Source organism: Microvirga sp. HS2, assembly GCF_055792805.1.
This window is the reverse complement of the sequence record NZ_JBVVAJ010000011.1, coordinates 1-54977: the sequence shown is the minus strand read 5'-3', so window position 1 is coordinate 54977 and position 54977 is coordinate 1. Positions and strand designations below refer to the sequence as shown.

At 62.9% G+C, this 54977-nt stretch carries 55 protein-coding genes, 1 tRNA gene and 1 pseudogene (1 of these 57 running past the window's edge); 27 read left to right on the top strand and 30 right to left on the bottom strand.

The genetic code is table 11. The features are described 5' to 3' along the window. The 6 genes from ACS5Q0_RS12090 to ACS5Q0_RS12065 all read left to right on the top strand — a co-directional run. On the top strand, positions 1-1471 hold the 3' portion of the coding sequence (locus ACS5Q0_RS12090; protein ID WP_473126879.1) for a CoA-acylating methylmalonate-semialdehyde dehydrogenase. 26 nt of this gene lie to the left of the window's left edge; only the last 1471 of its 1497 coding nucleotides appear in the window; its start codon lies off the left edge, out of view; the stop codon is at positions 1469-1471. 185 nt (positions 1472-1656) lie between these two features. Then, on the top strand, positions 1657-2808 hold the full coding sequence (locus ACS5Q0_RS12085; RefSeq protein ID WP_473126878.1) for an isobutyryl-CoA dehydrogenase: 1152 nt from the start codon (positions 1657-1659) through the stop codon (positions 2806-2808). Then, positions 2805-3395, top strand: coding sequence for a HEPN domain-containing protein (locus tag ACS5Q0_RS12080; RefSeq protein ID WP_473126877.1), 591 nt, complete (start codon positions 2805-2807; stop codon positions 3393-3395). The genes ACS5Q0_RS12085 and ACS5Q0_RS12080 overlap by 4 nt, the downstream gene beginning before the upstream one ends. A gap of 3 nt (positions 3396-3398) precedes the next feature. Further along, complete coding sequence (gene mmsB / locus ACS5Q0_RS12075) at positions 3399-4289, top strand: 3-hydroxyisobutyrate dehydrogenase (RefSeq protein WP_473126876.1); 891 nt, start codon at positions 3399-3401, stop codon at positions 4287-4289. Positions 4290-4464: 175 nt separating this feature from the next. Next, positions 4465-5673 (top strand): peptide ABC transporter permease, encoded by a 1209-nt coding sequence (locus ACS5Q0_RS12070; RefSeq protein WP_473126875.1) that lies wholly within the window; start codon positions 4465-4467, stop codon positions 5671-5673. 97 nt (positions 5674-5770) lie between these two features. After that, positions 5771-6940 carry a M20 aminoacylase family protein gene (locus tag ACS5Q0_RS12065; protein ID WP_473126874.1) on the top strand — a complete coding sequence of 390 codons (1170 nt, stop codon included), beginning with the start codon at positions 5771-5773 and terminating at the stop codon, positions 6938-6940. A gap of 61 nt (positions 6941-7001) precedes the next feature. Here the strand turns inward: ACS5Q0_RS12065 and ACS5Q0_RS12060 are convergent, their stop codons facing one another. Both ACS5Q0_RS12060 and ribA read right to left on the bottom strand, forming a co-directional pair. Further along, complete coding sequence (locus tag ACS5Q0_RS12060) at positions 7002-8684, bottom strand: L-lactate permease (RefSeq protein ID WP_473126873.1); 1683 nt, start codon at positions 8682-8684, stop codon at positions 7002-7004. Between the two features lie 148 nt (positions 8685-8832). After that, positions 8833-9945, bottom strand: a complete 1113-nt coding sequence (gene ribA / locus ACS5Q0_RS12055) for a GTP cyclohydrolase II RibA (protein ID WP_473126976.1) — start codon at positions 9943-9945, stop codon at positions 8833-8835. A 227-nt stretch (positions 9946-10172) separates the two neighbouring features. Between ribA and ACS5Q0_RS12050 the strand changes: the two genes are divergently transcribed. After that, a complete protein-coding gene (locus ACS5Q0_RS12050; RefSeq protein ID WP_473126872.1) occupies positions 10173-11135 on the top strand; it encodes a hypothetical protein in 963 nt (320 codons plus the stop codon). Here the strand turns inward: ACS5Q0_RS12050 and ACS5Q0_RS12045 are convergent. Then, positions 11098-12057 carry a DMT family transporter gene (locus ACS5Q0_RS12045; protein ID WP_473126871.1) on the bottom strand — a complete coding sequence of 320 codons (960 nt, stop codon included), beginning with the start codon at positions 12055-12057 and terminating at the stop codon, positions 11098-11100. The genes ACS5Q0_RS12050 and ACS5Q0_RS12045 overlap by 38 nt on opposite strands. A gap of 216 nt (positions 12058-12273) precedes the next feature. Between ACS5Q0_RS12045 and ACS5Q0_RS12040 the strand changes: the two genes are divergently transcribed. Further along, on the top strand, positions 12274-12546 hold the full coding sequence (locus ACS5Q0_RS12040) for a hypothetical protein (RefSeq protein ID WP_473126870.1): 273 nt from the start codon (positions 12274-12276) through the stop codon (positions 12544-12546). Positions 12547-12691: 145 nt separating this feature from the next. Here the strand turns inward: ACS5Q0_RS12040 and ACS5Q0_RS12035 are convergent, their stop codons facing one another. Beyond that, positions 12692-14470 carry an SLC13 family permease gene (locus tag ACS5Q0_RS12035; protein WP_473126869.1) on the bottom strand — a complete coding sequence of 593 codons (1779 nt, stop codon included), beginning with the start codon at positions 14468-14470 and terminating at the stop codon, positions 12692-12694. 64 nt (positions 14471-14534) lie between these two features. Then, the gene (locus ACS5Q0_RS12030) at positions 14535-14999 is read right to left on the bottom strand and encodes a CAP domain-containing protein (RefSeq protein ID WP_473126868.1); all 465 of its coding nucleotides are present in this window, start codon (positions 14997-14999) and stop codon (positions 14535-14537) included. 154 nt (positions 15000-15153) lie between these two features. Here ACS5Q0_RS12030 and ACS5Q0_RS12025 point away from each other — a divergent pair, with 154 nt between their 5' ends. Next, positions 15154-16425: a BaiN/RdsA family NAD(P)/FAD-dependent oxidoreductase gene (locus tag ACS5Q0_RS12025; RefSeq protein ID WP_473126867.1), complete on the top strand. Its 1272-nt coding sequence runs from the start codon at positions 15154-15156 to the stop codon at positions 16423-16425. Continuing rightward, entirely contained in the window at positions 16422-18224 is a 1803-nt protein-coding gene (gene recQ, locus ACS5Q0_RS12020; RefSeq protein ID WP_473126866.1) for a DNA helicase RecQ, read from the top strand. Before ACS5Q0_RS12025 ends, recQ begins: the two co-directional genes overlap by 4 nt. 84 nt (positions 18225-18308) lie before the next feature. Here the strand turns inward: recQ and ACS5Q0_RS12015 are convergent, their stop codons facing one another. Beyond that, positions 18309-19436, bottom strand: coding sequence for a Gfo/Idh/MocA family protein (locus ACS5Q0_RS12015; protein ID WP_473126865.1), 1128 nt, complete (start codon positions 19434-19436; stop codon positions 18309-18311). A 100-nt stretch (positions 19437-19536) separates the two neighbouring features. On the opposite strand from ACS5Q0_RS12015, the gene ACS5Q0_RS12010 reads away from it, so the two are divergent. Next, positions 19537-19902: a hypothetical protein gene (locus ACS5Q0_RS12010; RefSeq protein ID WP_473126864.1), complete on the top strand. Its 366-nt coding sequence runs from the start codon at positions 19537-19539 to the stop codon at positions 19900-19902. On the opposite strand, the gene ACS5Q0_RS12005 is transcribed toward ACS5Q0_RS12010, so the two are convergent. From ACS5Q0_RS12005 to ACS5Q0_RS11995, 3 genes are all read right to left on the bottom strand, one after another. Next, entirely contained in the window at positions 19899-20687 is a 789-nt protein-coding gene (locus ACS5Q0_RS12005) for an ATP-binding cassette domain-containing protein (protein WP_473126975.1), read from the bottom strand. The genes ACS5Q0_RS12010 and ACS5Q0_RS12005 overlap by 4 nt on opposite strands. A gap of 5 nt (positions 20688-20692) precedes the next feature. Continuing rightward, positions 20693-21805, bottom strand: a complete 1113-nt coding sequence (locus tag ACS5Q0_RS12000; protein ID WP_473126974.1) for an ABC transporter permease — start codon at positions 21803-21805, stop codon at positions 20693-20695. A gap of 105 nt (positions 21806-21910) precedes the next feature. Then, on the bottom strand, positions 21911-22852 hold the full coding sequence (locus ACS5Q0_RS11995; protein ID WP_473126863.1) for a sugar ABC transporter substrate-binding protein: 942 nt from the start codon (positions 22850-22852) through the stop codon (positions 21911-21913). A gap of 287 nt (positions 22853-23139) precedes the next feature. Between ACS5Q0_RS11995 and ACS5Q0_RS11990 the strand changes: the two genes are divergently transcribed. Further along, on the top strand, positions 23140-23982 hold the full coding sequence (locus ACS5Q0_RS11990; RefSeq protein WP_473126862.1) for a MurR/RpiR family transcriptional regulator: 843 nt from the start codon (positions 23140-23142) through the stop codon (positions 23980-23982). A 131-nt stretch (positions 23983-24113) separates the two neighbouring features. Here the strand turns inward: ACS5Q0_RS11990 and iolG are convergent, their stop codons facing one another. Next, entirely contained in the window at positions 24114-25103 is a 990-nt protein-coding gene (gene iolG, locus ACS5Q0_RS11985; RefSeq protein WP_473126861.1) for an inositol 2-dehydrogenase, read from the bottom strand. Positions 25104-25254: 151 nt separating this feature from the next. Here iolG and ACS5Q0_RS11980 point away from each other — a divergent pair, with 151 nt between their 5' ends. The 4 genes from ACS5Q0_RS11980 to iolB all read left to right on the top strand — a co-directional run bounded on the left by ACS5Q0_RS11980 (position 25255) and on the right by iolB (position 30837). After that, positions 25255-27168 carry a bifunctional 5-dehydro-2-deoxygluconokinase/5-dehydro-2-deoxyphosphogluconate aldolase gene (locus tag ACS5Q0_RS11980; RefSeq protein ID WP_473126860.1) on the top strand — a complete coding sequence of 638 codons (1914 nt, stop codon included), beginning with the start codon at positions 25255-25257 and terminating at the stop codon, positions 27166-27168. Positions 27169-27271: 103 nt separating this feature from the next. After that, positions 27272-29119, top strand: a complete 1848-nt coding sequence (gene iolD, locus ACS5Q0_RS11975; RefSeq protein ID WP_473126859.1) for a 3D-(3,5/4)-trihydroxycyclohexane-1,2-dione acylhydrolase (decyclizing) — start codon at positions 27272-27274, stop codon at positions 29117-29119. Positions 29120-29142: 23 nt separating this feature from the next. Continuing rightward, a complete protein-coding gene (gene iolE / locus ACS5Q0_RS11970) occupies positions 29143-30027 on the top strand; it encodes a myo-inosose-2 dehydratase (RefSeq protein WP_473126858.1) in 885 nt (294 codons plus the stop codon). 12 nt (positions 30028-30039) lie between these two features. Then, entirely contained in the window at positions 30040-30837 is a 798-nt protein-coding gene (gene iolB / locus ACS5Q0_RS11965; RefSeq protein WP_473126857.1) for a 5-deoxy-glucuronate isomerase, read from the top strand. 254 nt (positions 30838-31091) lie between these two features. Here iolB and ACS5Q0_RS11960 read toward each other — a convergent pair whose 3' ends face one another. The 11 genes from ACS5Q0_RS11960 to ACS5Q0_RS11910 all read right to left on the bottom strand — a co-directional run bounded on the left by ACS5Q0_RS11960 (position 31092) and on the right by ACS5Q0_RS11910 (position 37082). Beyond that, positions 31092-31526: a PilZ domain-containing protein gene (locus ACS5Q0_RS11960; protein ID WP_473126856.1), complete on the bottom strand. Its 435-nt coding sequence runs from the start codon at positions 31524-31526 to the stop codon at positions 31092-31094. A 207-nt stretch (positions 31527-31733) separates the two neighbouring features. After that, on the bottom strand, positions 31734-32045 hold the full coding sequence (locus ACS5Q0_RS11955; RefSeq protein WP_473126855.1) for a hypothetical protein: 312 nt from the start codon (positions 32043-32045) through the stop codon (positions 31734-31736). 258 nt (positions 32046-32303) lie between these two features. Continuing rightward, positions 32304-32380, bottom strand: a tRNA-Arg gene (locus ACS5Q0_RS11950). Between the two features lie 100 nt (positions 32381-32480). Next, positions 32481-33158, bottom strand: a complete 678-nt coding sequence (locus ACS5Q0_RS11945; RefSeq protein WP_473126854.1) for a TerC family protein — start codon at positions 33156-33158, stop codon at positions 32481-32483. A gap of 177 nt (positions 33159-33335) precedes the next feature. After that, positions 33336-33674, bottom strand: coding sequence for a hypothetical protein (locus tag ACS5Q0_RS11940; protein WP_473126853.1), 339 nt, complete (start codon positions 33672-33674; stop codon positions 33336-33338). 89 nt (positions 33675-33763) lie between these two features. After that, positions 33764-34519 carry a pseudouridine synthase gene (locus ACS5Q0_RS11935; RefSeq protein WP_473126852.1) on the bottom strand — a complete coding sequence of 252 codons (756 nt, stop codon included), beginning with the start codon at positions 34517-34519 and terminating at the stop codon, positions 33764-33766. Beyond that, positions 34516-35421 (bottom strand): class I SAM-dependent methyltransferase, encoded by a 906-nt coding sequence (locus ACS5Q0_RS11930; RefSeq protein ID WP_473126851.1) that lies wholly within the window; start codon positions 35419-35421, stop codon positions 34516-34518. Before ACS5Q0_RS11930 ends, ACS5Q0_RS11935 begins: the two co-directional genes overlap by 4 nt. Before the next feature lie 139 nt (positions 35422-35560). Further along, entirely contained in the window at positions 35561-35824 is a 264-nt protein-coding gene (locus ACS5Q0_RS11925; protein ID WP_473126850.1) for a hypothetical protein, read from the bottom strand. A gap of 40 nt (positions 35825-35864) precedes the next feature. Next, a complete protein-coding gene (infA, locus tag ACS5Q0_RS11920; protein WP_473126849.1) occupies positions 35865-36140 on the bottom strand; it encodes a translation initiation factor IF-1 in 276 nt (91 codons plus the stop codon). A 95-nt stretch (positions 36141-36235) separates the two neighbouring features. Further along, a complete protein-coding gene (locus ACS5Q0_RS11915) occupies positions 36236-36445 on the bottom strand; it encodes a cold-shock protein (protein WP_116528134.1) in 210 nt (69 codons plus the stop codon). A gap of 319 nt (positions 36446-36764) precedes the next feature. Beyond that, positions 36765-37082 (bottom strand): hypothetical protein, encoded by a 318-nt coding sequence (locus tag ACS5Q0_RS11910; RefSeq protein WP_473126848.1) that lies wholly within the window; start codon positions 37080-37082, stop codon positions 36765-36767. 190 nt (positions 37083-37272) lie between these two features. Between ACS5Q0_RS11910 and ACS5Q0_RS11905 the strand changes: the two genes are divergently transcribed. Continuing rightward, the gene (locus ACS5Q0_RS11905) at positions 37273-37557 is read left to right on the top strand and encodes a hypothetical protein (RefSeq protein ID WP_473126847.1); all 285 of its coding nucleotides are present in this window, start codon (positions 37273-37275) and stop codon (positions 37555-37557) included. Positions 37558-37561: 4 nt separating this feature from the next. Here ACS5Q0_RS11905 and ACS5Q0_RS11900 read toward each other — a convergent pair whose 3' ends face one another. Then, positions 37562-38509, bottom strand: a complete 948-nt coding sequence (locus tag ACS5Q0_RS11900; protein WP_473126846.1) for a DMT family transporter — start codon at positions 38507-38509, stop codon at positions 37562-37564. A 438-nt stretch (positions 38510-38947) separates the two neighbouring features. On the opposite strand from ACS5Q0_RS11900, the gene ACS5Q0_RS11895 reads away from it, so the two are divergent. The 3 genes from ACS5Q0_RS11895 (at position 38948) to ACS5Q0_RS11885 (ending at position 41276) form a co-directional block, all read left to right on the top strand. Beyond that, positions 38948-39265 carry a septal ring lytic transglycosylase RlpA family protein gene (locus ACS5Q0_RS11895; RefSeq protein WP_473126973.1) on the top strand — a complete coding sequence of 106 codons (318 nt, stop codon included), beginning with the start codon at positions 38948-38950 and terminating at the stop codon, positions 39263-39265. Between the two features lie 102 nt (positions 39266-39367). Then, positions 39368-40111, top strand: coding sequence for a hypothetical protein (locus tag ACS5Q0_RS11890; RefSeq protein WP_473126845.1), 744 nt, complete (start codon positions 39368-39370; stop codon positions 40109-40111). Next, on the top strand, positions 40104-41276 hold the full coding sequence (locus tag ACS5Q0_RS11885) for a thermonuclease family protein (protein WP_473126844.1): 1173 nt from the start codon (positions 40104-40106) through the stop codon (positions 41274-41276). Before ACS5Q0_RS11890 ends, ACS5Q0_RS11885 begins: the two co-directional genes overlap by 8 nt. Before the next feature lie 52 nt (positions 41277-41328). Here the strand turns inward: ACS5Q0_RS11885 and minE are convergent, their stop codons facing one another. Genes minE through minC form a run of 3 tightly spaced genes read right to left on the bottom strand, consistent with a single transcriptional unit; the run spans position 41329 to position 43097 of the window. Then, on the bottom strand, positions 41329-41589 hold the full coding sequence (minE, locus tag ACS5Q0_RS11880) for a cell division topological specificity factor MinE (protein ID WP_473126843.1): 261 nt from the start codon (positions 41587-41589) through the stop codon (positions 41329-41331). Continuing rightward, a complete protein-coding gene (minD, locus tag ACS5Q0_RS11875; protein ID WP_473126842.1) occupies positions 41586-42401 on the bottom strand; it encodes a septum site-determining protein MinD in 816 nt (271 codons plus the stop codon). The genes minE and minD overlap by 4 nt, the downstream gene beginning before the upstream one ends. A 21-nt stretch (positions 42402-42422) precedes the next feature. Beyond that, complete coding sequence (gene minC, locus ACS5Q0_RS11870) at positions 42423-43097, bottom strand: septum site-determining protein MinC (RefSeq protein ID WP_473126841.1); 675 nt, start codon at positions 43095-43097, stop codon at positions 42423-42425. Positions 43098-43578: 481 nt separating this feature from the next. Here minC and ACS5Q0_RS11865 point away from each other — a divergent pair, with 481 nt between their 5' ends. Next, the gene (locus ACS5Q0_RS11865) at positions 43579-44700 is read left to right on the top strand and encodes a TAXI family TRAP transporter solute-binding subunit (protein WP_473126972.1); all 1122 of its coding nucleotides are present in this window, start codon (positions 43579-43581) and stop codon (positions 44698-44700) included. 78 nt (positions 44701-44778) lie between these two features. Continuing rightward, complete coding sequence (locus tag ACS5Q0_RS11860) at positions 44779-46317, top strand: serine/threonine-protein kinase (protein WP_473126840.1); 1539 nt, start codon at positions 44779-44781, stop codon at positions 46315-46317. A gap of 43 nt (positions 46318-46360) precedes the next feature. Here ACS5Q0_RS11860 and ACS5Q0_RS11855 read toward each other — a convergent pair whose 3' ends face one another. Next, on the bottom strand, positions 46361-46618 hold the full coding sequence (locus ACS5Q0_RS11855) for a hypothetical protein (RefSeq protein ID WP_473126839.1): 258 nt from the start codon (positions 46616-46618) through the stop codon (positions 46361-46363). A gap of 297 nt (positions 46619-46915) precedes the next feature. Between ACS5Q0_RS11855 and ACS5Q0_RS11850 the strand changes: the two genes are divergently transcribed. Further along, positions 46916-47683, top strand: coding sequence for a sulfite exporter TauE/SafE family protein (locus ACS5Q0_RS11850; RefSeq protein WP_473126838.1), 768 nt, complete (start codon positions 46916-46918; stop codon positions 47681-47683). 114 nt (positions 47684-47797) lie between these two features. Continuing rightward, positions 47798-48235, top strand: coding sequence for a hypothetical protein (locus ACS5Q0_RS11845; RefSeq protein ID WP_473126837.1), 438 nt, complete (start codon positions 47798-47800; stop codon positions 48233-48235). Between the two features lie 66 nt (positions 48236-48301). On the opposite strand, the gene ACS5Q0_RS11840 is transcribed toward ACS5Q0_RS11845, so the two are convergent. Continuing rightward, positions 48302-49333: a cysteine synthase A gene (locus ACS5Q0_RS11840; RefSeq protein ID WP_473126836.1), complete on the bottom strand. Its 1032-nt coding sequence runs from the start codon at positions 49331-49333 to the stop codon at positions 48302-48304. 199 nt (positions 49334-49532) lie between these two features. Here ACS5Q0_RS11840 and ACS5Q0_RS11835 point away from each other — a divergent pair, with 199 nt between their 5' ends. Further along, on the top strand, positions 49533-50768 hold the full coding sequence (locus tag ACS5Q0_RS11835; RefSeq protein ID WP_473126835.1) for a YeeE/YedE family protein: 1236 nt from the start codon (positions 49533-49535) through the stop codon (positions 50766-50768). Between the two features lie 60 nt (positions 50769-50828). Here ACS5Q0_RS11835 and ACS5Q0_RS11830 read toward each other — a convergent pair whose 3' ends face one another. After that, complete coding sequence (locus ACS5Q0_RS11830; protein WP_473126834.1) at positions 50829-51461, bottom strand: DsbA family oxidoreductase; 633 nt, start codon at positions 51459-51461, stop codon at positions 50829-50831. Beyond that, a complete protein-coding gene (locus ACS5Q0_RS11825; RefSeq protein WP_473126833.1) occupies positions 51451-52431 on the bottom strand; it encodes a LysR substrate-binding domain-containing protein in 981 nt (326 codons plus the stop codon). The genes ACS5Q0_RS11830 and ACS5Q0_RS11825 overlap by 11 nt, the downstream gene beginning before the upstream one ends. A gap of 95 nt (positions 52432-52526) precedes the next feature. On the opposite strand from ACS5Q0_RS11825, the gene ACS5Q0_RS11820 reads away from it, so the two are divergent. Further along, positions 52527-53993 (top strand): catalase, encoded by a 1467-nt coding sequence (locus ACS5Q0_RS11820; protein ID WP_473126832.1) that lies wholly within the window; start codon positions 52527-52529, stop codon positions 53991-53993. 59 nt (positions 53994-54052) lie between these two features. Here the strand turns inward: ACS5Q0_RS11820 and ACS5Q0_RS11815 are convergent, their stop codons facing one another. Beyond that, positions 54053-54703 (bottom strand): MBL fold metallo-hydrolase, encoded by a 651-nt coding sequence (locus ACS5Q0_RS11815; protein WP_473126831.1) that lies wholly within the window; start codon positions 54701-54703, stop codon positions 54053-54055. Between the two features lie 139 nt (positions 54704-54842). Between ACS5Q0_RS11815 and ACS5Q0_RS11810 the strand changes: the two are divergent. Further along, positions 54843-54977, top strand: a pseudogene (locus ACS5Q0_RS11810) (S-(hydroxymethyl)glutathione dehydrogenase); the annotation flags it as partial.

The following is a 54977-nucleotide window of genomic DNA, read 5'->3' as shown; positions in this document are numbered from 1 at the left end:
CGGCAAGCAGGTTCCCGGAAAGTCGGGCCGTACCACCGAATTCTTCCAGCCCATGACCGGCGAGGTGATCGGTCGAGTCGCGCTGGCCTCCAAGGAGGAGATGCGCCAGGCCGTCGAGAACGCCAAGGCCGCGCAGCCCGCTTGGGCCGCCACCAACCCGCAGCGCCGCGCCCGCGTGATGATGAAGTTCCTGGAGCTCATCGCCAAGGAGACGGATTCCCTGGCCGAGCTTCTCGCCCGCGAGCATGGCAAGACCATTCCCGACGCGAAGGGCGACATCCAGCGCGGCGTCGAGGTAGTGGAATTCGCCTGCGGCATCCCGCACCTCCTGAAGGGCGAGTTCACCGAGGGCGCAGGCCCGGGCATCGACATGTACTCGATCCGTCAGCCGCTCGGCGTCGTGGCCGGCATTACGCCGTTCAACTTCCCGGCCATGATCCCGATGTGGAAGTTCGCCCCGGCGATCGCCTGCGGCAACGCCTTCATTCTGAAGCCCTCGGAGCGTGATCCGGGCGTTCCGATGCGCCTCGCCGAGCTGATGATCGAGGCTGGCCTTCCGGCCGGCATCCTCAACGTGGTCAACGGCGACAAGGAAGCAGTGGACGCGATCCTCGACGATCCGGACATCAAGGCCGTGGGCTTCGTCGGCTCCTCGCCGATCGCGCAGTACGTCTATTCCCGCGCCACCGCCAACGGCAAGCGCGCGCACTGCTTCGGCGGCGCGAAAAACCATATGATCATCATGCCCGACGCCGACCTCGATCAGGCGGCGGACGCGCTCATCGGCGCCGGCTACGGCTCCGCGGGCGAGCGCTGCATGGCGGTCTCGGTCGCCGTTCCCGTCGGCAAGGCCACCGCCGATGCCCTGATGGACAAGCTGATCCCGCGCGTGGAGAGCCTGAAAGTGGGCCCCTCCACCGATCCTTCGGCGGATTTCGGTCCGCTCGTGACCAAGGCGCATATGGAGAAGGTGCGCTCTTACGTCGATCTCGGCGTGCAGGAAGGCGCGAAGCTCGTGGTCGATGGCCGCAACTTCAAAATGCAGGGCTACGAGAACGGCTTCTACATGGGCGGCTGCCTCTTCGACGAGGTGAAGCCCGAGATGCGCATCTACAAGGAAGAGATCTTCGGCCCCGTCCTCTCGGTCGTGCGCGCCAAGAACTACGACGAGGCCCTGCGCCTGCCCTCCGACCACGAGTACGGCAACGGCGTTGCGATCTACACCCGCGACGGCGACGCCGCCCGCGACTTCGCCTCGAAGGTGAATGTCGGCATGGTGGGCATCAACGTGCCGATCCCCGTGCCGCTCGCCTACTACACCTTCGGCGGCTGGAAGGCCTCGGGCTTCGGCGATCTCAACCAGCACGGCCCAGATGCGGTGCGCTTCTACACCAAGACGAAGACGGTCACGTCGCGCTGGCCGTCCGGCATCAAGGAAGGCGCGGAATTCTCCATTCCGACGATGCGGTAAGAGCGATCATGACGGCCGGGGCCCTCCCCGGCCGTTTTCCTTTGTCGAGCCGCTTTCACATGCGTGGAACCGCCACATGTCTTCCATGGCCGCATCTTTCGGCGAACCGGGGCCACTTCGCGGAAAAGTGCTCTAGATCCAAAGTCGGGGTGCACGAAGCACCTCTATCATGCCGATTTAGGACGATGACCCAGTTCTCTCTGACCGAAGACCAGATTGCCGTTCGCGACATGGCTCTTGCCTTCGCGGCGGAGAACCTTGCCCCCCATGCCCTCGAGTGGGACGAGACAAAGCATTTCCCGGTCGACGTCCTGAGGGAGGCAGCCGCCCTTGGCATGGCCGCGATCTACACCCGCGACGACGTGGGCGGATCGGGCATGACGCGGCTCGACGCGGCGCTCATCTTCGAGGCCCTGGCCACGGGCTGTCCCGCCATCTCGGCGTTCCTCTCGATCCACAACATGGTCGCATGGATGATCGACCGTTACGGATCCGAGGAGCAGCGCCAGCGCTTCCTGCCGTCCTTGTGCACCATGGAGCTCATCGGCAGCTATTGCCTCACCGAGCCCGGCTCGGGCTCGGATGCGGCGGCGCTCAAGACGAAGGCCGTGCGCGACGGCGACCACTATATCGTCAATGGCGTGAAGCAATTCATCTCGGGCGCGGGGACCTCGGATCTTTACGTGACGATGGTGCGCACGGGCGAGGAAGGCCCCTCCGGCATCTCGACGCTCATCATCGAAAAGACCATGCCTGGCGTGTCCTTCGGGGCGCAGGAGAAGAAGATGGGCTGGAATGCGCAGCCCACCGCCGCCGTGATCTTCGAGGATGTGCGCGTGCCCGTCGCCAATCGCCTGTCGGACGAGGGCATGGGCTTCAAGATCGCCATGTCGGGCCTCGATGGCGGCCGGTTGAATATCGGCGCGTGCTCGCTCGGCGGCGCACAATCCGCCCTCGACAAGGCCCTCGCCTACACGAACGACCGCAAGGCCTTCGGCAGGCGTATCGCCGATTTCCAGGCCCTGCAGTTCAAGCTCGCCGACATGGCGACCGAACTCGAATGCGCGCGCACCTTCCTCTGGCGCGCGGCCTCCGCGCTCGACGCCAAGGCGCTCGACGCCACCAAGCTCTGCGCCATGGCCAAGCGCATGGCCACCGACACGGGCTTCGAGGTGGCGAATGCCGCTCTCCAGCTCCATGGCGGCTACGGCTATCTTGCCGATTACGGCATCGAGAAGATCGTGCGGGACTTGCGCGTGCATCAGATCCTCGAAGGCACCAACGAGATCATGCGCCTCATCGTGGCCCGAGATCTGGTGGGGCGCGGAAACCGATGAGCGATGTGGGGCGAAAAGAGTTTGAGAGATTAAGGGAGCTTGCCTGGGGCTTAGTCCATGGAACCGAAAAGCCAAATTTTCTAGGTAAAACGCAGGAGGTAAGCTGGTTACGAGGTTGGGGGAATTTGGCTTATGGTTTTCAATGCGCCGCGGAGCAGATTGCTATTCACGCGTTAGATCGCTGGCCGAATGCTGATTATCTTTGGTACCCACTTTGCTACAACTACCGGCATTTCCTTGAACTTTCTATAAAAAGCCTTCTGCAAGAAACCCTTGGCATCAACTATAAGCACTCGCACTCTCTCACGTCACTTTGGCGAGAATGCAAAGAACATCTTTCAAAGCATGATTCATTTGAAGAATACGAGCACGCATTCGAACAGATTGACGGCGTACTAGAGCACTTCGACAATTCCGATCCACGTTCTACACGCTTCCGATATCCGGATGATCCAAGCCAAGGACCGAACCTATCGATCAATATCCATGAGCTGATCTATTACATGGAAGTATTTGAGATAGCGTTCTTTTCTTTAAGACAAACTATCGATCAGCACCAGCAACTGATGCAAGAAGCAGGGAGCTAAGCCATGACCAGCATCGCCTTCATCGGCCTCGGCAATATGGGTGGCCCCATGGCCACCAATCTCGTCAAGGCGGGACATGCCGTGACGGGTTTCGACCTCTCTCCGGCTTCCTGCGATCAGGCGCGCTCCGATGGGGTGAGGATTGCCGGTTCTACGGCCGAGGCCGTGCGCGATGCGGAGATCGTGATCACCATGCTGCCCGCGGGCAAGCATGTGCTCTCGGTCTGGACCGACATTCTGCCCTCCGTGAAGGACGGCTCGCTGCTGATCGACTGCTCCACCATCGACGTGGAAAGCGCCCGAAAGGCGCACGCGATGGCAGGCGAGCAGGAGCGCGGCCTCCTCACGCTGGATGCGCCGGTATCCGGCGGCGTCGGCGGCGCGAAGGGGGCGACGCTCACCTTCATGGCGGGCGGCGCGAAGGAGGCTTTCGACCGCGCGGACCCCGTTCTGTCCAAAATGGGAAAGAAGGTCGTTCATTGCGGAGAGGCCGGCGCCGGCCAGGCCGCGAAGATCTGCAACAACATGATCCTGGGCATCTCGATGATCGGCGTGGCAGAAGCGTTCGTGCTGGCCGAGAAGCTCGGGCTCTCGCATCAGGCTTTGTTCGACGTGGCCTCGACATCGTCAGGTCAATGCTGGTCGCTCACGACCTATTGCCCGGTCCCGGGCCCGGTGCCGACCTCGCCCGCCAACAACAGCTACAAACCCGGCTTCGCCGCAGCCTTGATGTTGAAGGACCTCCGCTTGGCCCAAGAAGCGGCTCTCGCGTCCGGCGCATCGACGCCGCTTGGAGCGGAAGCGGCCCAGCTCTATGCGCTGTTCAGCAATGCGGGTCACGAAGGCGACGACTTCTCGGGCATCATCAACTTCCTCCGCGGGCAGAAAAGATGACGTTAGGGCACAGAAGCCATGGCCGGGGAAGCCTCGATCAGCCCGGCCGGCTTCCCAATGTTATAAAATTGAAATTACAAAGCTTTGCGAAGTGTTGCATGACACCTACAGCTTTTGCGTTCCCCGTCCGCTAGCGTGATCCTTCCCTGATCGCTCAACCGCCGATTGCTGTCCGATGGTCCGCTCCGCCCTTCCTACGGCCAATCCTTCCACCGACGCGGCCGCTTTGCTGCGGCGCCTTGGTTTCGCGATTCTGCTGTTCGCCATTCCTGTGACCGCGCTCTTTACGCGCAGGGCGCTCGTGGTGATGGCGCCCCTGGCCGTCGCGCTCATCGTGATGGCGGCCCTTCTGGACGGCAGCACCAAGAATCCATGGCAGAGGACCGTCGATTTCGGGACCTCACGAGCAGGCCTTGCAGGGCTCGTTCTGGTGCTCTGGGCAGCCATGTCGCTGATCTGGACCCCGTTTCTGCCGCAAGCCTCTGAACGGCTCCTCAACATCATCGCCATGGGTCTGATGGGAGTGGCGGGCTATCTGGCCCTGCCGGAGCGGATGCGTTCGGCCAACCTGTATCTGCTTCCGATCGGTGTAGGCCTTGCGGCTCTGGTCGGGATCTCCATGCTCCTGCGGGACGGCGGCCATCTTGAGCCTGACGGATTAGGCGTGGAGCGCGGCATGGTGACCCTCGTCCTGCTGCTCTGGCCTGCGCTGACCTGGCTTCATTCCCGCGGGCGCAACCTGGAAGCCGTGGCGCTTGCGCTGGCTGTGTCCGTCGGCGCATTCCTCACGGCGGATCCCCTGCCCCTCATAGGCCTGACCGTCGGCGCTCTCGCCTTCGTCTTGACGGCGGCGAGCCCGCGAGCGGGATCGCGCTTGATCGGCCTTCTCATGGCGGGCTTCCTGATTGCCGCGCCCCTTGTGCCTTTCCTTCTGGAGCCCATTGCCCGAATGCTTGGGGCAGGCCCCTCCACGATAGCGAGCCTGGAGATCTGGCAGGAGCTCGTGCTCAAGGAACCCCTCCGACTTTTGACCGGTCATGGTCTCGAGACAGCCTGGCGGGGACGCTTGTTTGGCCTATTGCCTTCGGCTGCCCCGTTCGGCCTGCTGTTCGAGATCTGGTACGAGCTCGGCATCGTGGGAGCCGTCTCCGGGGCCGTTCTGCTCTCCCAGGCCGCCTTCAGCGCAAGGGGGGATCGTCCGATGCTCGGTCCCGGGGTCATGGCGTCGTTCGCAACGGCCTTCTCTCTTGGCGCATGCGGCATCGGCACCGCCCAGGTCTGGTGGTTCACGGCGCTTGTCGTACTGGTCCTGATCTTCACCGCCATCGAGCGCGGTCAGTTCCGCACCAAGCGCCCGAAGGCCATTCTGCACCGCCTGCGCTGAGGCCGCAGCCATTCCCGGGCTCTTGCCCATTCATCTTGACCGATGCCCCCAGCCTCTGGTTCGCTGAAACCCGCTTGATTCATGCAAAGGACATCCTATGCCCATCATCAACCGCGTCGCCGATCTTGCCGACGAGATCACCGCCTGGCGACGTGATTTCCACGAGAACCCCGAACTCGAATACGACGTTCACCGCACCGCCGGAATCGTGGCCGAGAAGCTCAAGAGTTTCGGCTGCGACGAGGTGGTGACCGGCATCGGCCGCACCGGCGTGGTCGGCGTGATCAAAGGCAAGACGAATTCGTCCGGCAAGGTCATCGGCCTGCGTGCGGACATGGATGCGCTGCCGATCCTGGAAGCCACCAACCTGCCCTACTCATCGAAGGTGCCAGGCAAGATGCATGCCTGCGGCCATGACGGCCACACGGCGATGCTCCTGGGCGCCGCGAAGTACCTTGCAGAGACACGCAATTTCGACGGCACGGCGGTCATGATCTTCCAGCCAGCGGAGGAAGGTGGCGGCGGCGGTGACGCCATGGTGAAGGACGGCCTGCTGGAGCGCTTCGGCATCCAGGAGGTCTACGGCATGCACAATTGGCCAGGTGTCGCCGTCGGGCATTTCGCGATGCGCCCGGGCCCCGTCATGGCGGCGGCGGATCGCTTCACGATCACCATCGGAGGCAAGGGCGGCCACGCGGCCTATCCGCACAACTGCATCGATCCCATTGTCACGGCCGCCCACGTGATCACTGCCCTGCAATCCGTGGCGTCTCGCACCGTCAATCCGCTCGAATCCATCGTGGTGTCCGTCTGCACCGTCAAGGCAGGTGATACCTTCAACGTCATCCCGCAGACGGCAACCCTGCTGGGTACCGTACGCACCCTCTCGCCGACCATCCGCGATGTGGCGGAAGCGAGAATTCGCGCCATTGTCGAGAGCACTTGCGCAGCCTTCGGCGCATCGGCCGACATCGCGTACAACCGCGGCTACCCGGTGACCGTGAACGATGCCGAAAAGACCGAGTTCGTCGCATCAGTCGCAAAGGCGGTTGCCGGTGAGAGCGCCGTGCAAACGAATTTCCCACCTGAGATGGGGGCGGAGGATTTCTCGTACATGCTGGAGAAGCGGCCGGGCGCTTATATCTTCGTCGGCAACGGTGACACGGCGGGCGTGCATCATCCTGCCTATGACTTCAACGATGCGGCGACGCCCTACGGCGTATCGCTCTGGGCGAAGATCATCGAAACCGGAATGCCCGCACGATAGCTCATCTGCCACCTCGTAGGCTGCCGCCGGCTCCAGCCGGCGGCAGCCGCATGACATGCATTCAGTGCAGAACCATCGACGTGAACGGATGGACATAGGCCTGCAGCATGACCAGAACGCCCACCAGAGACGCCAGCACGATGGAATGCCAGAACACGAAGCGCAGGATGCTGCCCTCGTGACCGAACCAGTTCGTGGCCGTGGAGGCCACGACGATGGATTGCGCATCGATCATCTTGCCCATGACGCCGCCCGATGAGTTCGCGGCCGCCATGAGAACGGGCGACAAGCCGAGCTGCTCGGAGGTGATCTTCTGCAAGCCGCCGAACAGCACGTTGGAGGCCGTATCCGAGCCGGTGAGCGCCACTCCGAGCCAGCCGAGCAAGGTGCCGAAGAACGGATACAGAACTCCCGTTCCGGCAAAGGCGAGACCCAGCGTCGCATCGACGCCGGCAAAGCGCGTGAGCGTGCCGATCGCGAGCATCGATGCAATGGTGATGAGGGAATAACGCAGCACCCAGATCGTCTCGAACCAGGCGGTGACGAGCCGCAAGGGCGAGAAGCCCATGAAGAGACCAGCGATGATCGCCGCGATCAGCACGCCCGTCCCCGTATAGGACATATAGGTGAAGGCGAAGACCGCAGCCTCCGGTGCCGGATTGGCTACGATAGGCGCGACCTTCTGCACCACATTGTGCAGTCCGGGCACCGGATAGTTCCAGATGAAGATCGGATTGACCAGGGACTTGAACCAGCCTGTGCCCCAGATCGCCACGATGACGGAGAGAATGATCCAGGGCACCCAGGCGCGGATCACCTCGCTGCGGGGCGCCTGGGGGGGCACATTGGCGGTGCCGGCGCTCAAGGGTGCGGGCCGCGGCATCGTGGAAACGGAATCATCGCGCGTCCGCAACGCCGGAGACGTCCAGATCTCCCTGGGTTGCCAGATCCGCATGAAGCCGACGAGACAGGCCATCGAGATGAGCGATGCGCCGATGTCCACGATCCACGGGTTGATGTAATTCGAGATCAGGAATTGCGGAACGGCGAAGGACACCGCGCAGACCAGAATGGCCGGCCAGACCTGAAGCATGCCTCGGAAGCCCGCGAAGACCCAGATCAGCCAGAACGGCACGATCAGCGAGAAGAAGGGCAACTGACGGCCGACCATGGCGCCGAGCACGTAAGGATCGAAGCCGGTGACGGAGGCCAAGCCCTGGATCGGGGCGCCAAGCGCGCCGTAAGCCACGGGAGCGGTATTGGCGATGAGCGAGAGGCCGGAGGCGGCGAGCGGCGAGAAGCCGAGACCGATGAGGATGGCGCCCGTTACCGCCACGGGGGTGCCGAAGCCGCCGGCGCCTTCGAAGAACGCGCCGAAGGAGAAGGCGACGAGCAGTAATTGGAGGCGACGGTCCGTGGTGAGGCCGCCCACGGATTGCTGGAGAATCGCGAAGTACCCTTTCTCCACCGTCAGCCGGTAGAGGAAGATCACGTTGAGAATGATCCAGCCGATGGGGAACATGCCGGTCGCGACACCGAAGAGCGCGGCGCGGATGGCAAGCCCGGCGGGCATGGTGAACAGGAAGACGGCGACCGCGATCGCCACCAGAAGGGCGACCACGGCGGCGATGTGCGCTTTGACCTTACCGGAGGCGATCATCACCAGAAGCAGAACCACCGGAATGGCGGCCGCAAGCGTCGACAACGTCGCGTTGCCGAATGGATCGTAGACTTGGCTCCACATGAGCTTTTCCCCTGAACCCGCCAGCGCAAGCCGGCGCACGTGGCATGGCGGTCAGGCCGGAGCGGTCGCACCGCCTCGGAAAAAGCTAGAAGGTAATTCTACTACGACAATATAAACTTAAGGGGAATCTTGGCGTTCGCGGCCTCGATCAATCCTTGTTGGAGCAGGCGAGCAGCCCTTCGAGATCGATGAAATGGCCTGCGCGATCCCGCTTGGCGGCGAGGTAGCTCACATTTTCCGCCGTCGGGCGGCCGAGCACACGGTGATCGGAAATCACCTGTAGGCCCGCCTCTGACAGCGCCCGGATCTTCTCCGGGTTATTGGTCATCAGCCGCACCGTGTTCACACCGAGCTTCTTCAGCATGACGGCGGCAAAGTCGAAGCGACGCTGGTCGGCCTCGAAGCCGAGGACCTCGTCGGCCTCGTAGGTGTCATAGCCCTGGGACTGGAGCCTGTAGGCGCGGATCTTGTTGGCGATGCCGTTCCCGCGCCCTTCCTGATCGAGGTAAAGCAGCACGCCGCCCTCGTGTTCGGCCATGAAACGTACCGTTTCCCGCAATTGGTCGCCACAATCGCATTTGAGGCTGCCGAAAAGATCGCCCGTCAGGCAGGCGGAATGGAGCCGCACGGTCACGGGCTTCGAAAGGTCCGGCTTTCCGACGATGATCGCCACCTGATCCCGCAGGCCCTCGCCGCCGCGGAAGACGACGAACTCACTGGTGGGGGCCCCTTCGAGCGGCACAGGGGCCCGGCTGACGATCGAAAGATCGGCGGCCTTGGCCCGGCGGTAATCGCGGACGGCCTCGCCCGAGACCCGGACCAGGGTCCGATCGATCTCGATCCCTGCCGAGAGAGGCACCACGATCACGGCAGGTAGAACCAGGGACAAGCGGGCCAGCTCCAGCGCTTCTTCGTCCAGAACGTCGGCAGGCCGAACCGGGGCGTCGATGCGCCCTTCAAGGCTGAGGGAAAGGGCCTCGATCCGCTTCCGCTCGACGACAGGCAGGGCAACGCGCCCGGGCACATCCCGCTCGAGCCCCAACCGGCGCAGCCGGGCCGCCGGAAGGACCAAGTGAGCATGGCCGCCAGCCAGAGCCTCGATCTCTGCGCTGCGGTCCTCGTCCAGATCCTCGACTCCGACCACGAGCGCGCTGCCCTCGAGGCCATCGATCACGACCGGTCGGGCGCTGCGGAATTCCATGATCGCCCGCTCGACGGAGGTCGCTGCGGGATTGTCGGACAGGCTTAAAACGAGGCGCATCATCGCTGAACTCAGGGAAAGGCCCTTCTCATGATGGGGGTTTTGAGGATCAACCGGCTGTCTAAGGCCAAGCTGATGCTTCCGGGCACCTTATCACAGGCGTGCCGCACTCCCTAATCCCGCAGATAGGATGGCTGATATGCTCTATCAACAGCCCGCTCGACGAGGGCAGTCAGCCGGGCTATCTGTGCGACGGATTCGGCTTGGACCATTTTCGAGACGGTTTGATGACGCGTGCATTCACCCTCCGGCTTTTCGCCTTTGGCTTCCTGGGCCTCGCCCCGACGGCACAGGCCGCCAGCCTTGACGGCCGAGCCGTCGAGGTGACGAATACCAGCGAACCGGTGCTCTGCGCGGAAAAGGACAACATTGCCATCAACTTCGCCTCGCCCGAGGTGAAGAGCTTCCGGATCGAGGCCGCGCACCCGGCCTATATGGGCAGCCTTCGCCAGGACCGGTGGGAGCCGGATTGGACGGCCTGCGAGGACATCTCCGAAGAGACCTCCACGAAGCCGCACCCTGTGATGCATACGCTCTACGAGGATGGGAATCTGCGCATCATGGGGCTGACCTTCAGCGATTTCTGGCGGCCCACCGAGGTCACTGTCACGATCGGCAACAAGGTATCCCGCAACATCCACCTGCTCCAGCTCCTGAAAAAGCACAAGGGAAAGGCGGAGGAGGTCATCGCCATGTACCCGGGCGACGGCTATTGGCGCATCAAGCCGCTGCCGCCGCAGCATCTCGATTGGACGGCCTATGGCTCGTCCTTCATCGTCGGCCCGGTGGAGTTCGATCAGCGTCCCGTGGTGAACCTGAAGGACGTGGCCTTCGACCCTGAGACCATGCGCTTTACCCTCACCCTCGCCAAGGGTGGCAAGGCCCATGTCGCGATCGCAGATCTCGACGAAGAACGCATGACCCTCGACGTGAGCTTCGATCAGGCGATTTCGACCGTGCCTTTCGCCACGCTGCGGTCCATGTACGTGACTGAATTCAACGCGGATGTGGCGCGCATCGCCGTGCGTGAAGACAAGGCCCGCTCCTGGCGGGAAGACATGATCATGACGTTCCGGGACGCGATGGCGACCGACGCCTGGATGGGGCGCCTCGTTCCCTCCCGCCACAACACGAGTGCGCCGGACATGATGTTCAACCGTTTCCGCGCGGAGCCGGCTCCTTCACGCTGAGCATTCTGCCGATCGCGGCCAAGGGCCGCCCATCGATCAGCATGAGGCCCGCCGCGATCAGCACCATGCCTGCCATGTGCCGCCATTCCAGCGTCTCGCCCAGAATCAAAACCCCGAACAGAATGGCGCTGACCGGAATGAGGAACGTCACGAGGCCCACATTCGTGGCCCCCGCCCGCGCGAGCAGGCGGAAGAAGATGAGATAGGCGACAGCCGTCGAGACCAGTGCAAGCGCCAAAACGGCCATAACGGTCGCCGCGCTCGGCATGGGCAATGTCCAGGGCCGGTCGACGACAAGGCTCACGGGCAGAAGAATGATGCTCGAAGCCGTCACCTGCCCTGCGGCCGCTGTCAGGGGTGCAATCCCCAACGTCTTGAAGCGACGGCCGAAAACGCCCGAAAACGCGTATGAGAGGGCAGCCCCCAGGACGGCGAGCTGCGCCAGCACATTGGCGTTCAGCGACGTGAACACGGCGGATCCAATCATGACCGCAACACCGACGAAGCCGATGATGACGCCGCCCAGGCGGGCCCCCGTCAGCCGCTCGTCATTCGTGAAGTAATGCGCCACGATGACGGTGAAGAGCGGCGTCGTGGCGTTGAGGATCGACGCCAGGCCGCTCGCGATATGGCCCTGCCCCCAGACGATCAGGCTGAAGGGAATGACGTTGTTGAGGATTCCCATCCCGAAGAAGGCGGCCCAGGCCTGACGCTTCCGGGGCAGGCGCAGGCCCATGACCCGCAGCACGATCTGCAACGCCAGAGCCGCGAGCAGCACCCGCATCGCCACGATGATCAGCGGCGGCAACTCCCGGACCGCTACGCCAATGAACAGGAACGACCCTCCCCAGATGACGGAGAGAAGTCCGAGCAGCGCCCAATCCGAGGCCGCGATGGTTTTCTGAACAGGAGCTTGAGACATAAAGCGTTTTCCGAGTGAGAACGCCTCCTCATGGCACGATCCGGGATGCTCCGCGACCCGATTCCTGTGATGGCATATCCTTGCCGGTCCGCGCACCGGCATGAGGAGGCGGAAAGATTTGATTCACGAAAGATGTGAGTTGTTCCGGGTCTTTACCGCTCGTTCACGCCTTCGGTGGAGTTTAGGGCATCACGCGTCCCTGGAAGCCTCAGGCATATGAACTCGCAGACCTCACACCACCCGTCCTACAGCGCCGGCGACCATCGCTATGGCCAGGCGCGCGGCCATGTGCGGTCGAGCTTCTGCATCATGCCCCATACGCCTCAACCCGAGCGCAGTGCCAGCTTCATCTTCGGCCGCTCGGATTCGCGCATCCGCCCGCTGCTCAACCAGGCGGAAAGGAACCGGCTGCATTGCTGGTCCATGATCATCGCCCTGGCCTCTTCCGCCGCCGGCACCACCCTGCTTCTCACTGCCGTTCTTCGCTGACTGCAGCCATCTGTCCGCACCAGCAGCGCACTAGCGCATCGTGCGGAAAAGTGGACCCGGTTTTCCGCATGAACGATGCGCTGATCTAAAGAGTGGAGCATCGGATAAATCCCAAAAGTGCAGGTCCACTTTTGGGTCCGATGCTCTAGCGCAGCGGCCAGAAGACCATGATGAGAGGCGTTCCCACGACGACGACGATGATCGAGAGCGGCAGACCGAGGCGCCAGTAATCGCCGAAGCGATAGCCGCCCGGACCCATCACGAGGGTATTGCACTGATGCCCGATGGGAGTGAGGAAATCACAGGCGGCGCCGATGGCGACCGCCATCAGGAATGCATCGGGCCTGAACCCGAGCTGCGTTGCGAAGCTGGCGGCGATGGGCGCCATCACGAGCACGGTCGCCGCGTTGTTGAGGAACGGCGTCACCGCCATGGCTGCGACCATGATGAGCACGAGCGCTCCGGTCGGGGGCAGCATGCTTGCCACCGATGACAGCCAGCCCGCGATCAGATCCGTGCCGCCGGTCGTGCGAATGGATTCGCTGACCGGGATGAGTGCGCCGAGCATGACGATGATCGGCCACTCGATGGTCTCGTAAGCCTCGCGCAGAGTGAGCGAACCGAAGAGGACGAGCAGAACGCCCGCGCCGAAGAAGGCGATGGAAACGGGCAGCACGTTGAAGGCGACGAGAACCATCGTCACGCCGAGGATGGCAACCGGCAGGACGCTGCGGCGGGCATTGCCGAGACGGATCTCACGCTCGGCGAGCGGAAGGCATCCGAGATCGCGCAAGGTGTCCGGCAGCTTCTTGAGGTTGCCTTGAAGCACGAGCACGTCGCCGGCCCGCAGGGTGATGGTCCGTAGCCGCTCCTTGAACCGCTCGCCGCTGCGGCTCACCGCGATCAAGTTCACGCCAAAGCGTTCAAAGAGGCCGATGCGTCCGGCGGAGAGGCCGGCGAGCACCGAACTCGGCCCGACGATTGCCTCAATCACGCCGATCTCATCCGTCGCCTCTTCGACTTCGGGCAGGTGATGCTCACGACTGAGCTTGAGACCGGCCCGCGCCACGGCGCTTTCAAGCGCCTCTGACTCACCCTCCAGCATGAGAAGATCGTTCTCGCGGAGCGTCACGTCCGGCAATGGGCTAGAGCTGCGGGTTTCATTGCGGATGATGGCGGCCACCTTCACTTCGCCGTTGGCGAGCTTGTGGAGATCGGCGACCGTCTGCCCCACCACATCGGATTCGGCAGTGACCCGCGCTTCCGTAATATAGTCCTTGATGTTGAGCGCCTCGTCCAACGACGCCGCGCCCTTGCGGCCTTTCGGCAGAAGGCGGTAGCCGAAGGCGAGAAACACCACGCCCGCCACCGCGATCCCGACACCGACCGGCGTGAAGTCGAACATACCGAAAGGCTGGCCCAGCAGTTCACCCCGCACGCGCGACACGATGATGTTGGGAGAGGTTCCCACGAGCGTGACGATGCCCCCCAGGAGAGAGCCGAAGGCCATGGGCATGAGAAAGCTGGAAGGCAGCGTGTTGGTCCGCCGCGCGATCTGGAATGCGACGGGGATCATCATCGCCAATGCGCCGATGTTCTTCACGAAGGCGGACAGGACCGTCACCGTGGCGACCAGCACGACGACCTGGCTCTGCTCACTGCGCAAATAGGGCGCGGCCCGGTTGAGAGCGACCTCGAGCACACCGGATTTCGCCACCGCCGCGCTGACCAGAAGAGCGCTGGCGACGATGATCACGATATCGTCGCTGAACCCCGAGAAGGCCTTATCGGCCGGCACGATACCCACGAGCACCGCGACCAGCAGCGACATCACGGCGACAAGGTCGTATCGGAAACGCCCCCAGACGAAGAGCGCCATCATCCCGGCGACGATGGCGAAGGAGAGCATTTGCTGATGGGTCATAGGGGGTACGTGAATGAGGGAACCGTGCCTCTAACGCGCGAGCGACCTTCTTTGTGCCCTTCCCTCATTGCCCGAGCACGAGAGCCCAATAACGGCCATAGCGGTTGTTGGCGTCCGCACGGGCGAGGCCGATCTTGCGGGCCTCGGGCATCAGCAGGTTGACGTTATGGCCGGGCGAGGCCTTCCAGCGGTCGACGGCGCCATCGACCGTATCGGAACCTGCGGAAAGGTTCTCGGCCGCGTAACCCATGACTCCGAACTTATCCATGCGGCTCGCGAAATTGCCGTGACTCAGCTTGCCTGCGGCAGCCACCACCCGGGCCTGGTATTCCGCCGCCTCGTTGAGCCTTGAATCGACGGTCACAGGGCTCAGGCCCTTGGAGACGCGGTAGGCGGAAATGATTCTCGCTGCCGCAGCCGCATCGTTGGTGGAGCTCGCGAGAACGGCATCCCCACCCGTCAGCGACATATCGCCGGCGCAGCCCGCAAGCGCCAGGGTCAGCAGGGCGCAAAACGAAAGAACACGCATCGATATTCCCCTTGAGGCGGCTTGAGGCGCCGCTCCTCTTGAAAAAAGATCTCTTGGCAGTCATGTGCAAGGCGACAGCCCAATGCGCTGAATGCCACGCTGCAGCGCAAGGGTCCAGACGGTTCCCATCCTCCTTTCCGCGTCAGCTGACCGCATGCTCCCTCCCCCTTCCTCCCTTCGGGCCGCCATCGTTGGCGGCGGTCCTGCCGGCCTGATCGCGGCGGAAACCCTTGCGGGCGCCGGCATTGCCGTGACCGTCTACGATCGGATGCCCTCCGTCGGGCGCAAGCTCCTCATGGCGGGGCGGGGCGGTCTGAATCTCACCCATTCCGAAGGCTTGGATCGCTTCGCCACACGCTATGCCGAAGCCGAACCGGTCCTGAAGCCCCTGATCGAGGCCTTCAGCCCTGCCGACCTGAGGGCCTGGTGCGAGGGCTTGGGCCAGGAAACCTTCGTGGGCTCGAGCGGACGGGTCTTCCCGAAGGCCTTCAAGGCCTCTCCCCTGCTCCGCGCCTGGCTGGCGCGGCTGGAAGGTCTCGGCGTACGCTTCGCCCTGCGCCACACATGGCAGGGCTGGGACGCGGACGGCGCCCTGGTCTTCACCGATGCCGAAGGCGGGACGGTGAGGGACAAACCCGACGTCACGGTTCTCGCCCTGGGCGGATCCAGTTGGCCCCGGCTCGGATCCGACGGCTCCTGGACGGGCATCCTCAAGGACAAGATGATCGCCATTGCCCCCCTACGGCCGGCCAATATGGGCTTCACCCTCCCCTGGTCCGAGATCATGCGCAGCCGCTTCCAGGGCGAGCCCCTGAAGCGCATTGCCCTGACCTTCGGGGGCGTGACGGTGAAAGGCGAGGCCGTCATCACGGCGGACGGCATCGAAGGCGGCGCGATCTACGCTCTGTCGGGCCGCCTGCGCAATGCCATCGAGCGGCAGGGCAGCGCCACGCTGCTTCTCGATCTTCGGCCCGATCTTTCCGTGGATGCCCTGACGCAACGCCTGAGCGGCCCCCGCAAGGGCCAATCCGCCTCCACCTTCCTGCGCAAGGCAGGCGGCCTGAGCCCTCCGGCGATCGCCCTGCTTCGCGAAGCGGCGCCCGAACTGTCCGTGGCCCCGGAGGCCCTGGCCCGTCTCATCAAGGCCCTACCGCTCACGCTAACCGGGACGAAATCCCTGGAACGGGCCATTTCAACGGCGGGCGGGATCCCTTTCAGCGAGGTGGACGACCATCTCATGCTCAAGCGCCTGCCGGGCGTTTTCGTGGCCGGCGAGATGCTGGACTGGGAGGCCCCGACCGGCGGCTACCTGCTCCAGGCCACCTTCGCCACTGGGCTTGCCGCTGCCCGAGGCGCCCTGAGGCTCCTTCAGATTCCCGATGCCGCATTGACCTTGGGGCCATCCTCGGCCACACGGCACTCGTGATCGACCCGCGCAAGATTCTCCATGACGTGTTCGGCTTCCCCTCCTTCCGCGAAGGACAGGAGGAGATCGTGCGCGCCGTGCTGGCCGGCGAGGACGTGCTCGCCATCATGCCGACCGGAGCGGGCAAGTCCCTGTGCTACCAGCTCCCGACCCTGGCGCGGGAAGGCCTGACCGTCGTGGTCTCGCCGCTGATCGCCCTCATGCGCGATCAGGTTGCGGCCTTGCGCCATTTCGGCGTCGAGGCAGGAAGCCTCAACTCCGCCAACGACCCGGAGGAGAACCGCCGCGTGGTCGATGCGGTGCGCGACCGCCGCATGCGCGTTCTCTACGCGTCTCCCGAACGGCTGGCGAATACGGGCACGACCGAATGGCTCGGCCGCTCCGGCGTGAACCTGCTCGCCATCGACGAAGCCCATTGCGTCTCGCAATGGGGGCACGATTTCCGCCCCGAATACGCTATGCTGGGCGATGTACGGCGCCGTCTCGGCAATGTGCAGACCATTGCGCTCACCGCCACCGCGGACGTCGCGACTCGCGGCGACATCATGCATCGCCTGTTCGAGGAGGAGCCGCGCCTCTTCATCCACGGCTTCGACCGCCCGAACCTGCGGCTCGCCATGCAGGCGAAGGAACATGCGCGACGCCAGCTCTTCTCGTTTCTCGACAAGCACCGGCATGAGAGCGGCATCGTCTATTGCTCGTCCCGCGATGCCACGGAACGCCTCGCCGACTCCTTGAGCCAGGCGGGCTACCGGGCGCTTCCCTATCACGCCGGCATGCATCAGGCCGAGCGAGCCAAGAACCAGGACATCTTCCTGCAGGAAGACGGGGTGGTCATGGTCGCCACCGTCGCCTTCGGCATGGGCATCGACAAGCCGGACGTGCGCTTCGTGGCGCACGCGGCCCTGCCGAAATCCATCGAGGCCTATTACCAGGAGATCGGCCGCGCTGGACGCGACGGAGCGCCCGCCGACACGCTGACCCTCTACGGCCTCGACGACATGCGCCTGCGCCGCCTGCAGATCGAGCAGAGCGACGCGGCGGGCGAGCAGAAGCGGGTCGAACTCCAGCGGCTCAATGCGCTTGTGGCCCTGTGCGAGGCGCCGCGCTGCCGCCGCCAAACCCTGCTCGCCTATTTCGGCGAGAGCACCGAACCTTGCGGCAATTGCGACCTGTGCATCGACGGCGTCATGTCCTTCGACGGCACCATCGAGGCCCAAAAGATTCTCTCGGCCATCGTGCGTACCGGCGAGCGCTTCGGCACTGAGCATCTCATCAACATTCTCGTGGGCGACGAGACGGAAGCCGTTCTCCGCTTCGGCCACGACAAGCTGAAAACCTTCGGCGTCGGCAAGGATCGCTCGAAGAACGAATGGCGCTCGCTCCTGCGCCAGATCTATGCCGCCGGCCTCGTGAGCCTGGAGCTTGCCGAATACGGCCGCTGGACGCTCACTGATAAGGGAATCGCGGTCCTGAAAGGTCAGGAGCCGATCGAGCTGCGCTCGGACGTTCTCATGAAGCCCGCCGACCGTCGCCGCCGGCGCTCGCGGATCGAGGCGGAAGCCATCGTTCCTTCCGACGATCCGCTGCTTCTCAATCTCAAGGCGCTGCGGACACGCCTCGCCAAGGAAGAGGGCGTCCCGGCCTATGTGATCTTCTCCGACCGCAGCCTCATCGACATGGCGGCCAAGCGCCCCACGACCGTGCATGGTTTCGGCGAGGTCCACGGCGTCGGCCAAGCCAAGCTCGACCGCTATGCGGATGCGTTTCTCGAGGTGCTGAAGGCGCACGCGGCTTAAGGATTCCTTCCGTCATGGCCGGTCTTGATCCGGCCTTCCACGTCGGAACGCGATCAGAGACATGGGCCACCGGGACAAGCCCTCTCATGACGATGAGGTTTCCACCTCCACCCAGCGTCCCTCATGGGCGCTCTTCGCCATCGCATCGACCGTGCGTTCGATGCGGATGCCGTCCTCGAACGTAATGAGATGCGCCTGCTCGCCCGCGATGCGCCGGATCAGTTCGCGGCACTCGATGACCTTCAGGTCATTGAAGCCGAGGCCATGCCCGGGGGCGGGAATGAACCTGTCATAGGGCGGGTGCCAGGGACCGGCGAGGATGGTGCGGAAACCTTGCGTCTCCTTCGCGCCGTCAGCTGCGTAGAGCTGCACCTCGTTCATTCGCTCCTGATCATAGGCGATGGTGCCTTTCGAGCCGAAAAGCTGGAGGGCGATGCGGCCCTTGCGGCCCCAGGCGGAACGGTTGACCGCAATCAATCCCGATGCGCCGCTGTCCATCTCCATCAGCACGGTCGCGATGTCATAGGTTTCAACGGCGCGGCGCTCGCCGTCCCGCACGGGGCGGTCCGGGTAAGGCTTCGCCATATGGCCGCACACACGCCGGACGCTTCCCAGAAGCATCCAGAGAAGGCTCAAAGGGTGGACGGCGAAATCATCGAGAGCGCCATGGCCCGACGAGGCTTCGCTCTTCCAGGAGAAGAGATCCTCGGGATCGGCCATGAAGTCCTCGTCCATTTCGAGGCGCACGTGATTCACCTCTCCGATCTGCCCTTCGTCGAGGATGCGGCGGATCAGGCACATGACCGGGTTCTGGATGTAGTTGTAGCCCAGCGCCGCGACCCTGCCGGACGCGCGCGCCGCAACGAGCATGCGCTCGGCGTCGGCGAGCCTCACGGCCATGGGCTTTTCGCACCACACATGCTTGCCGGCTTCCAGCGCCGCAATCGCCATGTCGGGGTGGAAGGCGTTGGGCGTCGTGATCGACACCACGTCAATGTCGGGATCGCTCACGAGGGTGCGCCAATCGCCGGTCGCGCGCTCGAAACCGAGTTCTCGTGCCTTCCTCTCCGCAAGATCCTGCGAGGCCTCGGCCAGCATCGCAAGGCGCGGGCGAGGAACATCGCCGAACACGGGGGCCACAGCGTTCCAGGCCAATGCATGACACTTTCCCATGTAGCCCGTGCCGATGAGGCCAACCTTCAATGAACTCATAGCGTCCTTCCTTGAGAACTTCTTCGAGGGTGCAGGTGACACGGCCTTGTTGATGCAATACAATTACAATCACTCGCGCCAAACAGAGGACCGGTTATCCATGCACGATGACGCAAAGCGGGATTTGGAGTTTTCACCGGAGGAATGGTCGATCATCGTCGGTTTCGCCTCCTGGCGCGGAACTGCAGGAAACCGGCTGGGTAGGCATGCGTCTGCCCTGGGACCGATCGTAATCCTTGGAGCGTACGGCGCCTGGAAGGGCGACATCATCGCTGTCGGCTTGGCCTTCGTTTGCTTGCTGGCTTATGTGGTTTGGCTCTCCGTCGGTGAACTCCGTGGACTTCAGATCTATCAGTCGATCTTCAGTAAGATCGTCGTCTTCAAAGAACGTCGGGAAACATCACCTGCCCCTGAAGTCTGTCCCGATGAAGGTCTGCCGTCATCCGGCCACAACGGTAGCTCCTAAACCATCCCGCCCAGCTCCTCCGACACCGCCTGCAGTTCCTTTCCGCCCGCCATCAAATTCTGCAGTTCGTCGATGGCGATGTCGGACTTGGCGTAGGTGCCAAGCGTCTTGCCGCGGTTGAGCACGGTGAAGCGGTCGCCCACGGCATAGGCGTGGCGCACGTTGTGGGTGATGAAGATCACGCCGAGACCTTTCTGGCGCACCTGATGGATGTATTTCAGCACCATGGAGGTCTGAGCCACGCCGAGCGCCGAGGTCGGCTCGTCGAGAATCAGCACCTTGGCGCCGAAATAAACGGCGCGGGCAATCGCCACGCATTGGCGCTCGCCGCCGGAGAGCGTGCCGACGGCCTGATGCGGATCACGCACATCGATGCCGATTTTGCGCATTTCCTCGCGGGTCACCGCATCGCAATGGTCAAAATCCACGTAACGGAAAGGGAAAAAGCCTTTCACGGGCTCCCGGCCCATGAAGAAGTTGCGCGTCACCGACATGAGCGGGATCATCGCTAGGTCCTGGTAGACCGTGGCGATGCCTGCATCGAGCGCATCGCGCGGGCTGCTGAAGGTGACATGCTGTCCCTCCACCAGGAACTCGCCCGAGGTCGGCTTGTGAACCCCGGACAGCGTCTTGATGAGAGTCGACTTGCCGGCGCCGTTGTCCCCGAGGAGGCACATCACTTCGCCGCGATGGACAGACAGCGACACGCCGGACAGCGCGATCACGGAACCGAAATGCTTGACGAGATTGCGGATCTCGATCAGCGGGACGTTCGTGGCAGCCATGTCCATCAGCGCTCTCCCGTCACCTTGCGGCGGATGAAGTTGTTGAAGAGAACCGCCAGCAGCAGCATGGCCCCGAGAAACACCTGGAACCAGTCCGAGTCGAAGCGGGTATAGGTGAGGCCGATCGAGACCATACCGAAGATGATGGCGCCGAAGAAGGCACCGATGGCCGAGCCGTAGCCGCCCGTGAGCAGGCAGCCGCCGATCACCGCCGCGATGATCGCCTCGAATTCCTTCTGAAAGCCGCGCCGCGCATCCGTCGACCCCGCATCGAGAACGGTGAGGATGGCAACCAATGCCGCAGCGCAGGCGGTGAGCATGAAGAGCCCGGTCTTCACGCGGTCGACCGGCACGCCGGAATTGCGCGCCGCATTGGCGTCGCCGCCCGCCGCGAAGATCCAGTTGCCGGCCCGCGTGCGCAGCAGGACCCAGGTGGCGACGAGCGCAAATCCGATGAACCAGAGAATGGACACTGGAACGCCGGTGACGGTCGGAGTCCCGTTCGGGAACTTGGCGATGAGGTCGTTTGCGGCCAGCCAGGCGAACAGACCCTCCAGGGCGTTCCCTGAGAAGATCTCGCGAACCCAATCCTCGTTTGCCGACGCGCCGATCCCGCGCATCTGCGTGGAGCCGCCCGTCGCCCATTTCAGCCCGACGAGGGACAGACCGCGCAGGATGAACAGGAAGGCCAGGGTGACGATGAAGGATGGCAACCGCGTGCGAATGACGATCTGCCCGTTCAGGCCGCCGAGAACGGCCGCCACCACGAAGGTGGCCACGATCGCCAGGAGAAGCGGCCATCCGGTCAGCGTGATGAAGGATCCGAAGACGAGACCCGTAAAAGCGACCATGGAGCCGATGGAGAGATCGAACTCGCCGCCGATCATGAGCAGCGCCGCCGCGATGGCGAGAATGCCGAGCTGCGATGCTGGCGAAAGAATGTTCATCACGCCAGCCAGCGTGAACATCGAGGAATCGGCGGTGGAGAGAAAGAAGATCGCGACCAGGATCAGCCCGGCCAAGGCGCCGAGCTCCGGACGGCGCATGATCTTCGTGAGAAAGGAGACCTCTTTCAGACGCTCGTCCTGGATCTGCTTGACGGCGGGAGCCGGAGACATATCGGCGGTCGGCTGGGTGGTGTTCACCATGAGAGCCTCCCCTTTGGGAATACCGTATAAGAGAAGAAGCCCGCGATCCGTTGCGATCGCGGGCTTCGTAAGGGCTTAGCGAATTCCCTTCGCGGACAGCTCGATGACCTGATTGGCCTTTTCTTTCGTGATCAGGTTCGGGCCTGATGGCACGTTGCCGCCCGGCATCAGACCGTATTTCGCGTTGAGCGCCAGGAAGACCACCGGCAGGTAGCCCTGCAGGTATTGCTGCTGGTCGATGGCGAAGACCGCCTCGCCCGAAGCGACGGATTTCAGGAAGCCAGCGGACAGATCGAAGGTGGCGACGCGGACGGCGCCGGTCTTGCCGGCATCCTTGACGGCCGCAACTGTCGGCTCGCCCGCCGTACCGGCACCCAGCGCCAGAACGGTGTCGACCGAGCCGTCGGCCGCGAGCGCCGCCTTCACCTTGGCGCGCACGTCGGTCGGGTCGTTCGAGACCGGCAGAACCGTGACCTTGCCGCCGAAGCCTTCGGTGAAGCCCTTGCAGCGCAGGTCGAGCGATACGTTGCCGACCTCCTGGTTGACGCAGATCCCGACCTTGCCGCCCATCTCCTTGAGCTTGGCACCGGCAATGCGTCCGGCCTCGACCTCGTCCTGCCCCACATGGAGCAATGCGCCGAGCTTCTTCGACACGTCGGAGCCGGAATTCATGGAAATCACGGGAATTCCGGCGGCGACGGCCTTCTGAATCGACGGGCCGAGCGCCGACGCATCTGGAATCGAGACGACGAGGCCCGCAGGCTTCTGGTTCACGGCCGCGTCGATGAGCTGGCTCATGGCGACCATGTCGAAGGTTTCGGGCGCGCGGTAATCGACCTGGACATTCATGTCCTTGCCGGCCTCGGCGACACCGTTCTTCACCACCGACCAGAACGGATCATTGGCCTGGCCGTGGCTGACGACGATGATGCGGTTGTTCTGCTGCGCGGATACGGGGACCGCCGCGGCAACGGTCAAGGCTGCGGCTGCAACGAGACCGGTAACGAACGACTTCATGTGGTTCCTCCCTAAAAAGGGTTCTCTTTCGCGTACCGCAACCGAAGGTTCCGGTTACGGCGAAGGCAACGGCCGTCATGCCGTGCACGAGTCCGCAGAGGATCAACACATGACTCGGACACCGAATCACCCTCTTCTATGCCGCTTCCTCTGCCGCTCCGGTCGTCCATTTCAATGGAACGCCAGGGCCTTTTTGTTTATACGGTGGAATATTCATTCCATTTACCAATGATCAGTGTCAAGGTCCGACTTGAACCAGAGTAGCACGTATGGAGACCGAAAAAAGAATGATCGAGGCCGATACCGCTACGGAAGCACCTGGCGATTATGAAGGTTTGCGGGCTCTACTGGTCAGCCGCCGCGAAGCGATGCCGAAGCGGCTCAAGCAGTTGGCCGCCTTCGCCATGGACCACCCTGAGGAGGTCGCTTTCGGCACGGTGGCCGGTATCGCCGAGCGTGCGGGCGTCCAGCCTTCGACCCTCGTACGCTTCGCCAAGAGCCTCGGTTATGACGGCTTCTCCCACCTGCAGCAGATCTTCCGCGGCCGTTTGAGAGAGCGCTTTCCCGACTATCGCGAGCGGCTGAAGGTGCTGCGTGACCTGGAAGGCGACCACGTCCATGCCGTCTCTCTGCTGGAAGGGTTCACCAGCGCGGCCTCGATTTCTCTCGAGAAGATGCGCGACTCGGTGCGCCCGGAGGAGCTTTCCCGCGCCATCGAGACCCTCGCGAAGGCCGACACGATCTATCTTCTCGGCGCGCGGCGGGTCTTTCCCATCGCGGCTTATTGCGCCTATGCCTTCAGCAAGCTCGGCATCCGCACCATTCTGATCGATCATGTGGGGCAGCTCGGCCCTGAGCAGCTGGGTACGGCGACGGAACGCGACGCGATTCTCGCCATAAGCTTTACGCCCTACGCGCCAGTGACCGCCGATCTCGCGGCTGCCGCCGCCCGCAGCAATATTCCCGTGGTGGCGATCACGGATTCAGCCTTCAGCCCGCTGGTGGCGAGCGCCGATGTCTGGCTGGAGGTGGCCGAAGCCGACTTCGGCGCGTTCCGCTCCCTCTCCGCTTCGTTTGCGCTGGCCATGGCGCTCGCCGTCGGCACGGCGGAGAAGCGGGCGGAGCGATAATCGGCAGATCAGGGCCGGGCGCGTCCCGGCCATCTCGACAAGAAAGGCATAGCGCCTCACAAAACGAGATCACCGGCACAAGGCCGGTGATGACGAAATAAGCAGATGCCGGCGGGCAGGAGAAAGCGTGATTACAGCTTCACCGGCTTTCCGCTCTGCGCCGACTCGGTCGCCGCGTCCGCCAGGCGTTGGGCCATGAGCCCGTCATGGCCGGTCGGGTTGCAGGGCCTGCCGTCGCGGATCGCATTCAGGAACGTAGCGAGCTCGTCGCGATAGGCTTCCGCATAGCGCTCCAGGAAGAAATCCTGAACCGGATCGGCCGTGATGCCGCCGCCATTCGCCACTTCCACCGTCGTCCGGTGAATGTTGCCTGCGCGGATCATGCCTTTCGAACCATGCACCTCGATGCGCTGGTCGTAGCCGTAAGTGGCGCGGCGGGAGTTGGAAATCTGCACGATGCGGCCCTTGGCCGTTTTCAGCATGACGGCCGCCGTATCCACGTCGCCGGCCTCGCCGATGGCCGGATCCACCAGGGATGAGCCGACGGCGTGCACCTCCACGGGCTCGTCGCCGAGCAGGAGGAAGCGCGCCATGTCGAGGTCGTGGATCATCATGTCCCGGAACAGGCCGCCGGACGTCTTGATATAGCTCACCGGCGGCGGGCCGGGATCGCGGGAGAGGATCGTCACGAGCTCCACCTCGCCCACCTCACCATCGGCCAGGCGGCGGCGCAGGGATGCGAAATTGGGATCGAAGCGGCGGTTGAAACCGATCATCAGCGGAATGCCGGCCTTGTCGACGGCAGCAAGGCAGGTTTCGATGCGGGCGCTCGAAAGATCGACGGGCTTCTCGCAGAACACAGCCTTGCCAGCCTTGGCGCCGCGCTCGATGAGATCGGCATGCGTCGTGGTCGGCGTACAGATGAGAATGGCGTCCACGTCAGAGCGCTCGACGATTTCGTCGAGGGACGAAACTTCCGCCCCGGTCGCCGCCGCCAGCTCTTGCGCGGAGGGCGCATGCGGATCGGCGACTGCCACGAGGCGAGCGTCGGGATGACTGGCGGCGTTGCGCCCGTGAATGCGACCGATGCGGCCAGCGCCCAAAACGGCGATCCTGATCATGTTTCCCCCGGTGTCCTTTGCCGGCTATCGGCAAATTTGGAATTGATATTCCGACGTGAGATGCTAGTAGAATAAACATTCTACAACTGCAAGGGCCAGAATGCAGCCCTGATCGGCCTTCCGAAAAGGCCCGCTCCCTGGGAGGAATACCATGACCCCGACCTTGGACGTGATCACCATCGGCCGCGCCTCGGTTGATCTTTATGGCCAGCAGGTCGGCGGCCGATTGGAGGATATGGCGTCCTTCTCGAAGGCAGTCGGGGGGTGCCCGGCGAATATCGCCATCGGGACCGCTCGGCTCGGGCTGAAGTCGGGCCTGATCACCCGTGTCGGCAACGAGGCCATGGGCCGCTTCATCCGTGAGCAGATGGAGCGGGAGGGCGTCTCGACCCGAGGCATCGTCACCGACGAGCAGCGCCTGACGGCCCTCGTGATCCTCGGCGTACGGGACGAGGACTCCTTCCCGCTCATTTTCTATCGCGACAACTGCGCCGACATGGCGCTGACAGAGGACGACATCGACGAAACATTCGTGGCATCTGCTGCTGCGGTTGTCGTCACCGGCACGCATTTCTCGCGGGAGGGCACGGCCGCCGCGCAGAAGAAAGCGATCCGCATCGCCAAGGCGAATGGCCGCAAGGTGGTGTTCGACGTGGACTACCGGCCCAATCTCTGGGGCCTCCTCGGCCACGGCGCGGGCGAGTCCCGCTACGTGCGTTCCGACGCGGTCACCGAGCATCTCAAGCCGATCCTCGCCGATTGCGATCTCATCGTCGGCACGGAAGAAGAGCTGCACATCGCAGGTGGCTCTGAAAACACGCTCGAAGCGATCCGCGCGATCCGCGCGATCTCGCAAGCCACCATCGTCTGCAAGCGCGGACCGATGGGCTGCGTGGTCTTTCCCGGCGACATTCCGGCCTCGCTCGACGATGGCGTGAAGGGTCCGGGCTTTCCGGTCGAGGTTTACAATGTGCTGGGGGCTGGCGATGCCTTCCTGTCCGGGTTCCTGCGCGGTTGGCTCAAGGGCGAGACGCTGGAGACCTGCTGCGCCTACGCCAATGCGAGCGGCGCCTTCGCGGTTTCGCGACTGCTCTGTTCGCCCGAGATCCCGACATTCCCCGAGCTGCAGCACTTCCTCAAGGAAGGCAGCCGCCACAAGGCGCTGCGCTTCGACGAGACGATCAACCACATTCATTGGGCGACGACGCGTCGGCCCCAAGACGATACGCTCATGGCGTTCGCCATCGACCACCGCATGCAGCTGGAAGCGATAGCGAATGAAGTCGGCGCTCCCATCCACCGCATTCCAGACTTCAAAGTGCTGGCCGTACGCGCTGCAGCGAAGGTGGCCGACGGACGCCCTGGCTTCGGCATGCTGATCGACGGAACCTACGGTCGCGAAGCCCTGTTCCGTGCTGCCGACCATCCGTTCTGGATCGGCCGCCCTGTGGAGATGCCGGGCTCGCGCCCACTCGATTTCGAGAGCGGCGGCAGCATCGGCGCGAAGCTCGTGGAATGGCCCGTGGGCCACACCATCAAATGCCTGTGCTTCTACCATCCGGACGACCTGCCGGACCTCAAAGCACGCCAGGAACGCGAGCTGCTGCGCATTCATGATGCGGCGCGCCGCATCGGTCGCGAGCTTCTGATCGAGATCATCGCAGGCAAGCACGGACCGCTGAAAGCCGACACCGTCGCGGGAATCGTCCAGCATCTCTACGCTCTCGGCATCAAACCGGATTGGTGGAAACTCGAACCGCAGCAGGACAAGGCGGCTTGGCGCGCTGTCGGCGAGGTGATCACGAAAAACGACGCCTACTGCCGCGGCATCGTGCTGCTCGGCCTCGAAGCGCCGGAAGACGAGCTGGAGGCAGCCTTCGCTGCTGCCGCAAGCGAACCGCAGGTAAAGGGTTTCGCTGTCGGAAGGACCCTCTTCAACGACGCCGCGCGCCGCTGGCTGAAGGGCGAGATCTCGGACGAGGCCGCCATCGCTGATATGGCGAGCCGCTTCCAGCGCCTCGTCGATGCCTGGCAGCGCGTGTCGAGCCAAGCCAAAGCGGCCTAGGTCAAAGGGCGAGGCCGATAGCCGGCTTCGCCCTCTTTTCATGAATCGCAAAACCTGAGAACGCTGCCGGGATCGATCCCGGCGCCTTTTGAGAGAAACGCCCATGAGCACGATCCGCCTCACCATGGCGCAAGCCGTCGCCCGGTTCCTCACCGCGCAGAAAACGGAGATCGACGGACAAGTCCTGCCGCTGTTCGGCGGCGTCTGGGCCATCTTTGGCCACGGCAACGTGGCTGGCATGGGCGAGGCGCTGCACGGCGTGCGCGACAGGCTTCCCACCTTCCGCGCCCATAACGAGCAGGGGATGGCGCATGCGGCGATCGCCTTCGCCAAAGCCTCCCGCCGCCGCCGCATGATGGCGTGCACGACCTCCATCGGCCCCGGCGCGACGAACATGGTGACGGCCGCCGCGGTCGCCCACGTGAACCGCCTCCCCGTCCTGCTTCTGCCCGGCGACGTCTTCGCCAACCGCAGGCCCGACCCGGTGCTGCAGCAGATCGAGAGTTTCTCGGACGGTACGGTGTCGGCCAACGACTGCTTCAGGCCGGTCTCACGCTATTTCGACCGCATCTCGCGGCCCGAGCAGATCATCCCCGCGCTCCAACGCGCAATGACCGTGCTCACGGATCCCGCCGAGTGCGGGCCCGTCACGCTCGCACTCTGCCAGGATACGCAGGCCGAGGCCTACGATTATCCCGAGAGCTTCTTCGCCGAGACAATCCGGATACCCCGCCGCACCCGGCCGGACGATTCGGAACTCGCGGAAGCGGCGGCTCTCATCCGCAACGCGAAGAAGCCGTTCCTCGTGGCAGGGGGCGGCGTGCTCTATTCGGGCGCGGAGAAGGCGCTTGCGGATTTTGCGACGAAGCACGGCCTCTTCGTCGGAGAGACGCAGGCCGGGAAGTCGAGCCTTCCTCATGACCATCAGGCCAATCTCGGCTCGGTCGGCGTCACGGGCACGGGAGCCGCCAATGCGCTCGCGGAGGAAGCCGATGTGGTCATCGCCGTGGGCACGCGCCTGCAGGACTTCACCACCGGCTCCTGGGCCCTGTTCAAGAATCCGAGCCGGCGCATCGTAGGTCTGAATGTACAGCCCTTCGACGCCACGAAGCACAACGCGCAGCCCCTCGTCTGCGATGCGCGTGTGGGCCTCGACGAACTGAGCCGTGCGCTGGGCGCCTGGAAGGCGCCGGAGGCGTGGGGCACGAAGGCCCGCGAGGAAAAGACCCGCTGGTTCGAAATCGCCGCGCGCTTCACGGATCCGACGAATGCGGAACTGCCCTCGGACGCTCAGGTGATCGGAGCCGTGCAGCGCAGCTCCGCGCCAAGTGACGTGGTGGTCTGCGCGGCGGGCGGTCTTCCGGGAGAACTGCACAAGCACTGGAAGGCGAGCGCCGCCCTCGGTTACCACATGGAATACGGTTATTCCTGCATGGGCTACGAGATCGCAGGCGGCATCGGCGTGAAGATGGCCGATCCGACGCGCGAGGTGATCGTCATGGTGGGCGACGGCTCCTACCTCATGATGAATTCCGAACTCGCCACCTCCGTCATGCTGGGACAGAAGCTCACCGTCGTGCTGCTCGACAACCGCGGCTATGGCTGCATCAATCGCCTGCAGCGCGCCACCGGCGGCGAGAGCTTCAACAACCTCCTTGAGCACACGAACCACGTCACCCTGCCCGACATCGACTTCGCCGCCCATGCGGCGAGCCTCGGCGCGCAGTCGCTGAAGGTGAAGAGCATCGCCGAATTGGAGGATGCCCTGAAACAAGCACGCAACGCCGATCGCAGCACGGTGATCGTCATCGATACCGACCCGCTCGTCTCCACCGACGAGGGCGGCCATTGGTGGGACGTGGCGGTGCCGGAAGTCTCGTCACGCGAGCAGGTGAAGACGGCCCGCAAGAATTACGAAACAGCCCTCGCCGCACAGCGCGTGGGTGATTGATCAGACAAGAAGGATAACCACAGATGACGATCCGTATCGGGGCGAACCCCATCGGCTGGTCCAACGACGACATGCCGGAACTCGGCGGCGAGACGCCGCTGGAGGTGTGCCTGGCCGAAGCCAGAGAGGCCGGCTTCGAGGGGATGGAACTCGGCAACAAGTTTCCGCGTGAACCGGAAGCCCTTCAAAAAGCGCTCGCGCCGTTCGGCCTCGCCTGCGTGTCCGGCTGGTATTCCGCCGAACTCCTCACACGCGACGCCGACGCGGAGATGAAGGCGCTGCGCCCACATCTCGACCTTCTCAAAAGCATGGGCTCGAACGTCCTCGTCTTCGCCGAGACCTCGAACGCCATTCACGGCGACCGCTCGAAGCCGCTCTCGCAGCGCCCTGTCATGAAGGAGGGCGATTGGGCCGAGTTCGGCCGCCGCATCACGCAGGTAGCCGAGCGCACCCTGCAGGAGGGCGTGCGCGTGGTTTATCACCACCACATGGGCACGATCGTGGAATCGGAGGCCGACATCGATGCCTTCATGCGCTCCACGGGCGAGGCCGTCCACCTTTTGCTCGACACGGGTCACGCCACCTGGGGCGGCGCCGATCCGGCGGCTCTGGCACGCCGCTATCGCAGCCGCATCAGCCATGTGCACACGAAGGACGTGCGCAAGGCCGTGATGGAGAAGTCCCGGGCCGAGGGCTGGAGCTTCCTCGATTCCGTCATCGAAGGCGTTTACACGGTCCCCGGCGACGGCATGGTGGATTTCGTATCCGTGTTCAAGGAACTGCCTGGCTATGACGGCTGGGTCGTCATCGAAGCGGAGCAGGATCCGAAGAAGGCCCATCCGCTCACTTATGCCAAGATGGGTTATGCCAATCTCACCCGCTTCCTCAAGGAAGCCGGCCTGCGATAAGGAAAGCTCGCGATGTCAAAGCTTCTCGTCAAACCGTCGAAGCCCGATGCGAACGGGCGCGTTCACTCCATCACCCCGGCCTCGGCCGGCTGGACCTATGTGGGGTTCGAGGTCTACCAGCTCGAAAGCGGGCAGAGCCTGAAGCAGCCGACGGGAGACCGGGAAGCGTGCGTCGTCATGCTCTCTGGTAAGGCGCATGTGGGCGCAGGAGGCCGGGATTTCGGAGTGATCGGCGGGCGCTCCTCGCCGTTCGAGCCGGATCCGTGGTCGCTCTATGTGCCCGCACGTTCCGAGTGGTCGCTGACGGCCGAAACGGATTGCGAGATCGCCGTCTGCACCGCGCCGGCCGAGGGCAAGCTGCCGGCGCGCGTGATCCGTCCCGACCAGGTCGGGCAGGAAACGCGCGGCAAGGGAACCAACACACGTCACGTGCGCAATATCCTGCCTGAAACCGAGCCGGCGGAAAGCCTGCTGGTGGTGGAGGTGATCACGCCGTCCGGGCACTGGTCGAGCTATCCGCCGCACAAGCACGACCGGGACATGCTGCCTCACGAGTCGCTGTTGGAAGAAACCTACTACCATCGCCTCAACCCGCCGAGCGGTTTCGCGCTGCAGCGCGTCTATACGGATGACCGCTCGCTCGACGAGACGCTGGCGGCAAGCAATGGCGACGTGGTGCTCGTGCCGAAAGGGTATCACCCCGTTGGCGCGCCGCACGGCTACGAGCTCTATTATCTGAACGTGATGGCGGGCCCCAAGCGCATCTGGAAGTTTCACAACGATCCCGATCACGAATGGATGGTGGCCTAAGAGTAATTGTCGGCGAAATAGATCTTGTTCGCTGCGAACAATGTGTCACGGCGAGGAACGGAGCTGACCTCACCTCAGCGAAAACGGCTCCAGAGCATCGATCCCAACAGCAGATTCCTCTTTTGGGATCGATCCGATGCTTCTTCTCTCAAACCGCGCAGCGGGTGTATCAGGCGGAGCGGATTTCGGAAGAGCAGTCGTGCCTTTGTCGCATGCATGCGGCATCGGTTCGTCCGGAAAACCGCACCTGCTCCTCAGCGTGCGACTTCGACCTTCAACTGGATCGTATCGGCGGAAATCTCGAGAAGCTCTGCGATCCGCTGACGGGCCTCGTCCAGAATCTCCGCTACGCTCGACGCATTCTGGCCGAGGGACGGAAGTGGACGGCTCGTCTGCCTGCGAGCAGGCGCGCCTTCAGCAGTTTCTCCCTCGCTGTCCAGGAACATGATCCCGTGGTTTCGCCCGTCATACCAGATGATCTGGGCGCGTCGGGCAATCCTCTTTCTCGGAATCTGCAGTTCGAACTCCGCAGGGACCCTGACCGGTTGAGCGAACACGAGTCGCGCGCCGGTATCGGACAGATCCCTGACCGTGCATTCCATGCGGGAGAGGCCATTGTTGTAAACGATGCTGCCCTCGAGCAGCGTTCTGGTGCGAGGGCTGGCGCGACGCTGACCGGATGAATTCATGAGCCCCCCTTGGTCTTGCCCACCTCATCGTAACGGGAGACGGGCTTATGATACGCCTTGGCCGCATCGGCTGGCCGCATCGCCGAACAGGATCAGGACGCATGCCGGGCAAGGGCCGCCGAAGAAGCGAGGATCATGGTAATACAGTTTCAAAACCATTGGCAACCTGGCATGGCAGGGCCTTGGGGAAATCTCGCCGGGTCAAGCTCAAGGATTGGCGGACCAGCCAGCAATGGTGGATGGGCGCTTCTTCTCGGAAATCTCGGCTGAGACGATCGGACGAGGAGAGATCGCGCGGGCCATGCAGATCTGCATATGCAGCTTGCGTGCCTCCTTGATCATGGCCCGATATGATTCCTGGGACGTGTTTCGGGTCCGGTGAATCAATCTCGTTTCCTTATAGCAGGCGTCCCATCGGGCCTCCTGCTCGCCCGCCGTTGCGGATTTTCCATCCTGCGCCCAGGCCTCTCCGGACAGAAGAAAAGCAACGCTCACGGCAACAATCGCAACAGCACGCATCTTTATGCTCCCTAGCCTGGAGCTTAAACCGTGAGCCGCCTGATTGTTGCCCCTCTCAGAGGATCCTAAGAACTACCTCCTAGGCTCTTTCGGCGCTTGACCATGGAACGGGACAATAGCTCGGACGGAAGGGAGTATCCCGGAAGAGACTGGAGGTTAGATATGTCGCTGTGAGAAACGATACGTCGGCTCGGCCATTGGCAGGAGTTCGAAGAGCTGGCCTTGGGGAAAATCTATTGAATTTCAGCGATTTAGAAGTGGCGCACCCGACACGATTCGAACGTGTGACCTTTGCCTTCGGAGGGCAACGCTCTATCCAGCTGAGCTACGGGTGCTTGAGGCGACAGGCCTGATCTCTTCCCTACCTGATTAGAAGCTCCAAGACAACCTCTGACGAGGAAGCTACCTCAGCGGCTCCCTCGCCCGATACTGGCGCTACGCCTCGCGCGCCGCCCGCTGGCGTACGACATAGCCCACGGCCAGCACGAGGAGCGCTCCGAGAATCGCCGTCGGAATCTCAGCCTTGTGGCTGAAATTCTCTCCAAGCTGACTCACAAGCCACGGATCGGAAATCAGCATCTCGCCCGCAACCCAGCCCAGGAGGGCCGCCCCGGCCCAGACCAGAAATGGCAAGCGGTCCAGAAGCATCATGATGAGGGCCGCTCCAGCCACGATGAGCGGGATCGAGATCGCCAACCCGAGGATGAGCAGGAATGTCGAGTCCTGGGCGACAGCTGCGATGGCCAGGACATTGTCGAGGCTCATGACGGCATCGGCGACCGCGATCGTCCAGACGGCATGTAGAAGACGATCCGTCTCCTTTACCGACCCTTCGTCGTCCTCTCCCCCGAGCAACTTCACGGCGATCCAGAGAAGGAGCAGACCGCCAATGATCTTGAGGAAGGGGGTCGACAGGAGCGCTGCGACGATCACGGTAAAGATGATTCGCAGGCCAACCGCGACGGCAGACCCAAGAATCATTCCGAGACGGCGTTTGTCCTGCGGGAGACCGCGGCACGCCAACGCGATGACCACGGCATTGTCGCCGGAGAGGATGACATTGATCCAGATAATGCCGAGAACTTTGAGAATTTGAGGGAGAAAGGCTTCCATAGCGAAAACTTGCTGAATGCTCGAAGAGCAAAGAACCGATGATCCCGCGGGCCAGACAGACCAGCTGTCATCAATGACGCCGGCGGTTCAAACGGTTCGGGGAAGAGACGGCTGCGCTCCAGTCAGGAGGCGCATGCGAGCGACCGGCGGCCGTTGAAACGGCACGTCCGGGTGAGTTCAGGCAGCGAGAGCCGGAGGCCCCGTTGCGCGCCAAGCCTCAAGGAGATCGAGGATCAGAAGTGCATCCGGCAGGCCGCGGGTGAATACCCGCCCCCGCACGCCGGCAATCGAACGAAAGACCGCGAGGGGGAATGGCTCGTCCCCATCGCTCCATCGATCCCGAAATGTCTCCTGGTCGCGCTCGCCACTGTCGGAGAGATCCGTAAAGGACAGAGCCTCCTCGACCTGGGGCAGGAAAGGGCTCTCCAGCGCATTCCCGTCGGCAGGAAGCCATGCCAGGAGCAGCAGCCCCAGCAATGCCTGCGCGATGAAACGGAAAATGCGGGGCTGGGCCAATACTTTATCCAGCTGAGCTAAGGGGCTTGAGGCACTCGGCCTAGTCTAGACCTAGCCGATCAGTAACCCACGGGCAACCTGGGAAAAATTTATCCTTTGTGCCCTTTCGCGGGTGGCAGGATCAGACACAGATCGGCCTCGGTCAGGAGCCTGTATTGCCCAGGCTCGAGATCCGCGGGCAGATCCAGGTCCCCGATCCTGTCGCGATGCAGAGCCGTCACGTGATTGCCCAAAGCCGCGAACATCCGGCGGACCTGATGGTAGCGTCCTTCAGCAATCGTGAGATGGGCGCTTTGTTCAGACAGCGCTTTCATGGTCGCGGGCAGGAGCGGCTTGTCCTCGCCCTCCAGCATGAGGGTGCCGGAGGCGAAGATCTCGGCCTCGTCTCCTCGCAGGGGGCGTGCGAGAGTGACGAGATAACGCTTTGAAACCTGCGCGCGCGGGGAGATGATCCTGTGCAGCAAGCCCCCGTCATCGGTCATGAGCAGGAGCCCGGAGGTGTCCTTGTCGAGGCGACCGATGGTGGAGATGGCCGGGTCACGACGGCGCCAGCGCTCGGGCAGGAGCCCATAGACCAGAGGGCCCGCCTCCTTATGAGAGCAAGTGACCCCGAGCGGCTTGTGCAGCATCAAGGCGAGGCCCGGCGGCGGGTCGAGGGGCTTGCCGCGAACGAGCATGCGCTCGGGGAGATCGCGTGTGACAGCGATGCGCTCATCCGCGTCGTCCACCGTCTCACCGTCGAGGGTGACGAGGCCGGCATAGACGAGCTGCTGTACCTCGCGGCGCGAACCATAGCCCATATTGGCGAGCAACCGATCGAGGCGGAGCGTGGGTGTCTTGCTCATTTCTGAGCCTCGTAAACTTTATAGCCGCCTGCCTCTGCGTGAAGCGTCACGCGCTTGAACAGGGGCTTCAGCACGCCCTCGTAAGGCAGGTGGCGGTTGGCGACCAGCCAGAGCACACCGCCCGGGCGCAGAGCTTCGGCGGCCTTGCGGATGAAGGTCTGACCCAGGCTCTGGTCCTCGGCCCCGCCATCGTGGAACGGCGGGTTCATCACCACGAAGTCGAGGCCGCCGAGGTGTACGCCTGAGCGCAGATCCGCCCAGCGGATCTCGGCACGCGTGTCTTCGACGTTGCGAGCGGCCATCTCGGTAGCCCGGCGATCGATATCCAGCATCACCAGATGCGTCACTTTGGGCGAGAGGAGAACCGTCTGGGAGAGGGTTCCGACGCCGCAGCCGAAATCGGCTCCCCGGCCGGCCAGTGACGGCAGATGCTGTTGGAGAAGAGCGGTCCCGGGGTCCAAACGATTCCAGCTGAACACGCCCGGCTGTGTCCACACCCGCAATTCCTCATCGAAGCGCGGCGCTCCCTCGGAAATGGCGTCGTCGATTCCTGTAAGCCGTGCGGGCCTCTCAGCGGAGCAGATGCGGTAGTGCCGGCGGGACTCTTCGCTGATCGAACAGCCGAAGGCCTTCAACTCCTTGGCGAGCCGTGAGCCGCCCTTGTCCTTGGGCGCGAGAGCCGTGAGAACGCCGCCGGGAGCGAGCGCCCGCAGCGCCAGTGCGGTGGTGTAGCGCCGCTCGACGGTTCCGGGAGGTGCAAGCAGCACCATCTCCGTCAAGGCCCCTTCAGCCTGATCCTCCAGCTTTCCCGAGCCGGGAACAAGGGGGGAAAACTGGATGCTGTTTGCGGGCGCTTCGGCCAATTCCGCCGGAGGCGTTCCATAGACGCCGGTCGATATCATGTCTTGCAAAGCTGCTCGGTCCACGCTGAACGAGCCGTGTTCTTATTACGCCGCAGCCCGAAAGGTAAGCCTCGAACGGCCCCGGCGGGATGGGCCAGCGGCCCGGGGGCCTTACGGCCCATGAAAGTCACTGCCGCGATCAGTTGAGAGACATGGCCCGAGGCATGGTATGGGCCTTGATCGGCAGAGTATGCTCGACTTCCGCATCGATCTGCTGGTCGATGATTTCGGCCAGCACCATCGTGTCGTCGTCCCCCATGGCGCTGGCCGGGTAGATCTGGAACTCGCTGTTGCTCTCGACAACGACCGCGTCCCTCCCGAACCGCAGCACGCAATTGGTCTGGCGCATGAGCCATTCCGGCACCAGATCGCCGGCCTCGAACGTCCAAGTCTTTTCGGACATCTTTCCTCTTCTCTGGGCTGAGATGCTCAGCCGATGCGGTTTATCGGCGACGAAACTGCGGGCGACGCGCCGCAGGGCGGGGGCCGCCTGATCCGCTGTCCTTGTGACGGAAAATGAGCCGGCCCTTATCGAGATCGTAGGGCGACATCTCGACAGTGACACGGTCCCCTGCAAGGGTCTTGATCCGATTCTTCTTCATCTTGCCGGCCGTGTAGGCGACGATCTCGTGGCCGCTCTCCAGCTTCACGCGGTAACGGGAATCCGGCAGGATCTCGATGACTTCGCCCTCGAATGTGATCAGTTCTTCTTTGGCCATAGAGACATTCCTTTCATCGAAACAAAAAAGCCGCTCCCGAAGGGCGGCTTTGACGGGCAGCGTGACGTACACGCTGCCCGATAAAGAGGCTGGAATTAAGCCGTCTGGATGTTGTTGACGGCGACCTTGCCGGAACGACGGTCTTCAGCCGTGTCGAAGGACACCTTCTGACCTTCGCGAAGGCCGCGGATGCCGGCGCGCTCGAGCGCGGTGGCGTGGACGAACACGTCCTTGTCGCCGTTGTCCGGCTGAATGAAGCCGAAGCCTTTTTGGTCGTTGTAGAACTTAACGGTTCCCGTAATCATGGAAGCATCCTTGGTTTATGCATCAGTGCACGTGAGCCAGCGCGCGCAAAAGCACGAGCGCTCGCTCGGTTCGTCGATGTTTGGAAGAGTGTCTGAACGTGCGCCTGGCATGCCAAGGCGAAACAGCCCGATTGTCCGGCCAAATGTCGATAAGAAATACTTAGAGCCGTCATCGACCGATTACAAGGCCTCCGACGAAAGTAATCTGGATCAGGCCGACCTCCGCAGAGACAAAACCCTGGCTGTACGCCGGAAAACTACTCCTGAATTTTCCAAGATCGCCCCGTAAATCACGGTGATCTTCGCCTCGATCCGTGCCTTAGCGGCAGATGATCTTGGCGCTCGGGCAATAGGATATGTAGGCCGGGGTCGGACAGTAGGTCTGCGAGAAGGTCTCCGTGATGGTGCAGGTCACATGCACGCGGTAGCCCCGCTGCGGCACGCCGACGGCTTCGTGCAGCACGGAATAGCCGAGCCCCTGATCCGCCAATCGCGCGATGGCTCGCTCCGGCACGACCGGCGCGATCCGGGTCACGCGAGCGGTTCTGGTCACTGTCATTTGCGCCATGTCGGCCGCCTGGGCCTCCTGGGCCAGGAGACCCGCCACGAGCACAATACCTGCTGCCTGGAGCTTCATTTCACGTTCCTCGCCATCCGACACGGCCAACCGCAAAGCCTGTGAAAGAATAAATGCCGTCAGGGCCGTTCGGATCCAGCGAGGTCCTGCGCCCTGTTCACGGAGCGCCGGGAATCGTGCCGCTTTAAACAAGAAGTAGGATGTTGTGCGCAATAACCCTTCCGAAGCGTCGTGAAGTGAACAGAATAACATGCATCACATCCACCTTGCCGAGGGGTTGCGGCTCCGTTTTCCAGCCCGCAGCGTCGATTTCGCCCAGGGCGTCGAGGTTGGCATGCTGGCCGTGCTGATGAGCCAAGAGGTCTCCGAATTCAGCCGCCGCATCTCGAAAGCCAACCTGGGCCAGGTCCGTGCCGTGGCAGAACAGTTCGGCTACCGCGTGATCGAGGGCGGAATCGTGGAGGATTGGGTCGAGCTCACCTTCTACGGCCGCGCCGCCCGCCCACGCCTGCGGGTCGTGCACTCGGGCGCCTGAAGGGTCAGCCCCTGCCGCGCGCCTGCAGCATGCGGACCCGCTCCCGATAGGCCGTATAGAGGCCGCTCGCCGCGATGATGCAGGCACCCACGATCGTCCAGCTATCCGGCAATGCGCTGAAGACCAGATAGCCGAGCCCTCCCGCCCAGATCAGCTGCACATAGGAAAACGGCGCGATCACGGATGCATTGCCGTAGCGGTAGGCAAGCACGACGAGCCACTGGCCGACCGAGAAGAGCAATCCCATGAGAATGCCGAATCCGACCTCGGTGGCCGTCGGTGTAACCCAGTTGAAGGGAAGCAGGGCGAGCAGGCCAAGGCAGCCCAGCACGGCCGAATAGGCAAGGGTCGTCAGCGGATGATCGCTGCCGCTCATCTTGCGCGTCACCACCGCACCTGCGGCCCAGCTCGTGGCGCCGAGCAGAGGCAGCAGCGCCGTGGCCTGGAACGCATCGGTGCCGGGGCGGATGACGACCAGAACGCCACTGAGACCGACAAGAGCGGCCAGCCAGCGCCGCCAGCCGACCGTCTCGCCCAGGAACAGGATCGACAACGCCATGATCAGGATGGGCGAGATGAAGTAGATCGCCGTCGATTCGGCGACCGGCAGATAGCGCAGCCCTTGGGTAAAGAACAACGTCGAGCCGATGATCCCCAGGCTTCGCAGCACCTGGAGACCAGGACGCTTGGCCCGAAACAAGGCTCCGCCCCCCTTGAGAACGACCATCGGAACGACGATGCAGGCGAAGGTCGCGTAACGGATCCAGGCGATCTCGACCGCGGGCAATGTGGCGGCCAGGTATTTGGTGATGACATCGCACAGGGAGAAGAAGACGGTCGATGCCACGAGAAGCAGAATGCCTCGGACCGGAGATTGAGCCTGCACATGCAAGGGCTCGTCAGCGATCTCGGACGGCGTCACGCTTGCGGCGACCTTGGAAGCAACGGGCATGGAGAGCTCAAAAAAGAGGCCCGCACGCGTGCGCTGCGAGCCTGGAGGTAACATGCCGCCCACTAGAGGTTCATCCTGCCGGAATGAGAAGTGCAAAGACGACACCGGCACTATGCTCCCGATGAATGGGCCTGAGACAGGCGCTCAGCAAGCCCAATGCACTCATGATTTACCCGATTTGGTCAGGCTATTTTTCACATCATTGCCAATACAATATAACTATACCCAATACAATATAACTATACAATGAATGCATGTTCAGAAATCCGATTGTTGTGATTGGAAGATCAACAACAATGAAGGTCTCATTGTTGCCCCATTAGCCTTCATTTTGCGCATCCTCCAATAACAACAAGGGGATGCATTGTGGATCAACGCAAGGCAACACTCAAACTCGCTGCCGTTCTTCTTTCTGCTATCGCTGTCGCACCCGCCACCTTGGCGCAGGCGCAGCCGGCGAAATCCTCCAGCAAGGTCGTTCAGAGCGGCCGCGCTTCCTGGTACGGCCCCGGCTTCCACGGGCGCCGGACCGCAAGCGGCGAAACCTTCAATACCAATGACTTGACCGCCGCTCACCGCACCCTGCCCTTTGGCACGCGGGTGCGAGTCGTCAACAAGCGCACCGGAAAATCCGTGGTGGTGCGCATCAACGACCGGGGCCCTTACGCGCATGGGCGCGTCATCGATCTTTCCCGCGCTTCGGCCCAGGCCATCGGCCTGTCAGGCATTGCCTCCGTCACTGTCGCGGAACTCTGATCGCCCTTTCTCCAACCTGGCGACCGATGGAACTTGGAACCGTCCAGCCCGCTTTTACCCAGTCACCGTTTCTGACTGAGAGAAAGCTGTTCGGACAATTCCATGCAGAAGGCCCGGTTTCTGACAACGACGCTGTCCATCGCCGCATTGCTGTGCCCGGGCGGCCCGATGGCTTATGCCCAAGAGGCAAGGCCATGGGTCGACCCGCCGGCGGCCGGCAGCGCCGCGCCTGTGCCCAAGCCACCCGCCCAACCGTCCCAATCGTCTCAGTCTCCCAAGCTCCCCATCGTCTCGCCGGGTCCGGAGACGCAGCCGCTGCAGGCCGCCCCGCAACCTTCGCCACAGACACAAGCGGAGCCGCGCACGAAAGCGGCTGAACCGCAGTCACAGCCGCGACCCGAGCCACGCCATTCGAGGGCGGATGCGGCCAAGAACTTCGCTATCGATTACCTGGCTTCATGGTCGGCACGGAACGATGTGGCGCTCGACGCCACGGCCGAGCTTTATGCGCCCCGGGTTCTCTTCCATGGGCGAACCATGAGCCTCGAGCGGCTGTTCAAGGAAAAGCAGCGCTTTGCCCGGCGATGGCCCCAGCGCGATTACCGTCCCCGTCAGGACGCGATCGGCGCCGATTGTAACCCGGCCGGCACGGTCTGCACCGTGCATACGGTCTTCGACTATACCGCCACCAACCCGAAGCGGCGCCGGACATCGGAAGGATCGGGCGCGCTTCAGCTTGTCGTAGAGTTCATCGGCGAAAAGCCGGTGATCGTCGCGGAGCACAGCACCCTGCTCAAACAGACCCGCAAGCGTACGCTTGCTTTGGAGGGAAACTCGAATGAGTGATGTCGCGTCTCATCACGAGACTTCCAGAGATCTGGGCAACACTCCGGTCGGCAATGCCGTGCAGATGAGGGAGCAAATGCGCGCGCTCATCCATGCGGAGATTGAAAAGCTCAATCCCACCGACGATGCGCGGCGGGCTTTGGAGCTCATTATTGAATCGTCCTTGCGCCCCTCGCGGGTCGATGGGGAGCTTCGGCTCACGGTGATCGATTCCGCGGGGCAGCCGCGCACGGCGGAAAAGAATGGAGAGCAGGTTCCATTAACCTTGCAAGATCTGATTGCCGAATTGCGCTCGGCCCATCCGGTTCTCTTCAAAGGGCAGCCCGCGCCGAACCCGGCTATCGCCGCGACGGCATCGGCTCCGATGCATCACCCATCACCGTCCGATGAGCGGGACGGAAAACGGGACTGGCTGAAGCTCGATCCCGGCGAACCGGAACCTGAAAACACGCCGGGACCATCGCTCGCAACGCATGCGCTCGCCCGTTGGCGCAAAGGAAAAGTTCGTTTCCATAGCTGGTCCAAGAGGATGTCCCGCACCTTGGCGAGTACCGGCACGGTAGCGAGCGCTCGCAGGGGAGTCGCCACTTCCCTTGAGGATTCCAAGAATCGCGCTCAGGCGTTCTTCGACAATCTGCAGGACAAGCCCGTATCTCGTCGCCCCGGTTTCGCCCTGGGTCTCGTCGCGGCGGTTCTGCTGCTCCTCGGCTTCGGCGCTTTCCTGCTCCTTCGTCCCGGCAACGTTACGCAAGCGAGTATCGATGAACCGTCGGAAACGGGCGCTCTGGCCTCCAGCCAGGTTGCAACAGCACAGCCTCCCACGACCCGGTCGTCCGGCGGACATACCCTGCGCGGCGTGCCGGACGTGATCGATACGGCCACCTTGTCCCTGGAGGGTGAAGTCGTTCGCCTGTTTGGGGTGGAATGGGCCCCTGGCGCCGGCAAGCCTGAAGACCTGACGAATTACCTTCAAGGCCGCGAGGTCACCTGCGATCCCACCGGCGGCGCCGATACCTACCGCTGCCGGGTCGGCGAGCAGGATCTATCCCGCGTTATTCTGTTCAATGGCGGCGGGCAGCCCACCGCAGAGGCCACGCCGGAACTCAAGGCTGCGGCGGACAAAGCACGCGAAGCGAAGATCGGCGTGTGGAGCAAACAACCATAAGCGAAACGGCCCTCTGCTGGCAGAGGGCCGTCCGTTTGTCGTGAGACGTCCGTCAGCGTGCGCCGACAGGCGCTGGAATCTCGACTTCGATCTCGAGCGTGGAGATGTCCGCATCGCGGTTCATCTTCACTTGGACGTTGTCGTGCTCGACCATCACGTGGCGGCGGACGACGGCGAGGATTTCCTCGCGCAGCTTCGCCACCAGATCGGGCTGCCCGCCGACGACGCCACGCTCATGTGCCAGCAGGATCTGCAGGCGCTCGCGCGCGACAGGCGCTGAGGACCGGCGGTTGAAGAAACTCATGAGGCTCATGCAGCCCTCCGTCCGAACAATTTACCGAACAGGCCCTTCTTGTCGCTCGGGATCGTCATCTCGAGGGTCTCGCCCTTGAGGCGACGTGCGGCGTCAAAATAAGCACGGCCTGGCGCGCTCGCGGGATTGTTGAGAGTCACCGGCGAGCCCATGTTGGAAGCCTTGAGAACCTCTTCGCTTTCCGGGATGATTCCGATGAGCGGAATGGAGAGGATCTCCAGAACGTCTTCGACTTTGAGCATCTCGCCGCGCTCGGCGCGCACGGGATCGTAGCGGGTCAGCAGCAGGTGCTTCTCGATGCGGTCGCCGTTCTCCGCCTTCTCGGTCTTCGAATCGAGGAGGCCGATGATTCGGTCGGAGTCGCGCACCGAGGATACTTCCGGATTGGTGACCACGACCGCCACATCCGCGTGACGCATGGCCATGGTCGCGCCACGCTCAATTCCGGCGGGGCTGTCGCAGATGATCCAGTCGAATTTCTCGCGCAGCTCGCCGAGAACGCGGGCCACGCCCTCTTCCGTCAGGGCATCCTTGTCACGGGTCTGCGACGCAGGAAGCAGAGACAGGTTCTCGATCCGCTTGTCGCGGATGAGGGCCTGCGAGAGCTTCGCATCGCCCTGCACGACATTGATGAGATCGAACACCACGCGGCGCTCCGCGCCCATGACGAGATCGAGATTGCGCAGGCCGACGTCGAAGTCGATGACGACGACCTTGTCGCCGCCATGCGCCAGCGCCGCGCCCAGAGCTGCCGAGGACGTTGTCTTGCCAACGCCACCTTTGCCGGATGTTACGACCAAGACTTTGGCCATTGTCGTCTCTCTTTCTCTCTATCAATCCAGGGTTTGCAGGATGATCGAATCGCCATCCAGGTTCACCTGGATGGGTTGACCGTGGAATTTTGAGCCGAGGTCATCGGCAGTCTTGTAGAGACCGTCGATGGCGATCAGCTCGGCCTCGAACTTTCTGCAGAAGATGCGGGCGCGGGAATTGCCTGTGCAGCCCGCGATGGCGCGGCCGCGCAATGCGCCGTAAATGTGGATGGAGCCGCCCGCCACAATCTCCGCGCCCGAAGCGACGGAGCCGAGTACCGTCACGTCGCCCTCCGGGTGAAGGATCGACTGGCCCGAACGCACGGATCCTTCGATCATCAGCGACTTTTCGGCGGACGGCTGATACTCGAGCGAGGATACGGCGGCAACCGCCGCGTCGGCGGCATCGACCCCATCCGGTATGTCGATCTCGCCCGCAGGCTTGCCGCCGGTGATCTGCTGCGGCATGTCCGGCTCGACATTCTCAGGCGCGGCGCCCTCTAGGCCGACGATGCGGATATTGCGCATCTTGAACGCGGCCAGGAGAAACTTCAGCTCGGACTTGGAGGGCTTGAGATTCGAAACGTCGGCAATGATCGGACGTCCGGAGAAAAATCCGGGCGAACGCTTCGATACGGCGTCGAGGTCCTCGAGCCAGTCCCTCAGCGGCACTTCAGGCGCGAGGACCAGGGCCATGAAGGACCTGCCACGAAAGCGAAGAGCGGGACGGGGGCGAACGGCGATGGTCACGGGAGTTCAAATTCCTTTAATACCCCCCGATTTCGAACGCTTATGGTTAATGGACCGTTAAGACTTCCCCGCCTTGCTAACAATTTTTCAGTAGCCGCGCGGAAAAGCTCGCCTGCACCTAGGGGTATGACATGACATTCCGTTAAGGAATTGAACCGCGAGAGAGGAATATAAAGATAAAAAGTATTACTTTATGGCTATTCTCTATCACTTCTTGAGTATTAATCCGGGCTTAAAACACAATTGACCGAGAATTCAACGAGCATACGATCCAAATTCGTTCGTTGAGCTTCTCAGATTCAACAAGACTATTTTCACAATACTGAATTGTTAAGCAGAACGATTGAGACGTTAAAACAGCCAAAGGCGGGCCCAGGGAGGACGACGAATGGCGGGTCGGGTTCATGACTTTTTATCCCTCACTCCTTTGATTCGGCGGGCATTTCAGGCAACGATCGTTGCGGCCGGACTTCTCTCGATCATGACAGGCGTCTCCGCGCAGACAGCCTCGGGCTTCAGCGCATCCCGTGCCAACAAGGGCACTCTGGGGGTCATCTCGGGCGGCGCCGACGGCACCTATATCCGAATTGCCGCGGACCTCGCGAACGTGCTCGACAACGACGATCTGCGCGTCTTACCCATGATCGGGCGTGGATCGCTGCAGAACCTGAAGGACATCATGTTTCTGCGCGGTGTGGACATCGGCATCGTGCAGATGGATGCCCGCGAGCAACTGAAGGCCGAGAACCTCCAGAATGACGCGACCCAACGCCTGCGCTTCATCGCGCGGCTCTACAACGAAGAGGTCCACCTTATCGCCAGCCGCGACATCCTGGATATTCGGCAGCTCGACGGAAAGAAGGTCAATATCGACAAGGCGGGAAGCGGCACCAACCTGACCGCGCGCCTCATCTTCGAGAAGCTCGGGATCAAGCCGGAATTAACGACCTTCGATCAGGCATCGTCCTATGCGAAGCTCAAGTCCGGGGAGATTGAGGCTGCTCTCTACGTCGCAGGGCGTCCGGTTCGCGCCATTGCGGAATTCCAGACCGACGGGCGCTTTCATCTTCTGTCGATCCCTTTCGAGGGCGAAATCGCCGATTCCTATTTTCCCGCCCGATTCGAGAACACGGATTATCCGCAGCTCGTGGAGCAGGATAAACCCGTCGATACTTTGGCGGTCGGCAGTCTGCTCGCTGTCTACAACTGGCCCGAGAATACCGACCGGTATAATCGCGTGAAGCGCTTCGTGGATGCGTTCTTCTCCCGGTTCGACGAATTCCTCCAGCCTGGTCATCATCCGAAATGGAAGGAAGTCAACCTCGCCGCCGATGTTCCTGGCTGGCAACGCATCAGGGCTGCGCAGGATTGGCTCGACCGCGCAGGCACCGCCGGCCATTCGTCGCCGGAGATGCAATCCTTCGAAACTTTCATGCAGAGCAAGGGTGTGACGGTCTCGAAAGAACAGCGGGAGGCTCTCTTCCGAGACTTCCTGGCTTGGCGAAACGACCGCCAGAAGGCGGCCCGCAGGATCACCCGACAGGAATAGCCATTCCTGGAGGCACGACAGACAGGACCGATCCCGAAGGCCGCATCAGCCTTCGGGCACTGCCCGAGGAGGTCCGACATGAATCAGCGATATCGTTCTCGCTCTCCGAACCCTTGTACCGAATGGCTGGCGATCTCATTGATCGGCCTCTCGCTTGCAGGCCCGGCTTGCGCGGAGAATCTTCCGGCCAGTGGCATCGATCCTTCCGCAAGTGGCAGCGCGGTGATCGGAGCAGAAGGAGTGGACGACCTGTCCGTCCTACTTCCCATCCTGGTGACATCCGCTGAGCAGAAGCGCCTTGCGGCAGATCTTCGCGACGCCATCGAACACGGCAACCTGAAGCAAGCGGAAAGCAATCTGACTGCGGCGATCGAGACCGGCACTCTCGCCATTGCCTTGGTGAATAGCCTGCGGGATCCCAACCTGCTTTCAACCTTGCGAGGTCTTGACCTTCAAATCGTCCGGTTGCCGGGCGACGCTCCTGTGGAAGGAAACGTGCCTGCCCAGGCAGCCGCAGCCAATCTGGCGCAGCTTCAGGAAGCCCTGGATCATGAGCAGTCCTATAGCGGCATGGTCACGCGGACGCTGAGCGATCTCATGGAGCGGTACAACGTGCTCGCATCCGGTGCTGATACGGAATCTCCCGCCGTACTCAAGGTGTCCGAGTTGCAGAACGACCTGCAGCACGAGCAGCGGCAGCGTGAGACGATTGCGCAGGAGCTCGCAAGCCTTCAGGCGGATTATCGGACGCTTCAAGCGGCCAAGGAGGCGAGCAGCTCGTCGATGTCACGGGAGGTTTCGGATCTGGAAGCTCGGCTGCAGCAAGAGCACCAACGCAGTGAAGAGGCCGAACGCCAACTCGCCAGCGCGCGGGAGGAGGCGCGCAGCCTCCTCGCCTTTAAAGACGGTGAGATCAAGGACAGAGAGGCGAAATCGGCGGCTCGCATCGCTGAGCTGGAAGATGTCCTGTCACAGGCTCAGGCCAGGGCCGACGAGTTCGCGCGCAGGCTCTCCGATGCGACCGAGGCCCTGCATGCGATCCAGGAGGCGAATGAACGCAAGCCGGTCGCGCTGGTGCTGCAATCTGCGCCCGTCGAACCAAGGACAAACACGGTCATTCTGCAGGCAGCGGCTTCTGAACCAGCCCCCACCGCTCCGCCCCCCAAGCAGGTCGGCGCCGCCCCTCGTAACGGCGCGCCTTCTGCGCAAGAGGGCGCTCTGATCGAGGTCGCACGACTTCCCGAGAGTATCCGCCCCCTGTCGGCGAGCGCCACGCCCGATGTCGCTTCCGTCCTGACCGGGACGAAGCCGGTCCCGGAGGTCAAGGCGAGCGCTCCCCCACAGACCGTCGCGCCGGATGACCGCCTGGCGAACCGCGCAGACGAACTCTTCCGCAAAGGCGATGTGAGCGGCGCCCGCCTCCTGCTCGAGCGATCGCTGAAGAACGGCAATGCACGGGCGGCCTTCCTGCTTGCCGAGACCTTCGACCCCCGTGTTCTGTCGGAGCTTGGAGTCAGGGGCCTTCGTGGAGATCCGGGAAAGGCGCGGGAATTCTATACGAGAGCCCAAGCGCTCGGAATGCCACAAGCCGCCGAACGCCTGGAGACATTGAAATGAAGCAGCAAAAAGGGAGATAACCGAACGGACTTCCGGGGCGCCCTCAGAAGGGCACCCACTCGCCGTTCTCGGTCAGCGATTCGACGGCTCGCTCCAAAGCGGTGCCGGCATCCAGAAGCTGCTGGGCGGTCTGCTGGATTCGCAGAGAGGGGCCGGGAAGGGCCGCCACATGCTCCGTCATCTCGCGCACGCGCTCGACCAAGTCGATGAGATCCGCGGCCAATGCCGCTCGCTCCTCCGCCTCCGAATGGGCGGGTCTGGCCTGTTTCAGGCGTGGGGCGAGAGGGATGACGTTCGACATGTGTTCTAAAATCCGCTTTCGCGGACTGAAGAGCAATGGACGCTCACGTTACGATCCACAGGAAAGCGCCGGTTTTGCAGCCTTAAAGCGCGCCTTTTCGCCGCTTTCGGCCTTCTAGAGCTGCTTCCACTTGTATGGAACCCGCTCTTTTCTTTGCTTTTCCGGAAATTGACGGCGGACTGGATCCACTTCGCCGAAGAATGCTCTAGACCTTCGCCCTATGGGCTCTGGGAGCGCCAGCGTGCTATTTGCCCCATTCCAGCCCCCTTGCCTTTTCCTCACCAGACAGATCGGACCATGGAACTTACCACTGCGGCTCTTCTTGCGGCTTCGGGCCTTGCAGCCGGTCTCGTCAACGCCATCGCCGGCGGCGGAACCTTCTTTACCTTCTCGGCCCTCGTCGCGGCCGGCCTCCCTCCCGTGGTGGCCAATGCCACGAGCGCGGTAGCGGTGACGCCTGCCAATCTGTCGAGCGCCTGGGCCTACCGTCGCGAGCTCGCTGCGAATGCCCGGCGTTTCGCGGCTCTGGGCGTGGTGAGCCTGATCGGCGGTCTGGGCGGCGCCTACATTCTCACCGTCACGAACAATGACGCCTTCCGCCAACTCGTGCCGTGGCTGCTGCTGTTCGCAACCGCGCTCTTCGCCGCGAGCCCGCGCATCGTGGCGCTCGCCCGCCGGATCGGAAAGAGCGAGGGCAAGCATCCCTCCACCCGTGCCTGGGCGACAGGTCTCGCCTTCCAAACGCTCGTCGCCATCTATGGCGGATTCTTCGGTGCCGGAATGGGCATCGTGATGCTGGCGGCGCTCGCGATCACCGAAGGCGACGACTTTCACCTCATCAACTCGGCAAAGCATCTCTGTTCCACGCTGATCCAGCTCGTCGCCGTCGTGCTGTTCATTGCAGCGGGTCTCGTGAGCTGGCCCGAGACCTTCATTGTCGGCGCAGCATCCGTGATCGGCGGCTATCTCGGCGTTGTTTTCGGACGCCGCCTGCCCGCGAACGTGATCCGCTGGCTGGTGATCGGCGTGGGCGCTTCACTGACACTTTATTTCTTCATTCGCTGACGGCGCGTGAAAACGTCGTACGCTGCGCGCTTTTCTTCGAACCTGCCCGATTCACGCCACAACAATCCCGCTTTCTGTCACGGTTCGAATCCATAGCCTTTAAAGGATGATCTCGTGGCTGAAACACAGAAACTTGCAGATCTCAGCAGCACGCAATCGGTGAGCGCTCTCGGCTTGCGCTGGGCCGCCTTGCGCGGCATGCTGAACTCGCCCCTGATCACCGCCGAGGAACAGCGGGCGCTCCGCGACGAGTTGCTGGTCGAGCTCGCCACTGTCGAGCAGGATTTCAGCACCCTGCAGTCCCGTAGCCCGATGGAGATCTCGGCAAAGGTCGACATCGCGAAATCCGCACTGCGGGACAAGATCGACACGAGCGAGTTGTGGATGATCGATCTCCTCGAGAGCATCCAAGCGGATCTTTCGAATGTCACGACCGCTCCCAAGAACGGACCGGTTCAAGCGACACGCCCGCCGGTCAATCTCTCCCGCACGCATCCGCAACGGGCAGAGGACGGCGAGATGCCGGAGGCCAGCACGCCGTCTGCCGCATAAAGCGCATTGGTAGATCGAACGCCGCGTCCGACCGAAAAACCGGGCGCGGCGTTTGCTTGCAACCTTCTACACGAGCCCGGGATCGATCGTGCTCTTGCGCTCCAGCCATTCAGGCACGGGCAAATTCTTTCCGCGCAGGAAAGAGGGGTTGAAGAGCTTCGACTGGTAGCGCGTGCCGTAATCGCAAAGCACGGTCACGACCGTATGCCCAGGACCGAGATGGCGCGCGAGGCGGATCGCTCCTGCAACATTGATGCCCGAGGATCCGCCGAGGCACAGGCCTTCATGCTCCAACAGATCGAAAATGATCGGTAGCGCCTCCTCGTCGGGAATCTGGAACGCCACATCGATGGGCGCGCCCTCCAGGTTCTTCGTCACCCGGCCCTGGCCGATGCCCTCGGTGATCGACGTACCGGTTGCCTTGAGTTCGCCCGTGTTGACCCAGCTCGCGATGGCGGAGCCCATCGGATCCGCGAGCGCGACCGTGATCTTCGGATTGCGCTCCTTCAATGCCATGCCGACGCCGGCGAGCGTTCCACCCGTGCCGACCGCGCTGACGAACCCGTCGACCTTGCCCTCGGTCTGGTCCCAGATCTCCGGCCCGGTCGTTTCGATATGCGCCTGGCGGTTCGCCACGTTGTCGAACTGATTGGCCCAGATGGCTCCATTGGGCTCCGTCGCGGCGAGGCGCTCCGCCAAACGGCCCGACACCTTCACGTAATTGTTGGGATTGGCATAAGGAACCGCGGGCACTTCGATGAGTTCGGCGCCCGCGAGGCGCAGCATGTCCTTTTTCTCCTGGCTCTGCGTCTCAGGGATCACGATGACCGTTCTGAAGCCCATGGCATTGGCGACCAGGGCCAGCCCGATGCCTGTATTGCCTGCGGTTCCTTCCACAATCACGCCGCCGGGTTTCAGCAGCCCGCGCTTCACCGCATCCTGAATGATGAAGAGGGCCGCCCGATCCTTCACCGATTGTCCCGGGTTCATGAACTCGGCCTTGCCGAGAATGGTGCATCCGGTGAGTTCGGAGGCGCGGCGGAGTTTGATGAGCGGAGTATGACCGATAGCGGCGGGGACGTCGGGCTTGATGGACATAGTTGCGATCGCTCCTTGCGATTTGAGGCAGAGAAGCGGACTGCGGATGAGCAGTCGCGATCAAAGCCTAATTCACATCATAAATCTGATAATATCTTTCATTATACACATATTGACGTTCTTTAAAAAGAACCACATGTTCAATTTCCAGGTCGCGAGATCCCTGTCCATCTTCCATTGACATAGCAAGGAAATTCCCATGTCCAGCTCTGCCGTGGCTTCGCCGCTTCCCGCAGGAAATCGCGCGAGCTTGGCCATCAATGCGCCAGCCTCGCTGGCCGCCACAGCCGGTATCCTCGGCGGAGCGGCGCTCCTCGGAACCGTCGTTGCCCCCAAGCAGGCCGCGCTCTACGTGCTCGGCGCTGCGCTCGGTCTGCTGCTCTATCACGCCGCCTTCGGCTTTACCTCCGCTTGGCGCGTCTTCATCGCGGATCGGCGCGGCGAAGGTCTTCGGGCCCAGATGGTGATGCTGGCGATCACTTCCATTCTCTTCTTTCCAGCTCTCGCCGCCGGAACCCTCTTCGGCCAGCCTGTCGCAGGCAATGTCTCCCCCGCCGGGGTCGGCGTCATCTTCGGCGCCTTCATCTTCGGCGTCGGCATGCAGCTCGGCGGCGGCTGCGCCTCCGGCACGCTTTATACCGTGGGCGGTGGCTCCACCCGCATGCTGATCACGCTCGCAACCTTCATCGCAGGCTCCGCCATCGGCGCGGCGCACCTGCATTGGTGGACGGCGCTGCCGAGCCTGCCGAAGATCTCGATCGTGGAGCTGTGGGGCCCCTGGACCGCGCTAGCCGTGCAACTCGCCGCGTTCGCGCTGATCGCCGCCCTCACGGTAGTGTTCGAGAAGCGCCGCCACGGCAGGCTGGTCGAGGCCAAGCCCTCGCCTCGCCTCGGCCTCGCCCGCTTTCTGCGTGGGCCCTGGCCCATCGTCGCGGGTGCGGTAGCCCTCGCGCTGCTGAATGTCGTCACGCTTTATCTCGCTGGACGTCCGTGGGGTGTCACCTCCGCCTTCGCCCTGTGGGGTTCTAAGATCGCAGCCGCCATCGGCTTCGATGTGGCGAGCTGGCCCTACTGGTCCTCTCCCGCACGTCTGGCCGAGCTCAATGGCAGCATCTTCAACGATATCACCACGGTAATGGATTTCGGCATCATCCTCGGCGCCCTGCTCGCGGCATCGCTCGCCGGGCGCTTCGCACCGGTATGGAAAATCCCGCTGCGCTCCGCCATAGCAGCCGTCGGCGGTGGCCTGCTCCTCGGCTATGGCGCGCGCCTCGCCTATGGCTGCAACATCGGAGCCTATTTCTCCGGCATTGCCTCGGGCAGCCTGCACGGCTGGGTCTGGCTCGCCGCAGCCTTCGCCGGCAATGTGATCGGCACCCGGATGCGTCCGCTCTTCGGGCTTGAAGTGGAGCGGTTGAAGCTCACGGGCTGCTAAGGCCAACTGCTAAGAATAGGAAGGACCTTCCGGTGCAAGCCGGAAGGTCCTTCTGATGAATCAGATGGCAGCCTTGCTCTCGCCGGTCGCATAACCGATGACCTCCTTCACCGTCTCATAAGGCTGAGCGCCAGAGATGAGATACGCCTGCTGACCCGCGCTGACGACCAAGGCGGGAACGCCGGAAATACCGATCTGCCGTGCCAAGTGCTGATCATCGACAACTCTCTGCACATAGCGTCCACTGGCAAGAGCCTCACGGAGATCATCGCGATCCAGTCCGACCGATTGGCCGATATCAAGCAGGGTATCGGCATCGGCGAGATCCCGCCCTTCCTCGAAGAAGGCCTTGAACAGCGCTTTGTTCATGACATCGAGCAGGCCTGCCTCGCGCGCGAATTCGGCCGCTTCATGTGCCTTTCGGCTGCGCGGCTGAACCGGTGGCAGCTTGATGGGCAGGCCCCGATCCTGAGCCATCGGATAGACCGACTGGTTCCACACACGGTGGAGGTATTCCGCATTGGGGTCGAGCGTCGGCTCCGGTTCGGGGCGAAGCTCGAAAGAGCGCCAGTCGATCCGAACCCGGCTGCCAAACTCATTCTGGATCTTCTCGAGGACAGGTCGCTCGAGGTAACAGAAGGGGCAGACATAATCGCTCCAGACCGCAATCTGGATTGTGTTCTCATTCGTCATTGCGGCTCTCCTTGGCGGGTTCGGTGAAGGTTGTCTTGTCCCTTGCTTCCAACGCACCGGGAGATTGTCCTGTGCCTTGGTCACGATGCTTGACCATCTTGACGAGCTCGCCAAGGGCGGCGAAGTCCTGCTTTCGCCCAGACGTCTTTCGCCAGACGAGACCAAGGGTGCGCTTGGGCGGATCGTCAGCGAACGGAATGAGCGCCACCCGCTGACGGTCGACCTCTGTCGCAGCGCACAGCTCCGGCAGAAGCGTAATGCCATGGCCTGCGGCCACCATCTGCATGATGGTCGTGAGCGATGCCGCGCCAAGCGCCTTTCGCGCTTGCATGTTGGCGATATGGCAAAAATGAAGCGCCTGATCGCGCAGGCAATGCCCCTCTTCCAAGAGCAGAAGACGCTCCTGCCCGATACGCTCATGCAGATCGTGGGAACTCCATTGCTCCGCCGCCTGCGCCTGCACGGCCACGAGAAAGCGATCGTCGAAAAGAGGCATTCCCTCGAGCTGCGCATTCGGCGCAGGCAGCGCGATCAGCGCCGCGTCGAGATCGCCGCGCAGAAGCTCGTCCAGCAGGATGTCGGTCTGCGTTTCACGGATCTGGAGATCGAGCCTGGGATATTGCCGTGCCACCTCGGTGAGAATTGCCGGGAGGAGATAAGGTGCAACAGAGGGAATGATCCCGAGACGCATGGAGGTGGAGAGCACGCCCTGGTGCTGACATGCCAACTCCGACAATGCACGTACCTGACTGAGGATCGCCTCCGCCCGCTCGGCAACGTCCCGTCCGGCCAGGGTCAGCACGACGGCGTTGCCTCGCCGCTCGACCAGCTCGACCCCGAGCTCCCGCTCCAGTTCCTTGATCTGCATGGAGAGCGCCGGCTGCGTCACCGCGCATTGGTCGGCCGCCATGCCGAAATGCCGCATACGCGCGAGCGCCTCGAAATATCGTAGCTGACGCAGTGTGATCATGATGCCGATAAGAATATCTGATCGGCCGCGGCAATCAATGCGATTGGACGTGATGGGCTTCCGGCGTCATTCTGGCCGCGCACTAGGGGACAACCATGACAAAGACGACAACTCTGACGACTACGGCCGGCGCGCCGATTGCCGACAACCAGAACAGCCTGTCCGCCGGCGAGCGTGGCCCGCTTCTGCTACAGGATTACCAGCTCGTCGAGAAGCTGGCGCACCAGAATCGCGAACGGATCCCCGAGCGCGTGGTGCACGCAAAGGGTTCGGCGGCCTATGGCACGCTGACCATCACCAATGACATCACCCAGTACTCTAAGGCGAAGGTCTTCTCCGAGATCGGTAAGACGACAGAAGTCTTTCTGCGCTTTTCGACCGTGGCCGGTGAGCGCGGCGCCGCGGATGCCGAGCGCGACGTCCGCGGCTTTGCCCTCAAGGTCTACACGGAAGAGGGCAACTGGGACATCGTCGGCAACAACACGCCGGTGTTCTTCATCCGCGACCCGCTGAAGTTCCCGGACTTCATTCGCACCCAGAAGCGCCATCCCTCGACGAATCTGCGCTCACCGACCGCCATGTGGGATTTCTGGTCGCTCAGCCCCGAGAGCCTGCACCAGGTGACGATCCTGTTCTCGGATCGCGGCCTGCCCCAGGGCTACCGCTTCATGCACGGCTTCGGCTCGCACACCTATGCGCTCATCAATGAGGCCGGCGAGCGCTTCTGGGTGAAGTTTCACTTCAAGTCCATGCAGGGCATCAAGACCTGGACGAACCGCGAAGCCGAGGCCGTCGTCGCCAAGGATCGCGAGAGCGCCCAGCGCGATCTCTACGAAGCGATCGAAGGCGGCGATTTCCCGCGCTGGAAGTTCTGCGTGCAGATCATGCCCGAGACGGATGCGGATAAAACCTCGTACAATCCCTTCGACGTTACGAAGGTGTGGCCGCATGCGGAATACCCGCTGATCGAAGTCGGTGTGCTTGAGCTCAGCCGCAATGCTCAGCATTACTTCGCCGAAGTGGAGCAGTCCTCTTTCTCGCCATCCAACATCGTGCCGGGCATCGGCTTCTCGCCCGACAAGATGCTGCAGGGCCGCATCTTCGCCTATGCGGACGCGCACCGCTATCGCGTCGGCACTCATTATGAGGCGCTAACAGTCAACCGTCCGCGCTGCCCGGTCCATCACTATCATGCCGACGGCAGCATGCTGTTCAACATCCCGAACCGGGGCGACGCCTATTACGAGCCGAATTCCTTCAACGGCCCGATGCAGACCGCCCGCGCTGCCGAGCCGCCGCTCAGGATTTCGGGCGATGCCGACCGCTACGATCACCGTGCGGGCAACGACGATTACAAGCAGCCTGGCGACCTCTTCCGCCTCATGACGCCGGAGGAGCAGAACCGGCTCATGGACAATATCGCCGAAGCAATGCAGGGCGTGCCGGAAGAGATCGTGAAGCGCCAGATCGTGCATTTCTACCTCGCCGACAAGGCCTATGGCCTCGGCGTCGCGGAGCGCATGGGTCTGAAGGGCGCCGCAATAGTCCAGGCGGCGGAATAACGAAGAGCCGTAGGGGCAAAGAGAGACGGCCCGGGATCGCTCCCGGGCCGTTATTGTTTTCAGATCAATCCATCGCCCTGCAGGAACGGGTTGGTCTGCCGCTCCTGGCCGATGGTGCTCATGGGGCCATGGCCGCAGATGAAGGCGATGTCGTCGCCGAGCGGCAGAAGCTTGTCTTTGATCGACCTGATCAACGCCTTGCCGTCTCCGCCGGGCAGATCCACGCGACCGACCGAGCCCTGGAACAGCACGTCGCCGACGACGGCGAAGCGCTCATCCTTCGAAACCAGCACAACGCTGCCGGGCGAATGTCCCGGGCAATGCAGAACATCGAGAGTGAGCTCGCCGATGGTCACCGTATCGCCCTCATGAAGCCAGCGGTCCGGCGTGACGGCGCGCGCGGGAATTCCATAAGCCTGTCCCTGCTCGGGGAGGTGCTGAAGCAGGAAGTCGTCCGCCTCATGCGGACCTTCGACCCTCACTCCCAGTTCGTCGCGAAGATCTGCCGCACCCGCCGCATGATCGATGTGACCATGGGTCAGCAAAATCTTCTCCACAGTGACGCCGCTCTGCGCGATGGCGTCGCGGATACGCTCCAGATCCCCGCCCGGATCGATCACCGCCGCCTTCTTGGTCTTCTCACACCACAGCAGCGTGCAGTTCTGCTGAAACGGCGTAACGGGAATGATGGCGGCGCGAACATTGGGCACGGTCTGATCCTTTGATTGTCCATGGACACATATGAGCGGAAGACGCTTCTGGAAAGCCCGGGATCGGGGCGTACCTTCCATTGACCTTCCGTCAGGCAGGTTCACATACTCCCCCCACCGAATCGCAAGGAGAACGAGCATGGAAACCAGGGCCGCAGTAGCGTGGGAGGCAGGCAAGCCTCTGACGATCGAGACGATCCGGCTCGCGGGGCCGCAAGCGGGCGAGGTCCTGGTCGAGGTGATGGCCACCGGCGTGTGCCACACCGACGCCTAC

Bases quoted from the DNA above. Each gene is read 5' to 3' on its own strand.
- ACS5Q0_RS12000 (WP_473126974.1), bottom strand. From the start codon at position 21,805: ATGTCTCCGGCTCCCGCCGTCAAGCAGATCCAGGACGAGCGTCTGAAA.
- minD (WP_473126842.1), bottom strand. From the start codon at position 42,401: ATGGCCAAAGTCTTGGTCGTAACATCCGGCAAAGGTGGCGTTGGCAAG.
- ACS5Q0_RS12015 (WP_473126865.1), bottom strand. From the start codon at position 19,436: ATGAGTTCATTGAAGGTTGGCCTCATCGGCACGGGCTACATGGGAAAG.
- iolG (WP_473126861.1), bottom strand. From the start codon at position 25,103: ATGATCAGGATCGCCGTTTTGGGCGCTGGCCGCATCGGTCGCATTCAC.
- ACS5Q0_RS12060 (WP_473126873.1), bottom strand. From the start codon at position 8,684: ATGTGGAGCCAAGTCTACGATCCATTCGGCAACGCGACGTTGTCGACG.
- ACS5Q0_RS11840 (WP_473126836.1), bottom strand. From the start codon at position 49,333: ATGTCCATCAAGCCCGACGTCCCCGCCGCTATCGGTCATACTCCGCTC.
- ACS5Q0_RS12050 (WP_473126872.1), top strand. From the start codon at position 10,173: ATGACGCGTGCATTCACCCTCCGGCTTTTCGCCTTTGGCTTCCTGGGC.
- ACS5Q0_RS12040 (WP_473126870.1), top strand. From the start codon at position 12,274: ATGAACTCGCAGACCTCACACCACCCGTCCTACAGCGCCGGCGACCAT.
- ACS5Q0_RS11925 (WP_473126850.1), bottom strand. From the start codon at position 35,824: ATGTCCGAAAAGACTTGGACGTTCGAGGCCGGCGATCTGGTGCCGGAA.
- iolE (WP_473126858.1), top strand. From the start codon at position 29,143: ATGACGATCCGTATCGGGGCGAACCCCATCGGCTGGTCCAACGACGAC.
- minE (WP_473126843.1), bottom strand. From the start codon at position 41,589: ATGAGCCTCATGAGTTTCTTCAACCGCCGGTCCTCAGCGCCTGTCGCG.
- ACS5Q0_RS11885 (WP_473126844.1), top strand. From the start codon at position 40,104: ATGAGTGATGTCGCGTCTCATCACGAGACTTCCAGAGATCTGGGCAAC.
- ACS5Q0_RS11905 (WP_473126847.1), top strand. From the start codon at position 37,273: ATGCATCACATCCACCTTGCCGAGGGGTTGCGGCTCCGTTTTCCAGCC.
- minC (WP_473126841.1), bottom strand. From the start codon at position 43,097: ATGGCCCTGGTCCTCGCGCCTGAAGTGCCGCTGAGGGACTGGCTCGAG.
- ACS5Q0_RS12025 (WP_473126867.1), top strand. From the start codon at position 15,154: ATGCTCCCTCCCCCTTCCTCCCTTCGGGCCGCCATCGTTGGCGGCGGT.
- mmsB (WP_473126876.1), top strand. From the start codon at position 3,399: ATGACCAGCATCGCCTTCATCGGCCTCGGCAATATGGGTGGCCCCATG.
- iolB (WP_473126857.1), top strand. From the start codon at position 30,040: ATGTCAAAGCTTCTCGTCAAACCGTCGAAGCCCGATGCGAACGGGCGC.
- ACS5Q0_RS12070 (WP_473126875.1), top strand. From the start codon at position 4,465: ATGGTCCGCTCCGCCCTTCCTACGGCCAATCCTTCCACCGACGCGGCC.
- ACS5Q0_RS11825 (WP_473126833.1), bottom strand. From the start codon at position 52,431: ATGATCACACTGCGTCAGCTACGATATTTCGAGGCGCTCGCGCGTATG.
- ACS5Q0_RS11995 (WP_473126863.1), bottom strand. From the start codon at position 22,852: ATGAAGTCGTTCGTTACCGGTCTCGTTGCAGCCGCAGCCTTGACCGTT.
- ACS5Q0_RS11850 (WP_473126838.1), top strand. From the start codon at position 46,916: ATGGAACTTACCACTGCGGCTCTTCTTGCGGCTTCGGGCCTTGCAGCC.
- ACS5Q0_RS11830 (WP_473126834.1), bottom strand. From the start codon at position 51,461: ATGACGAATGAGAACACAATCCAGATTGCGGTCTGGAGCGATTATGTC.
- ACS5Q0_RS12085 (WP_473126878.1), top strand. From the start codon at position 1,657: ATGACCCAGTTCTCTCTGACCGAAGACCAGATTGCCGTTCGCGACATG.
- ACS5Q0_RS11990 (WP_473126862.1), top strand. From the start codon at position 23,140: ATGATCGAGGCCGATACCGCTACGGAAGCACCTGGCGATTATGAAGGT.
- ACS5Q0_RS11945 (WP_473126854.1), bottom strand. From the start codon at position 33,158: ATGGAAGCCTTTCTCCCTCAAATTCTCAAAGTTCTCGGCATTATCTGG.
- ACS5Q0_RS12065 (WP_473126874.1), top strand. From the start codon at position 5,771: ATGCCCATCATCAACCGCGTCGCCGATCTTGCCGACGAGATCACCGCC.
- ACS5Q0_RS11855 (WP_473126839.1), bottom strand. From the start codon at position 46,618: ATGTCGAACGTCATCCCTCTCGCCCCACGCCTGAAACAGGCCAGACCC.
- ACS5Q0_RS11900 (WP_473126846.1), bottom strand. From the start codon at position 38,509: ATGCCCGTTGCTTCCAAGGTCGCCGCAAGCGTGACGCCGTCCGAGATC.
- ACS5Q0_RS12010 (WP_473126864.1), top strand. From the start codon at position 19,537: ATGCACGATGACGCAAAGCGGGATTTGGAGTTTTCACCGGAGGAATGG.
- ACS5Q0_RS11960 (WP_473126856.1), bottom strand. From the start codon at position 31,526: ATGAATTCATCCGGTCAGCGTCGCGCCAGCCCTCGCACCAGAACGCTG.
- ACS5Q0_RS11820 (WP_473126832.1), top strand. From the start codon at position 52,527: ATGACAAAGACGACAACTCTGACGACTACGGCCGGCGCGCCGATTGCC.
- ribA (WP_473126976.1), bottom strand. From the start codon at position 9,945: ATGCGCCTCGTTTTAAGCCTGTCCGACAATCCCGCAGCGACCTCCGTC.
- iolD (WP_473126859.1), top strand. From the start codon at position 27,272: ATGAGCACGATCCGCCTCACCATGGCGCAAGCCGTCGCCCGGTTCCTC.
- ACS5Q0_RS12045 (WP_473126871.1), bottom strand. From the start codon at position 12,057: ATGTCTCAAGCTCCTGTTCAGAAAACCATCGCGGCCTCGGATTGGGCG.
- ACS5Q0_RS11955 (WP_473126855.1), bottom strand. From the start codon at position 32,045: ATGCGTGCTGTTGCGATTGTTGCCGTGAGCGTTGCTTTTCTTCTGTCC.
- ACS5Q0_RS12030 (WP_473126868.1), bottom strand. From the start codon at position 14,999: ATGCGTGTTCTTTCGTTTTGCGCCCTGCTGACCCTGGCGCTTGCGGGC.
- ACS5Q0_RS11980 (WP_473126860.1), top strand. From the start codon at position 25,255: ATGACCCCGACCTTGGACGTGATCACCATCGGCCGCGCCTCGGTTGAT.
- infA (WP_473126849.1), bottom strand. From the start codon at position 36,140: ATGGCCAAAGAAGAACTGATCACATTCGAGGGCGAAGTCATCGAGATC.
- ACS5Q0_RS12080 (WP_473126877.1), top strand. From the start codon at position 2,805: ATGAGCGATGTGGGGCGAAAAGAGTTTGAGAGATTAAGGGAGCTTGCC.
- ACS5Q0_RS11915 (WP_116528134.1), bottom strand. From the start codon at position 36,445: ATGATTACGGGAACCGTTAAGTTCTACAACGACCAAAAAGGCTTCGGC.
- ACS5Q0_RS11835 (WP_473126835.1), top strand. From the start codon at position 49,533: ATGTCCAGCTCTGCCGTGGCTTCGCCGCTTCCCGCAGGAAATCGCGCG.
- ACS5Q0_RS11890 (WP_473126845.1), top strand. From the start codon at position 39,368: ATGCAGAAGGCCCGGTTTCTGACAACGACGCTGTCCATCGCCGCATTG.
- ACS5Q0_RS11910 (WP_473126848.1), bottom strand. From the start codon at position 37,082: ATGAAGCTCCAGGCAGCAGGTATTGTGCTCGTGGCGGGTCTCCTGGCC.
- ACS5Q0_RS11860 (WP_473126840.1), top strand. From the start codon at position 44,779: ATGAATCAGCGATATCGTTCTCGCTCTCCGAACCCTTGTACCGAATGG.
- ACS5Q0_RS12035 (WP_473126869.1), bottom strand. From the start codon at position 14,470: ATGACCCATCAGCAAATGCTCTCCTTCGCCATCGTCGCCGGGATGATG.
- ACS5Q0_RS12005 (WP_473126975.1), bottom strand. From the start codon at position 20,687: ATGGCTGCCACGAACGTCCCGCTGATCGAGATCCGCAATCTCGTCAAG.
- ACS5Q0_RS11930 (WP_473126851.1), bottom strand. From the start codon at position 35,421: ATGATATCGACCGGCGTCTATGGAACGCCTCCGGCGGAATTGGCCGAA.
- ACS5Q0_RS11935 (WP_473126852.1), bottom strand. From the start codon at position 34,519: ATGAGCAAGACACCCACGCTCCGCCTCGATCGGTTGCTCGCCAATATG.